Annotated in this window: 44 protein-coding genes and 3 tRNA genes (1 of these 47 cut by a window edge); 34 read left to right on the plus strand and 13 right to left on the minus strand. The window is 60.9% G+C overall.

Going from position 1 to position 57,671, the window contains the following annotated elements:
• Nucleotides 1–1,636, minus strand: partial view of a DNA repair protein RecN gene (recN, locus tag LOY50_RS04120; RefSeq protein ID WP_212797594.1) — the 5' portion only. 38 nt of this gene lie to the left of the window's left edge; the window shows 1,636 of its 1,674 coding nt (coding positions 1–1,636); its start codon is at nt 1,634–1,636; its stop codon lies beyond the left edge, outside the window.
• 241 nt (nt 1,637–1,877) lie between these two features.
• On the opposite strand from recN, the gene grpE reads away from it, so the two are divergent.
• The 8 genes from grpE (at nt 1,878) to LOY50_RS04160 (ending at nt 12,355) form a co-directional block, all read left to right on the plus strand.
• The gene (gene grpE / locus LOY50_RS04125) at nt 1,878–2,444 is read left to right on the plus strand and encodes a nucleotide exchange factor GrpE (protein ID WP_013692249.1); all 567 of its coding nucleotides are present in this window, start codon (nt 1,878–1,880) and stop codon (nt 2,442–2,444) included.
• Nucleotides 2,445–2,509: 65 nt separating this feature from the next.
• Nucleotides 2,510–4,462 carry a molecular chaperone DnaK gene (dnaK, locus tag LOY50_RS04130; RefSeq protein WP_256211756.1) on the plus strand — a complete coding sequence of 651 codons (1,953 nt, stop codon included), beginning with the start codon at nt 2,510–2,512 and terminating at the stop codon, nt 4,460–4,462.
• A 321-nt stretch (nt 4,463–4,783) separates the two neighbouring features.
• Entirely contained in the window at nt 4,784–5,908 is a 1,125-nt protein-coding gene (gene dnaJ, locus LOY50_RS04135) for a molecular chaperone DnaJ (RefSeq protein ID WP_014336569.1), read from the plus strand.
• A 9-nt stretch (nt 5,909–5,917) separates the two neighbouring features.
• Nucleotides 5,918–6,724, plus strand: a complete 807-nt coding sequence (dapB, locus tag LOY50_RS04140) for a 4-hydroxy-tetrahydrodipicolinate reductase (protein WP_003197696.1) — start codon at nt 5,918–5,920, stop codon at nt 6,722–6,724.
• 255 nt (nt 6,725–6,979) lie between these two features.
• Nucleotides 6,980–8,116, plus strand: coding sequence for a glutamine-hydrolyzing carbamoyl-phosphate synthase small subunit (carA, locus tag LOY50_RS04145; RefSeq protein ID WP_258690359.1), 1,137 nt, complete (start codon nt 6,980–6,982; stop codon nt 8,114–8,116).
• A gap of 105 nt (nt 8,117–8,221) precedes the next feature.
• The gene (gene carB / locus LOY50_RS04150) at nt 8,222–11,443 is read left to right on the plus strand and encodes a carbamoyl-phosphate synthase large subunit (protein ID WP_014336571.1); all 3,222 of its coding nucleotides are present in this window, start codon (nt 8,222–8,224) and stop codon (nt 11,441–11,443) included.
• A gap of 2 nt (nt 11,444–11,445) precedes the next feature.
• Nucleotides 11,446–11,922 (plus strand): transcription elongation factor GreA, encoded by a 477-nt coding sequence (greA, locus tag LOY50_RS04155; protein WP_027911987.1) that lies wholly within the window; start codon nt 11,446–11,448, stop codon nt 11,920–11,922.
• A gap of 28 nt (nt 11,923–11,950) precedes the next feature.
• Nucleotides 11,951–12,355, plus strand: coding sequence for a hypothetical protein (locus LOY50_RS04160; protein WP_063322987.1), 405 nt, complete (start codon nt 11,951–11,953; stop codon nt 12,353–12,355).
• A gap of 10 nt (nt 12,356–12,365) precedes the next feature.
• Here the strand turns inward: LOY50_RS04160 and LOY50_RS04165 are convergent, their stop codons facing one another.
• Nucleotides 12,366–12,674 (minus strand): YhbY family RNA-binding protein, encoded by a 309-nt coding sequence (locus tag LOY50_RS04165; RefSeq protein WP_003177852.1) that lies wholly within the window; start codon nt 12,672–12,674, stop codon nt 12,366–12,368.
• Between the two features lie 105 nt (nt 12,675–12,779).
• Between LOY50_RS04165 and rlmE the strand changes: the two genes are divergently transcribed.
• The 16 genes from rlmE (at nt 12,780) to LOY50_RS04245 (ending at nt 28,320) form a co-directional block, all read left to right on the plus strand.
• Nucleotides 12,780–13,412 carry a 23S rRNA (uridine(2552)-2'-O)-methyltransferase RlmE gene (rlmE, locus tag LOY50_RS04170; protein WP_003177853.1) on the plus strand — a complete coding sequence of 211 codons (633 nt, stop codon included), beginning with the start codon at nt 12,780–12,782 and terminating at the stop codon, nt 13,410–13,412.
• A gap of 200 nt (nt 13,413–13,612) precedes the next feature.
• Nucleotides 13,613–15,523, plus strand: coding sequence for an ATP-dependent zinc metalloprotease FtsH (gene ftsH, locus LOY50_RS04175; RefSeq protein ID WP_214512215.1), 1,911 nt, complete (start codon nt 13,613–13,615; stop codon nt 15,521–15,523).
• Between the two features lie 8 nt (nt 15,524–15,531).
• Complete coding sequence (folP, locus tag LOY50_RS04180; RefSeq protein WP_253471550.1) at nt 15,532–16,383, plus strand: dihydropteroate synthase; 852 nt, start codon at nt 15,532–15,534, stop codon at nt 16,381–16,383.
• 16 nt (nt 16,384–16,399) lie between these two features.
• Nucleotides 16,400–17,737, plus strand: a complete 1,338-nt coding sequence (glmM, locus tag LOY50_RS04185) for a phosphoglucosamine mutase (RefSeq protein WP_253471553.1) — start codon at nt 16,400–16,402, stop codon at nt 17,735–17,737.
• A 66-nt stretch (nt 17,738–17,803) separates the two neighbouring features.
• Nucleotides 17,804–18,559: a triose-phosphate isomerase gene (gene tpiA, locus LOY50_RS04190; protein ID WP_212797587.1), complete on the plus strand. Its 756-nt coding sequence runs from the start codon at nt 17,804–17,806 to the stop codon at nt 18,557–18,559.
• Between the two features lie 4 nt (nt 18,560–18,563).
• Complete coding sequence (gene secG / locus LOY50_RS04195; protein WP_003197714.1) at nt 18,564–18,947, plus strand: preprotein translocase subunit SecG; 384 nt, start codon at nt 18,564–18,566, stop codon at nt 18,945–18,947.
• A 21-nt stretch (nt 18,948–18,968) separates the two neighbouring features.
• A tRNA-Leu gene (locus LOY50_RS04200) sits at nt 18,969–19,054 on the plus strand.
• 97 nt (nt 19,055–19,151) lie between these two features.
• A tRNA-Met gene (locus tag LOY50_RS04205) sits at nt 19,152–19,228 on the plus strand.
• A gap of 140 nt (nt 19,229–19,368) precedes the next feature.
• Nucleotides 19,369–19,827: a ribosome maturation factor RimP gene (gene rimP / locus LOY50_RS04210; RefSeq protein WP_253471554.1), complete on the plus strand. Its 459-nt coding sequence runs from the start codon at nt 19,369–19,371 to the stop codon at nt 19,825–19,827.
• Between the two features lie 59 nt (nt 19,828–19,886).
• Nucleotides 19,887–21,368 carry a transcription termination factor NusA gene (nusA, locus tag LOY50_RS04215; RefSeq protein WP_003197716.1) on the plus strand — a complete coding sequence of 494 codons (1,482 nt, stop codon included), beginning with the start codon at nt 19,887–19,889 and terminating at the stop codon, nt 21,366–21,368.
• Nucleotides 21,369–21,395: 27 nt separating this feature from the next.
• The gene (gene infB / locus LOY50_RS04220; protein ID WP_253471556.1) at nt 21,396–23,924 is read left to right on the plus strand and encodes a translation initiation factor IF-2; all 2,529 of its coding nucleotides are present in this window, start codon (nt 21,396–21,398) and stop codon (nt 23,922–23,924) included.
• A 159-nt stretch (nt 23,925–24,083) separates the two neighbouring features.
• Entirely contained in the window at nt 24,084–24,485 is a 402-nt protein-coding gene (gene rbfA / locus LOY50_RS04225; protein WP_214512218.1) for a 30S ribosome-binding factor RbfA, read from the plus strand.
• 3 nt (nt 24,486–24,488) lie between these two features.
• Nucleotides 24,489–25,406: a tRNA pseudouridine(55) synthase TruB gene (gene truB / locus LOY50_RS04230; RefSeq protein ID WP_253471558.1), complete on the plus strand. Its 918-nt coding sequence runs from the start codon at nt 24,489–24,491 to the stop codon at nt 25,404–25,406.
• A 143-nt stretch (nt 25,407–25,549) separates the two neighbouring features.
• Nucleotides 25,550–25,819: a 30S ribosomal protein S15 gene (rpsO, locus tag LOY50_RS04235; protein WP_003197723.1), complete on the plus strand. Its 270-nt coding sequence runs from the start codon at nt 25,550–25,552 to the stop codon at nt 25,817–25,819.
• Between the two features lie 194 nt (nt 25,820–26,013).
• Nucleotides 26,014–28,119: a polyribonucleotide nucleotidyltransferase gene (gene pnp, locus LOY50_RS04240; RefSeq protein WP_003197725.1), complete on the plus strand. Its 2,106-nt coding sequence runs from the start codon at nt 26,014–26,016 to the stop codon at nt 28,117–28,119.
• A 125-nt stretch (nt 28,120–28,244) separates the two neighbouring features.
• Nucleotides 28,245–28,320 (plus strand) — tRNA-Thr (locus tag LOY50_RS04245).
• A gap of 9 nt (nt 28,321–28,329) precedes the next feature.
• On the opposite strand, the gene LOY50_RS04250 is transcribed toward LOY50_RS04245, so the two are convergent.
• Nucleotides 28,330–28,878 (minus strand): hypothetical protein, encoded by a 549-nt coding sequence (locus tag LOY50_RS04250; protein WP_258690360.1) that lies wholly within the window; start codon nt 28,876–28,878, stop codon nt 28,330–28,332.
• Nucleotides 28,879–29,182: 304 nt separating this feature from the next.
• On the opposite strand from LOY50_RS04250, the gene LOY50_RS04255 reads away from it, so the two are divergent.
• Complete coding sequence (locus LOY50_RS04255) at nt 29,183–29,488, plus strand: DUF6388 family protein (RefSeq protein ID WP_018612842.1); 306 nt, start codon at nt 29,183–29,185, stop codon at nt 29,486–29,488.
• 37 nt (nt 29,489–29,525) lie between these two features.
• Here LOY50_RS04255 and nadC read toward each other — a convergent pair whose 3' ends face one another.
• On the minus strand, nt 29,526–30,374 hold the full coding sequence (nadC, locus tag LOY50_RS04260; RefSeq protein ID WP_258690361.1) for a carboxylating nicotinate-nucleotide diphosphorylase: 849 nt from the start codon (nt 30,372–30,374) through the stop codon (nt 29,526–29,528).
• 226 nt (nt 30,375–30,600) lie between these two features.
• On the opposite strand from nadC, the gene LOY50_RS04265 reads away from it, so the two are divergent.
• The 4 genes from LOY50_RS04265 to LOY50_RS29045 all read left to right on the plus strand — a co-directional run bounded on the left by LOY50_RS04265 (nt 30,601) and on the right by LOY50_RS29045 (nt 36,602).
• Complete coding sequence (locus tag LOY50_RS04265; protein WP_253471564.1) at nt 30,601–32,814, plus strand: DUF1631 domain-containing protein; 2,214 nt, start codon at nt 30,601–30,603, stop codon at nt 32,812–32,814.
• Between the two features lie 64 nt (nt 32,815–32,878).
• Complete coding sequence (gene ampD / locus LOY50_RS04270) at nt 32,879–33,439, plus strand: 1,6-anhydro-N-acetylmuramyl-L-alanine amidase AmpD (protein WP_253471567.1); 561 nt, start codon at nt 32,879–32,881, stop codon at nt 33,437–33,439.
• Nucleotides 33,436–34,272, plus strand: a complete 837-nt coding sequence (gene ampE, locus LOY50_RS04275; RefSeq protein ID WP_214512224.1) for a regulatory signaling modulator protein AmpE — start codon at nt 33,436–33,438, stop codon at nt 34,270–34,272. Before ampD ends, ampE begins: the two co-directional genes overlap by 4 nt.
• A gap of 1,625 nt (nt 34,273–35,897) precedes the next feature.
• A complete protein-coding gene (locus tag LOY50_RS29045) occupies nt 35,898–36,602 on the plus strand; it encodes a methyl-accepting chemotaxis protein (protein ID WP_408980856.1) in 705 nt (234 codons plus the stop codon).
• A 120-nt stretch (nt 36,603–36,722) separates the two neighbouring features.
• Here LOY50_RS29045 and LOY50_RS04285 read toward each other — a convergent pair whose 3' ends face one another.
• Both LOY50_RS04285 and cra read right to left on the minus strand, forming a co-directional pair.
• A complete protein-coding gene (locus LOY50_RS04285; RefSeq protein WP_258690363.1) occupies nt 36,723–37,499 on the minus strand; it encodes a TatD family hydrolase in 777 nt (258 codons plus the stop codon).
• 20 nt (nt 37,500–37,519) lie between these two features.
• Complete coding sequence (gene cra / locus LOY50_RS04290; RefSeq protein ID WP_253471576.1) at nt 37,520–38,515, minus strand: catabolite repressor/activator; 996 nt, start codon at nt 38,513–38,515, stop codon at nt 37,520–37,522.
• Between the two features lie 288 nt (nt 38,516–38,803).
• Between cra and ptsP the strand changes: the two genes are divergently transcribed.
• The 4 genes from ptsP to LOY50_RS04310 all read left to right on the plus strand — a co-directional run bounded on the left by ptsP (nt 38,804) and on the right by LOY50_RS04310 (nt 46,104).
• The gene (gene ptsP / locus LOY50_RS04295; protein WP_258690364.1) at nt 38,804–41,668 is read left to right on the plus strand and encodes a phosphoenolpyruvate--protein phosphotransferase; all 2,865 of its coding nucleotides are present in this window, start codon (nt 38,804–38,806) and stop codon (nt 41,666–41,668) included.
• On the plus strand, nt 41,668–42,609 hold the full coding sequence (gene pfkB / locus LOY50_RS04300; protein ID WP_258690365.1) for a 1-phosphofructokinase: 942 nt from the start codon (nt 41,668–41,670) through the stop codon (nt 42,607–42,609). The genes ptsP and pfkB overlap by 1 nt, the downstream gene beginning before the upstream one ends.
• A gap of 14 nt (nt 42,610–42,623) precedes the next feature.
• Nucleotides 42,624–44,366 carry a PTS fructose-like transporter subunit IIB gene (locus LOY50_RS04305; protein WP_258690366.1) on the plus strand — a complete coding sequence of 581 codons (1,743 nt, stop codon included), beginning with the start codon at nt 42,624–42,626 and terminating at the stop codon, nt 44,364–44,366.
• A 196-nt stretch (nt 44,367–44,562) separates the two neighbouring features.
• Entirely contained in the window at nt 44,563–46,104 is a 1,542-nt protein-coding gene (locus tag LOY50_RS04310; RefSeq protein ID WP_258690367.1) for an alkaline phosphatase, read from the plus strand.
• 153 nt (nt 46,105–46,257) lie between these two features.
• Here LOY50_RS04310 and LOY50_RS04315 read toward each other — a convergent pair whose 3' ends face one another.
• The 6 genes from LOY50_RS04315 to LOY50_RS04340 form a co-directional block, all read right to left on the minus strand.
• Nucleotides 46,258–48,783 carry a sulfite reductase flavoprotein subunit alpha gene (locus LOY50_RS04315; protein ID WP_258691205.1) on the minus strand — a complete coding sequence of 842 codons (2,526 nt, stop codon included), beginning with the start codon at nt 48,781–48,783 and terminating at the stop codon, nt 46,258–46,260.
• Between the two features lie 821 nt (nt 48,784–49,604).
• Nucleotides 49,605–50,768, minus strand: coding sequence for a type III PLP-dependent enzyme (locus tag LOY50_RS04320; RefSeq protein ID WP_018611340.1), 1,164 nt, complete (start codon nt 50,766–50,768; stop codon nt 49,605–49,607).
• 485 nt (nt 50,769–51,253) lie between these two features.
• A complete protein-coding gene (locus LOY50_RS04325) occupies nt 51,254–52,411 on the minus strand; it encodes a betaine/proline/choline family ABC transporter ATP-binding protein (protein ID WP_258690368.1) in 1,158 nt (385 codons plus the stop codon).
• Nucleotides 52,408–53,061, minus strand: a complete 654-nt coding sequence (locus LOY50_RS04330; protein WP_024616353.1) for an ABC transporter permease — start codon at nt 53,059–53,061, stop codon at nt 52,408–52,410. The genes LOY50_RS04325 and LOY50_RS04330 overlap by 4 nt, the downstream gene beginning before the upstream one ends.
• Nucleotides 53,062–53,076: 15 nt before the next feature.
• Complete coding sequence (locus tag LOY50_RS04335; RefSeq protein ID WP_253471589.1) at nt 53,077–53,979, minus strand: glycine betaine ABC transporter substrate-binding protein; 903 nt, start codon at nt 53,977–53,979, stop codon at nt 53,077–53,079.
• 25 nt (nt 53,980–54,004) lie between these two features.
• Nucleotides 54,005–54,721 carry an ABC transporter permease gene (locus LOY50_RS04340; RefSeq protein ID WP_258690369.1) on the minus strand — a complete coding sequence of 239 codons (717 nt, stop codon included), beginning with the start codon at nt 54,719–54,721 and terminating at the stop codon, nt 54,005–54,007.
• 332 nt (nt 54,722–55,053) lie between these two features.
• On the opposite strand from LOY50_RS04340, the gene LOY50_RS04345 reads away from it, so the two are divergent.
• Entirely contained in the window at nt 55,054–56,637 is a 1,584-nt protein-coding gene (locus LOY50_RS04345) for a peptide chain release factor 3 (protein WP_253471594.1), read from the plus strand.
• Between the two features lie 207 nt (nt 56,638–56,844).
• On the opposite strand, the gene LOY50_RS04350 is transcribed toward LOY50_RS04345, so the two are convergent.
• Nucleotides 56,845–57,204, minus strand: coding sequence for a DUF6124 family protein (locus tag LOY50_RS04350; protein WP_207963287.1), 360 nt, complete (start codon nt 57,202–57,204; stop codon nt 56,845–56,847).
• Nucleotides 57,205–57,671 lie beyond the last annotated feature (467 nt).

Genomic DNA, 57,671 nt, shown 5'->3' on the forward strand with positions numbered 1-57,671 from the left:
CCAGGGATTCCTTGGTGAGGTCGATGCCCCCGAGCATTCGCGCCACTTCCTCTACGCGCTCGTTTTTGTTGAGCTTGGACACGGCGGTGCGAGTGGCATCCTCGCCGCGTACCTTGTGCACAAATAGATGCTGGTGTCCCTGGGCGGCGACCTGGGGTAGGTGAGTTACCGTCAGCACCTGGCCGCGTTCCCCTAGTCGGCGCAGCAACTGGCCGACAATTTCTGCGGTTGGGCCACCGATGCCCACGTCTACTTCGTCGAATACCAGCGTCGGCACGCGAGAGGTCTGCGCGGTGATGACCTGGATGGCCAGGCTGATCCGTGACAGCTCGCCGCCGGACGCGACTTTGGCCAGGGCCTTGAGCGGTTGCCCCGGGTTGGCGCTGACCAGTAGTTCCACTTGCTCCAGCCCGTTGGGCTGGAGCTCGTCGCCAGCGTTGGGGCGCAATTCGATGGTGAAGCGCCCGCCCGGCATGCCCAGGCGCTGGATTTCCTGCTCCACGGCGCTGGCCAGCCCTGTTGCGGCGTGCTGCCGCAGTTCACTGAGCTCCTTGGCCTTTTCCTGGTAATGACGGGCATAAGACGCCAGTTCGTCCGCCAGGCGCTCGATGGATTCATCGTTGGCGTTCAGGGTTTCCAGTTCTTCCAACAGCCGCTGCTGGAGTTCGGCAACGTCGGTCGGCTGGATGCGGTGTTTGCGCGCCAGTGTATAGATGGTGTCCAGGCGCTCTTCCAGGTACTGCAGGCGGGCCGGGTCGGCATCGAAATGATCGAGGAACCGATTCAGCTCCCCGACGGCCTCTTCGACCTGGATCTGCGCACTCGTCAGCAGGTTCGTCGCTTCGTTCAGGGCGCCCACCGAATTGTTCACGCTGGAGAGTCGGTTCAAGCTCGCTGTCAGTGCATTGAGCACATTGCCCGAATCGCTCTCGCTGCACTGTTCGACCACTTGCCGGCAAATGCCCAGCAGGGTTTCGGCGTTGGTGAGGTTCTTGTGTTCCTGCTCCAGTTCTTCCAGTTCATTTTCACCCAGGGCCAGGTTCTCCAGCTCCTCGAGCTGGTAGCTCAACAACTGGTGACGGGCACGCTGTTCGTCGCCGGAGTTGGAGAGTCGATCCAGTTCCTGGCGGGTCTGGCGCCAGCGCTGGGCCGCCAGTTGGACCTGTCGGGCCAGGTCGGTGGCGCCGGCGTATTCATCCAGCAAGCGGCGATGGGTGTCGGTCTTGAGCAGGGATTGGTGTTCATGCTGGCTGTGAATGTCGATCAGCAGCTCGCCGAGGGCCTTGAGGTCGCCCAAGGGGCAGGGCGTGCCATTGATGTAGCCTCGGGAGCGGCCTTCAGCGGTGATGACCCGGCGCAGGATGCACAAACCGTCGGTGTCCAGGTCGCGTTCGGCCAGCCAGGCGCTGGCCTCGGGGATGTCGACCAGGTCGAACGTCGCCAGGATGTCGGCCTTGTCCGCTCCGGGGCGCACCACGCCACTGTCGGCGCGGTCGCCCAGCGTCAGGCCCAGGGCATCGAGCATGATCGACTTGCCTGCGCCGGTTTCACCGGTGATCACACTCATGCCTCGATCAAGTTCGAGGTCGAGGTGTTCGACGATGGCATAGTTGTGTACGGACAGGTGCACCAGCATAAGGCCGCTCCCAGGCTTTAGGTCTGGTTATTTATACAGTGTTTTGTTTTGACCTGACAATGCCCTCGCTTAGCTCGATTTGCTTGGATAGATGATTTTCTTAGCGCGGCGGGGAATGGTTATGCAGCTGTTTTTTGTAAGGTTAATTCGTCAGATGGCCCTTGAAGCTGCAAAACCCGACCCCATATACCGGGGCAGAAGCGCGAGTTGAGCTCGCGGACGAAGTTGAGAGGAGAAATCTATGGCTGACGAACAGACGCAGGACACGCAAAATCTAGACGCCAATCAGGCTTCCCAGGACTCCGGTGAAGACCTGGCGGCACGTGTACAAGTGCTCGAGGAGCAACTGGCCGGTGCGCAGGATCAGGCGTTGCGTGTAGCAGCCGACCTGCAGAATGTCCGCCGTCGCGCCGAGCAAGATGTAGAGAAGGCTCATAAATTCGCCCTGGAGCGTTTCGCCGGCGACCTGCTGCCGATCATCGACAGCCTGGAGCGTGGCCTGGAGCTGTCCAACCCGGATGACGAAAACATTCGTCCGATGCGTGAAGGCATCGAGCTGACCCTGAAAATGTTCCAGGACACCCTCAAGCGTTATCAGCTCGAAACCCTTGATCCGCATGGCGAACCCTTCAACGCCGAGCACCACCAGGCCATGGCGATGCAGGAAAGTGCCGACGTCGAGCCAAACAGCGTGCTGAAGGTTTTCCAGAAGGGCTATTTGCTCAACGGTCGCCTGCTGCGCCCGGCCATGGTCGTGGTCAGCAAGACGCCAGCGCCGGTTTCGCCTTCTATTGATGAGCAGGCTTGAAATCGGTCGTAGCGGCCCCATCTATATGTCAAGCGTTTAAGTGCTACCGCAGTTAGCCACCACTGCTGCGGCAACCAAATCCAAGTTCCGGGAGAGTTAACATGGGCAAGATTATCGGTATCGACCTGGGGACCACCAACTCGTGCGTCTCCGTGCTGGAAAACGGCAAGGCCAAAGTCATCGAAAACGCTGAAGGCGCGCGTACCACGCCGTCGATCATCGCTTACGCCAATGATGGCGAGATTCTGGTTGGCCAGTCGGCCAAGCGTCAGGCAGTGACCAATCCGCATAACACCCTGTACGCGGTGAAGCGTCTGATCGGTCGCAAGTTCGACGAAGAAGTCGTCCAGAAAGACATCAAGATGGTGCCTTACAAAATCGCCAAGGCTGACAACGGCGACGCCTGGGTTGAAGTGAACGGCCAGAAAATGGCACCGCCACAGATCTCGGCTGAAATCCTCAAGAAAATGAAGAAAACCGCCGAAGATTACCTCGGCGAAGCGGTGACTGAAGCGGTCATTACTGTTCCTGCCTATTTCAACGACAGCCAGCGCCAGGCGACCAAAGACGCCGGCCGCATCGCGGGCCTGGACGTAAAACGTATCATCAACGAACCGACTGCGGCCGCTCTGGCCTACGGTATGGACAAGGCCAAGGGCGATCACACCGTGATCGTTTACGACCTGGGTGGCGGTACCTTCGACGTTTCCGTGATCGAGATCGCTGAAGTCGACGGCGAGCACCAGTTCGAAGTATTGGCAACCAACGGTGACACGTTCCTCGGTGGTGAAGACTTCGACATCCGCCTGATCGACTACCTCGTCGACGAGTTCAAGAAAGAAAGCGGCATGAACCTCAAGGGTGACCCGCTGGCCATGCAGCGCCTGAAAGAAGCCGCTGAAAAAGCCAAGATCGAACTGTCCTCGAGCCAGTCGACCGACGTGAACCTGCCGTACATCACTGCAGACGCCACCGGTCCTAAGCACCTGAACGTAAAAATCTCCCGCGCCAAGCTCGAAGCGCTGGTGGAAGACCTGGTTCAGCGCACCATCGAACCTTGCCGCATTGCCATGAAAGATGCCGGTATCGACGTTGGTTCGATCAACGACGTGATCCTGGTTGGCGGTCAGACCCGTATGCCGCTGGTTCAGAAGCTGGTGACCGATTTCTTCGGTAAAGAAGCACGTAAAGACGTCAACCCTGACGAAGCTGTTGCCATGGGTGCTGCTATCCAGGGCGCGGTATTGGCTGGTGACGTGAAAGACGTCCTGCTGCTCGACGTCAGCCCGCTGACCCTGGGTATCGAAACCATGGGCGGCGTAATGACCGCGCTGATCGAGAAAAACACCACGATTCCTACCAAGAAATCCCAAGTGTTCTCGACTGCCGACGACAACCAGGGCGCAGTAACCATTCACGTGCTGCAAGGTGAGCGTAAGCAAGCCGCACAGAACAAGTCCCTGGGCAAGTTCGACCTGGCCGAGATTCCACCAGCACCACGTGGCGTGCCACAAATCGAAGTGACCTTCGACATCGACGCCAACGGCATCCTGCACGTCGGAGCGAAAGACAAGGCTACCGGCAAGACTCAGTCGATCGTGATCAAGGCCAACTCCGGTCTGTCCGAGGAAGAAATTCAGCAGATGGTTCGCGATGCTGAAGTCAACGCTGAGGAAGACCGCAAGTTCGAAGAGCTGGCCAGCGCTCGCAACCAGGGCGATGCCTTGGTGCACTCGACTCGCAAAATGATCGCTGATGCTGGCGAAAAAGTGACCGCTGAAGAGAAAACCGCCATCGAAGCGGCCGTGGTTGCCCTGGAAGCTGCCGTCAAAGGCGACGACAAGGCTGCCATCGAAGCGAAGATCGAAGAGCTGTCCAAGGTCTCCGCGCCAGTGGCCCAGAAGATGTACGCCGAACAGGCTCAGCCTGCAGAAGGCGCGGCTGCGCAGGGCGAATCGGCCGAGAAAGCCGACGACGTCGTTGACGCCGAGTTCGAAGAAGTGAAAGACCACAAGTAATCGCTTGTTGGTCGGCCGGTTGACTGCATTTGTGCGGTGGCTGGTAGGATGTCGCCGCGCGGGAGCTTGCTCCCGCGTTGGCGTGTCTGGAGCTAATGAATTTTTACAGCATGCGACAGTGTTCGGGTGCTGACGGTGTGTTCGGGAATGCTCCTGCTTTCCGAGCGACATGCACCGCGTTTTGGCCGGGTCCCCGGCTGAAAGAAATATGACCAGGATCGTTGAATTGACGTGAGTTGGGTCCGGGCCTGTATTGGGGCTCAACGAGTTTGGCAAGGTTCAGGAGAGGTTTGCCGGACATCCATGAGAGTGCAAAGACCAATGGCAAAGCGTGACTTTTACGAAGTATTGGGTGTCGAGCGGGGGGCCAGCGAGGCAGACCTGAAAAAGGCCTATCGTCGCCTGGCGATGAAGCACCACCCGGACCGTAATCCCGACGATAAAGCGTCGGAAGAGATGTTCAAGGAAGCCAACGAGGCTTACGAAGTACTGTCCGATTCGAGCAAGCGCGCGGCGTACGACCAGTACGGGCATGCTGGTGTCGACCCGAGCATGGGTGGCGGCGGTGCCGGTTTTGGCGGCCAGAACTTCTCCGATATTTTCGGTGATGTGTTCAGCGATTTCTTCGGCGGTGGTCGCGGCGGTGCCCGTGGTGGCGCCCAGCGTGGCAGTGACCTGCGCTACACGCTGGAATTGAACCTGGAAGAGGCGGTGCGCGGTACCACCGTCAATATCCGTGTTCCGACACTGGTCAATTGCAAGCCGTGCGATGGCTCGGGTGCCAAGAAGGGTTCCTCGCCCGTTACCTGCCCAACCTGCGGCGGCATCGGCCAGGTCCGCATGCAGCAGGGCTTCTTCTCGGTGCAGCAGACCTGCCCGCGTTGCCATGGCCAAGGCAAGATCATTTCCGACCCGTGCGACTCCTGCCACGGCGAAGGGCGTGTCGAAGAGTACAAGACGCTGTCGGTCAAAGTGCCGGCCGGTGTCGACACAGGTGACCGCATTCGCCTGTCTGGCGAAGGCGAGGCGGGTGCCCAGGGCGGCCCGACGGGCGACCTGTATGTGGTCATCAATGTGCGCGAGCATGCGATTTTCCAGCGCGACGGCAAGCACCTGTTCTGCGAAGTGCCGATCAGCTTCGTCGATGCGGCCTTGGGTGGGGAGCTTGAGATCCCGACCCTCGACGGTCGCGTCAAGCTGAAAATCCCCGAGGGCACGCAGACCGGCAAGCAGTTCCGGATCCGTGGCAAAGGCGTCGCGCCAGTGCGTGGCGGTGGGGCGGGCGACCTGATGTGCCGTGTGGCGGTGGAGACTCCGGTCAACCTGGGTCGGCGTCAGCGTGAGCTGTTGGAAGAATTCCGCAACTCGTTGGCGGATGACAACAGTCACTCCCCGAAAACCACCGGTTGGTTCGAAGGCGTGAAGCGCTTCTTCGGCGACCTGTAAGGAGTTCGCATGCGACGTATAGCTGTGATGGGCGCTGCGGGGCGCATGGGCAAGGCGCTGGTCGAGGCGGTGCAGCAGCGCTCGCCGCTTTCCGGCCTGACGGCGGCCATCGTTCGGCCCGACAGCACGCTGGTAGGCGCCGATGCGGGCGAGTTGGCCTCGCTGGGGCGTATCGGCGTGCCGATGTCCGGCGGCCTGGAGAAAGTGCTCGACGAGTTCGATGTGCTGATCGATTTCACCCTGCCGGAAGTGATGCTGAAAAACCTCGCGATCTGCCGCAAGCACGGCAAGGCCATGGTGATCGGTACGACGGGGCTGGATGCTGCGCAGAAGCAATTGCTGGCCGATGCGGGCAAAGATATTCCGATCGTGTTCGCCGCGAACTTCAGCGTGGGCGTGAACCTGTCGCTGAAGCTGCTGGACATGGCGGCCCGGGTCTTGGGTGACGATGCGGATATCGAAATCATCGAGGCGCATCACCGGCACAAGATCGACGCACCTTCGGGAACGGCCTTGCGCATGGGCGAAGTGATTGCCGATGCACTGGGTCGCGACCTGCAGGAAGTGGCCGTGTATGGGCGCCAGGGGCACACCGGTGCGCGTGAGCGCAGCACCATCGGTTTCGCCACTGTGCGCGGCGGTGATGTGGTGGGCGACCACACCGTGCTGTTCGCCACTGAAGGCGAGCGCCTGGAGATCACCCACAAGGCATCGAGCCGGATGACTTTCGCCAAGGGAGCGGTACGTGCCGCGCTGTGGCTGGATGGCCGCGAGCCTGGTTTGTACGATATGCAGGACGTTCTCGACCTGCGTTGATGCCCTTAAGTGCGGGGTTCAGGTTATACTGGGCCCCGTTTTACACCGCTTCGCGACGTCCTGTCGCATTCCCCTGCCTTTAAGGCTCATTAGCGGTGGACCAAAAAAGCCTTTTTCTGTAAGCTACAGCTTTAGTGTGTCCACTAAAAGCGCGCAGAATAATTCAGTGAACAAGCGGGGTGACGTGTCCATACGTCACTCCGCTTTTTTACAACCTGCGATCGCCCTTTCAGGCTTTATTTACGGGAGGTCTTCTTGACTAAGCCAGCCATACTCGCCCTTGCTGATGGCAGCATTTTTCGCGGCGAAGCCATTGGAGCCGACGGTCAGACCGTTGGTGAGGTGGTGTTTAACACCGCAATGACCGGCTATCAGGAAATTCTTACCGATCCTTCCTACGCCCAACAAATCGTTACCCTGACTTACCCGCACATCGGCAACACCGGCACTACGCCGGAAGACGCCGAGTCTGATCGTGTCTGGTCCGCCGGCCTGGTCATCCGTGACTTGCCGCTGGTAGCGAGCAACTGGCGTAACACGATGTCCTTGTCCGATTACCTGAAAGCCAACAACGTCGTGGCGATCGCCGGTATCGACACTCGTCGCCTGACCCGCATCCTTCGGGAAAAAGGCGCGCAAAACGGCTGCATCATGGCCGGCGACAACATTTCCGAAGAAGCCGCCATCGCCGCTGCCCAGGGCTTCCCTGGCCTCAAGGGCATGGACCTGGCGAAAGTCGTCAGCACCAAGAAGCAGTACGAATGGCGCTCCACGGTCTGGAACCTGAAGACCGACAGTCACGCGACGATCGAGGCTTGCGAGCTGCCTTACCACGTGGTGGCCTACGACTACGGCGTCAAGCTGAACATCCTGCGCATGCTGGTCGAGCGTGGTTGCCGCGTCACCGTGGTGCCGGCCCAAACCCCGGCCGCCGACGTCCTGGCCCTCAAGCCTGATGGCGTGTTCCTGTCCAACGGCCCGGGTGACCCGGAGCCTTGCGACTATGCGATCCAGGCGATCAAGGATGTGCTGGAAACCGAGATCCCGGTATTCGGTATCTGCCTCGGTCACCAGCTGCTGGCTCTGGCTTCGGGTGCCAAGACCTTGAAGATGGGCCACGGCCACCACGGTGCCAACCACCCCGTGCAGGACCTGGACACCGGCGTGGTGATGATCACCAGCCAGAACCACGGTTTCGCGGTGGACGAAGCCACTCTGCCGGCCAACGTGCGCGCGATTCACAAGTCGCTGTTCGACGGCACGCTGCAAGGTATCGAGCGTACCGACAAGAGCGCGTTCAGCTTCCAGGGCCACCCTGAAGCGAGCCCGGGCCCGAACGACGTGGCGCCGCTGTTCGATCGCTTCATCAATGAGATGGCCAAGCGACGCTGACTGCGTGAAGCCCGAAGGCGGCCCCGAATACGGCGGCCCCTTTGGGCGCTACAAAGATTGTTCGACGGCCTAGCCGACTGACCTGCGGATTTGAGTGACAAACCCATGCCAAAACGTACAGACATAAAAAGCATCCTGATTCTCGGCGCTGGCCCGATCGTGATCGGCCAGGCCTGCGAATTCGACTACTCCGGCGCCCAGGCCTGTAAAGCCCTGCGCGAAGAGGGCTACCGCGTCATCCTGGTGAACTCCAACCCGGCCACCATCATGACCGACCCGGCCATGGCCGACGCCACCTACATCGAGCCGATCAAGTGGCAGACCGTTGCCAAGATCATCGAGAAGGAACGCCCGGACGCGCTGTTGCCGACCATGGGTGGCCAGACCGCGCTGAACTGCGCCCTGGACCTGGAGCGCGAAGGCGTCCTGGAGAAGTTCGGTGTGGAAATGATCGGCGCCAACGCCGACACCATCGACAAGGCCGAAGACCGTTCGCGCTTCGACAAGGCGATGAAATCCATCGGCCTGGACTGCCCACGCTCGGGCATCGCCCACAGCATGGAAGAGGCCAACGCCGTCCTGGAGCGCCTTGGCTTCCCGTGCATCATCCGTCCGTCCTTCACCATGGGCGGCACCGGTGGCGGCATCGCCTACAACCGTGAAGAGTTCGAAGAAATCTGCGCCCGTGGTCTCGACTTGTCGCCGACCAAGGAACTGCTGATCGACGAATCCCTGATCGGTTGGAAAGAATATGAAATGGAAGTTGTCCGCGACAAAAAGGACAACTGCATCATCGTCTGCTCCATCGAAAACTTCGACCCGATGGGCGTGCACACCGGTGACTCGATCACCGTCGCACCAGCCCAGACCCTGACCGACAAGGAATACCAGATCCTGCGTAACGCCTCCCTGGCGGTACTGCGTGAGATCGGCGTGGAAACCGGCGGCTCCAACGTCCAGTTCGGCATCTGCCCGAACACTGGTCGCATGGTGGTCATCGAGATGAACCCGCGAGTATCCCGTTCGTCGGCCCTGGCTTCCAAGGCCACCGGTTTCCCGATTGCCAAGGTCGCTGCCAAGCTGGCCGTGGGCTACACCCTGGACGAGCTGTCGAACGACATCACCGGTGGCAAGACCCCGGCGTCCTTCGAGCCGTCCATCGACTACGTCGTCACCAAGCTGCCACGCTTCGCCTTCGAGAAGTTCGCCAAGGCTGACGCCCGCCTGACCACTCAAATGAAGTCGGTCGGTGAAGTCATGGCCATCGGCCGGACCTTTCAGGAGTCCCTGCAGAAAGCTCTTCGCGGTCTGGAAGTGGGCGTCTGCGGTCTTGATCCGAAGCTGGACCTGGCCGACCCGGAAAGCATGAGCGTGCTCAAGCGCGAGCTGACCGTGCCAGGCGCCGAGCGCATCTGGTACGTGGCCGACGCCTTCCGTGCCGGCATGACCGTCGAGCAGATCTTCGGCATGAACATGATCGACCCTTGGTTCCTGGTACAGATCGAAGATCTGATCAAGGAAGAAGAGAAGGTCAAGACCCTGGGCATGTCCAGCATCGACCGCGACATGATGTACCGCCTCAAGCGCAAAGGCTTCTCCGACATGCGCCTGGCCAAGCTGCTGGGTGTGACCGAGAAGAGCCTGCGCACGCATCGCCACAAGCTGGAAGTGTTCCCGGTCTACAAGCGCGTCGACACCTGCGCGGCCGAGTTCGCCACCGACACCGCGTACCTGTACTCCACGTACGAAGAAGAGTGCGAAGCCGCGCCATCGACCCGCGACAAGATCATGATCCTGGGTGGCGGTCCTAACCGGATCGGCCAGGGCATCGAGTTCGACTACTGCTGCGTACACGCGGCACTGGCCCTGCGCGACGACGGTTACGAGACCATCATGGTCAACTGCAACCCGGAAACCGTGTCCACCGACTACGACACCTCCGATCGCCTGTACTTCGAGCCAGTGACCCTGGAAGACGTGCTGGAAATCGTCCGCGTCGAGAAGCCAAAAGGCGTGATCGTCCAGTACGGCGGCCAGACTCCGCTGAAGCTGGCGCGCGCCCTTGAAGCCGCTGGCGTGCCGATCATCGGCACCAGCCCGGATGCGATCGACCGCGCCGAAGACCGTGAGCGCTTCCAGCAGATGGTCGAGCGCCTGAACCTGCGCCAGCCGCCAAACGCCACCGTGCGCAGCGAAGACGAAGCGATTCGTGCCGCCGCCAAGATCGGTTACCCGCTGGTGGTGCGTCCGTCCTATGTACTGGGCGGCCGTGCGATGGAAATCGTCTATCAAGAAGACGAGCTCAAGCGCTACCTGCGTGAAGCGGTCCAGGTCTCCAACGACAGCCCGGTGCTGCTGGACCACTTCCTCAACTGCGCCATCGAAATGGACGTGGACGCGGTCAGCGACGGCAAGGACGTGGTGATTGGCGCGATCATGCAGCACATCGAACAAGCGGGCGTTCACTCCGGTGACTCCGCTTGCTCGCTGCCGCCTTACTCGCTGCCAGCGCACATCCAGGACGAGATGCGCGAGCAGGTCAAGAAAATGGCCCTGGAGCTGGGCGTTATCGGCCTGATGAACGTGCAACTGGCCCTGCAGGGCGAAGACATCTACGTCATCGAAGTCAACCCGCGCGCTTCCCGGACCGTACCGTTCGTCTCCAAGTGCATCGGTGTTTCCCTGGCGATGATCGCTGCACGGGTCATGGCGGGCAAAACCCTGAAGGAACTGAATTTCACCAAGGAAATCATTCCGAACTTCTACAGTGTGAAAGAAGCGGTGTTCCCGTTCGCCAAGTTCCCTGGCGTCGACCCGATCCTCGGCCCTGAGATGAAGTCCACCGGTGAAGTGATGGGTGTGGGCGATACCTTCGGTGAAGCCTTCGCCAAGGCCCAGATGGGCGCGAGCGAAGTGTTGCCGACTGGCGGCACGGCGTTCATCAGCGTGCGTGATGACGACAAGCCACTGGTTGCAGGCGTGGCCCGTGATCTGATCAACTTGGGCTTCGAAGTGGTCGCCACTGCCGGTACTGCCAGGCTGATCGAAGCGGCAGGCCTGAAAGTGCGCCGCGTGAACAAGGTGACCGAGGGGCGTCCGCACGTGGTCGACATGATCAAGAATGACGAAGTCACGCTGATCATCAACACTACCGAAGGTCGCCAGTCGATCGCCGATTCCTACTCCATTCGTCGCAATGCGCTGCAGCACAAGATCTACTGCACCACGACCATTGCTGCGGGCGAAGCGATCTGCGAAGCGCTCAAGTTCGGTCCCGAGAAGACCGTGCGTCGCTTGCAGGATCTACATGCAGGATTGAAGGCATGAGCATAACCAAGTACCCGATGACAGTTCAGGGCGCGAAGGCCCTGGAAGAAGAACACGCTTTCCTGACCAAGGTCGAGCGGCCGCGCTTGAGCCAGGCTATTGGTGAAGCGCGTGAGCTGGGCGATCTCAAGGAAAACGCCGAATACCATGCTGCCCGAGAGGAGCAGGGGATGGTCGAGGCGCGTGTCCGTGATATCGAAGGTCGCATGCAGAATGCGGTGATCATCGATGTCACGACGATCCCGCACACCGGCAAGGTGATCTTTGGCACTACCGTGGAAATCGCCAACGTCGAGACCGATGAAAGCGTCACTTACCAGATCGTTGGTGAGGACGAGGCAGACATCAAGCTCGGCAAGATCTCCGTTGGTTCGCCCATCGCTCGCGCCTTGATTGCCAAGGAAGAGGGCGATGTGGTGGTGGTGAAGACGCCGGGTGGTGTCATCGAGTATGAGATTGTCGAAGTCCGTCACATCTGAACGAAGGCGCCCGCTGCGAGCGGGCGCCATGATCTGGCAGCTCACCCAGATGTTGTGGGTGGGCGGCGTCTGGTTGTTGCACGTCGGTTTGCTGCCGGTGCTGGGTCGAGTCGGCCTGGCGCCGCTGCTCATCGATGAAATCGCAGGCATGCTGACGGCGCTGCTGGTGGGTTTCTCCGCGGCGTGCGTAATATTTCAGGCTTTGGTGCTGGTTCAGGCCGAGGGCCTTGCCAGTCTATGGCGCGACATTCGTGGGCAATTGTTGCTCATGTCGTTGTACGCGTGCGGGATGTTCTTCGCGGTGCGTCTCGGCTGGCCGGATGCGAGCCAGTGGCAGGCATTCAGTTACCTGGTGCTGGGTTTTTCCGGATTGGTGCTGGTGTTGCAACCGGTTCCCGGCTGGAGTGGCAGGGTGTGCGAGGCACACCCTTGACCCTTTGACATCACTTGAAACGGTGAACGTTCGACAGTTGCTTGTTGACGCTGAAGTTCTTGCGATAAATCAGCGCCATCTTGCCGATGACCTGTACCAGGTCTGCCTTGCCGGTCTTGCACAGTTCGGCAACGGCAGCCAGGCGGGCTTCGCGGTCGAGGATGTTGAGCTTGATCTTGATCAGCTCGTGATCGCCCAAGGCGCGTTCCAGTTCGGCGAGTACACCTTCAGTCAAACCGTTGTCAGCCACAGTCAAAACCGGTTTCAGATGGTGGCCAATGGATTTGTATTGTTTCTTCTGCTCTTGAGTGAGCGGCATAATCTGACCCCTGCGTCTGATCTTGTAAAAAGCGGCGGCCAGTTTACCCGAGCAAGTCCGGGACCGCCCACTTAATCACGACCCGTTTTATTTTTGAGGTGGCCCGTGGCCCGTTCCAAGACAAGTCTTAAATGGCTGCAAGAGCATTTCAACGACCCATTCGTGAAAATGGCGCAAAAAGACGGCTATCGTTCCCGTGCCAGCTACAAGCTGCTGGAGATTCAGGAAAGAGACCGTTTGATCCGTCCAGGCATGAGCGTGATCGACTTGGGCGCCGCCCCGGGTGGCTGGTCCCAAGTGACCAGTCGTCTGATTGGTGGGCAAGGCACACTGATCGCTTCCGATATCCTGGAAATGGACAGCATCCCGGATGTGACCTTCATTCAGGGCGACTTTACCGAGGACGCCGTACTCGCGCAGATCCTTGAAGCGGTTGGAAAAAACGAGGTGGACCTTGTGATTTCCGATATGGCCCCCAATATGAGTGGACTGGCATCTGTTGATATGCCGCGATCGATGTTCCTGTGCGAGTTGGCACTGGATCTTGCGACTCGGGTGTTGAAGCCAGGTGGTGATTTTTTGATCAAGGTCTTCCAGGGTGAAGGCTTTGACGAATACCACAAGAGCGTGCGCAAGCAGTTCGAGAAGGTCACGACGCGCAAGCCGAAATCATCGCGTGATCGCTCCCGTGAGCAGTACCTGCTGGGCCGTGGTTTCCGTGGTCGCAGTGAGGAATAAGAGGTTTTTCGACCGGGGCGATAGGTTTTTCGTATTTCGTCCCGTGAGCATTAGCGAATATTGTGTAGAAAGTGTTTCACAAAGGGTTACAGACGGCGCCTGCCAGAGTCGTAGGTAATGTAGTAAGTTAGGCCGGTGAATATCATGCGAAGCACGCGCCAGTAGCGGAGCTTGCTTCAGAGGGTAGTTAATTGAACGATATGGCAAAGAATCTGATCCTGTGGTTGATCATCGCCGCTGTCCTTGTGACCGTGATGAACAACTTCTCCAGCCCTAACGAGCCGCAGACCCTCAACTATTCCGACTTCATCCAGCAGGTCAAGGATGGCAAGGTCGAGCGCGTAGCCGTTGATGGCTATGTGATTACCGGTAAGCGCACCGATGGCGACAACTTCAAGACCATTCGTCCGGCAATCCAGGACAATGGCCTGATCGGCGACCTGGTGGACAACCATGTCGTGGTCGAAGGCAAGCAGCCTGAGCAGCAAAGCATCTGGACCCAGCTCCTGGTCGCCAGCTTCCCGATCCTGGTGATCATCGCCGTGTTCATGTTCTTCATGCGCCAGATGCAGGGCGGCGGTGGAGGCAAGGGCGGGCCGATGAGCTTTGGCAAGAGCAAGGCCCGTCTGCTTTCCGAAGACCAGGTGAAAACCACCCTGGCCGACGTCGCGGGTTGCGACGAAGCCAAGGAAGAAGTTGGCGAGCTGGTCGAGTTCCTGCGTGATCCGGGCAAGTTCCAGCGTCTGGGCGGCCGTATTCCGCGCGGCGTACTGATGGTGGGCCCACCAGGTACAGGTAAAACCTTGCTGGCCAAGGCGATTGCCGGTGAAGCCAAGGTGCCGTTCTTCACGATTTCCGGTTCCGACTTCGTCGAGATGTTCGTCGGCGTGGGCGCCAGTCGTGTTCGCGACATGTTCGAACAGGCCAAGAAACACGCGCCATGCATCATCTTCATCGACGAAATCGACGCCGTCGGTCGCCATCGTGGTGCCGGCATGGGTGGCGGTCACGATGAACGTGAACAGACCCTCAACCAGTTGCTGGTCGAGATGGACGGTTTCGAAATGAACGACGGCATCATCGTGATTGCCGCCACCAACCGTCCTGACGTACTTGACCCTGCGCTGCTGCGTCCAGGTCGTTTCGACCGCCAGGTCGTGGTGGGGCTGCCGGACATTCGTGGCCGCGAGCAGATCCTCAAGGTTCATATGCGCAAGGTGCCAATGGGCGACGACGTCGCTCCGGCGGTCATCGCGCGTGGTACGCCGGGCTTTTCCGGTGCCGACCTTGCTAACCTGGTCAACGAGGCGTCGCTGTTCGCCGCTCGCACCGGCAAGCGCGTCGTGGAAATGAAGGAATTCGAGCTGGCCAAGGACAAGATCATGATGGGCGCAGAGCGCAAATCCATGGTCATGTCGGAGAAAGAAAAGCAGAACACTGCGTATCACGAGGCGGGTCACGCGATCGTCGGTCGTGTCGTGCCTGAGCATGATCCGGTCTACAAGGTCTCGATCATTCCGCGTGGTCGTGCCCTGGGCGTGACCATGTTCCTGCCGGAAGAGGATCGCTACAGTCTGTCCAAGCGTGCATTGATCAGCCAGATCTGTTCGTTGTACGGCGGTCGTATCGCTGAAGAGATGACGCTGGGCTTCGACGGTGTGACCACAGGCGCGTCCAACGACATCATGCGTGCCAGTCAGATCGCCCGGAATATGGTCACCAAGTGGGGCCTGTCCGAGAAGTTGGGGCCGCTGATGTATGCCGAAGAAGAGGGGGAAGTATTCCTCGGTCGTGGTGGCGGTGGCCAGCATGCAAGCTTCTCTGGCGAAACGGCCAAGCTGATCGACTCCGAAGTGCGCAGCATCATCGACCAGTGCTACGGCACAGCCCGGCAGATTCTCACGGACAACCGTGACAAACTCGATGCCATGGCCGATGCCCTGATGAAGTACGAAACCATCGATGCCGAGCAGATCGACGACATCATGGCGGGTCGCGTACCTCGCGAGCCTCGTGACTGGTCGGGTGGTACTGGCACCTCCGGTACACCTCCGGCTGTACAGGGTGAGCGTCCGGAAACACCGATTGGCGGTCCGGCCGCTGATGTCTAAGGCTTGAAATGACTTCTGTTCAGTCCTCGACCCGGTTGCCTTGCGGCAACCGGGTTCTTGATTTGGCCCATGCGCATGTCATGGGCATTCTCAATGTCACGCCTGATTCCTTTTCCGATGGTGGTCGATTCAGCCAGCTCGATGCTGCGCTGCGGCATGCCGAGGCCATGGTGGCCGCGGGCGCAACGCTGATCGATGTGGGTGGTGAATCGACCCGGCCGGGCGCACGTGCGGTCTCGCCTACCGAAGAGCTGGAGCGAGTGGCGCCGATTGTCGAGCGCATCCATCGCGAACTTGATGTCATTATCTCGGTCGATACGTCCACGCCTGCGGTCATGCGTGAGACTGCGCGACTGGGGGCGGGCCTGATCAATGATGTTCGGTCCTTGCGGCGCGATGGTGCCCTGGATGCGGCGGCGGCCACCGGGTTGCCGGTGTGCCTGATGCATATGCTCGGCGAGCCGGGGACCATGCAGAATGACCCGCACTATGATGATGTAACCAGGGAGGTAGGTGAATTCCTGGTGGAGCGTCTGGATCGGTGCGTCGCCGCGGGCATTCCCGCCGAGCGGATCATTCTTGACCCCGGGTTCGGCTTTGCCAAGACCCTGGCTCACAACCTGAGCCTGTTCAAACATATGGAAGCCTTGCATGCCCTGGGGCGGCCCCTGTTGGTTGGGGTCTCGCGAAAGAGCATGATAGGCAATGCCTTGGGCCGCCCGGTGGGGGAGCGTCTGTATGGCGGTCTCGCCCTTGCAGCCTTGGCCCTTGCCAAAGGTGCGCGCATATTGCGCGTGCACGATGTAGCCGAAACGATGGATGTCGTGCGGATGATTGCAGCTGTGGATTCAGCCGAATAAGAATGACGGAGCACTTATGAGCAAGAAATACTTTGGCACCGACGGTATTCGTGGTCGGGTCGGCGAATACCCTATTACCCCTGATTTCATGCTCAAGCTCGGCTGGGCGGCCGGCATGGCGTTCCGCAAAATGGGCGCGTGCAAGGTGCTGGTCGGCAAGGACACGCGAATTTCCGGCTACATGTTCGAATCGGCACTCGAAGCCGGCCTGACATCGGCGGGTGCCGATGTGATGTTGCTGGGCCCGATGCCGACGCCCGCCATTGCCTACCTGACGCGTACGTTCCAGGCCCAGGCAGGCATCGTGATCAGTGCCTCGCACAACCCTCATGATGACAACGGCATCAAGTTCTTCTCCGGCCAGGGTACCAAGCTGCCGGATGATATCGAGCTGATGATCGAAGAGCTGCTGGACACGCCGATGACTGTGGTTGAGTCGAGCAAGATCGGCAAAGTGTCGCGGATCAACGACGCGTCGGGTCGCTACATCGAGTTCTGCAAAGGCAGTGTGCCGACCGGTACCAGTTTTTCCGGCCTGAAAATCGTCGTCGATTGCGCCCATGGGGCAACCTATAAAGTTGCGCCGAGCGTCTTTCGCGAGCTGGGCGCCGAGGTGGTGGTGCTTTCCGCCCAGCCTAATGGCCTGAACATCAACCATAACTGTGGCTCCACCCATACCGAGGCGTTGCAGGCTGCGGTGCTGGCTGAGCAGGCCGATCTCGGGATTGCCTTCGATGGCGACGGTGATCGGGTCCTGATGGTCGATCACACCGGCACGGTTGTCGATGGTGACGAATTGCTGTTCATCATCGCCCGTGACCTGCATGGGCGCGGCAAACTGCAGGGCGGCGTGGTCGGTACGTTGATGAGCAACCTGGGGCTTGAACTGGCCCTGGCGGACCTGGATATCCCGTTCGTGCGGGCTAACGTGGGTGACCGCTACGTGATCTCGGAGCTGCTGGAACGCAACTGGGTGATTGGTGGCGAGAACTCCGGCCACATCGTGTGCTTTGACCATACCACCACAGGTGATGCGATCATTGCAGCCCTGCAAGTGCTGATGGCGCTCAAGGCGCGTAGCGAAGGGCTCGCACAGTCGCGCCAGGCATTGCGCAAATGCCCGCAAGTGTTGATCAACGTGCGTTTCGGTGGCGGTGTGAATCCTCTCGAGCATGCGAAGGTCAAGCAGGCCAGTGAGCATGTGACGCAGGCGATGGCGGGGCGTGGGCGCGTGTTGTTGCGCAAGTCCGGCACAGAGCCTTTGGTGCGCGTCATGGTCGAAGGAGAGGATGAAGCGCAAGTTCGCGGTTATGCCGAAGAGCTGGCAAAACTTGTTACTGAAGTTTCTGCCTGAATTCGGCTTGCCAGTCATGAATCCGTTGGGTAACATCTGCGCCCACTTTGACCGACGAGGTACAGCATGCGTCGCCCTATGGTAGCTGGTAACTGGAAGATGCACGGTACCCGCGCCAGCGTCGCTGAGCTGATCAATGGCCTTCGTCATCTGGCCTTGCCTAGCGGTGTTGATGTCGCGGTATTCCCGCCTTGCCTGTATATCAATCAAGTGATTGATGGCTTGAAAGGTAAGTCGATTTCGGTCGGCGCGCAGAACTCTGCGGTGGAATCCATGCAAGGTGCGCTGACCGGCGAGATTGCGCCGAGTCAGTTGGTGGATGCAGGTTGTTCCCTGGTCCTGGTCGGACACTCCGAGCGTCGCCAGATCATGGGTGAGCAGGACAAGACCTTGATCCGCAAGTTTGCTGCGGCCCAGGCCTGCGGTCTGATTCCGGTGTTGTGCGTAGGGGAAACCCTCGAGCAGCGTGAAGCTGGCAAGACCCTTGAAGTTGTCGGGCGTCAGCTGGGCAGCATCATCGAAGACCTGGGTGTCGGTGCTTTTGCAAAGGCAGTCATTGCTTACGAGCCAGTTTGGGCTATTGGTACCGGGCTGACTGCTTCGCCGCAACAGGCGCAGGATGTGCACGCAGCCATCCGCGCGCAGTTGGCGGCAGAGAATTCTGAAGTGGCACGAGGTGTGCGGCTTCTATACGGCGGCAGCGTGAAGGCGGCCAATGCGGTCGAACTGTTCGGCATGCCGGATATCGATGGGGGGCTCATTGGTGGAGCGTCCCTGAATGCAGATGAGTTCGGTGCGATTTGTCGCGCCGCGGGAAACTGAGAAAATGCTGGAAACAGTCGTAGTCGTTTTTCATCTGCTGGGTGCACTGGGCGTAGTTGCTCTCGTATTGCTGCAGCAGGGTAAAGGTGCGGATGCTGGTGCGTCTTTCGGTGCAGGTGCTTCAAATACTGTGTTCGGAAGCCAAGGTTCCTCTACCTTTCTTAGTAAGTTTACTGCTATACTTGCCGCCGGTTTCTTCATGACCAGCTTAGGGTTAGGTTACTTTGCTAAAGAGAAAGCTCATGAGCTGACTCAAGTAGGTTTGCCAAACCCAGCGGTACTGGAAGCGCCAAAGCAACAACCGGCTTCTGATGATGTCCCGGTGCTTCAAGAGCAAAAGTCGGCCAACCCGGCGACTGACGTACCTCCAGCTCAAGAGCAGAAGTAAGAAGGTTTCAAACGCTGTATTGCCGAGGTGGTGGAATTGGTAGACACGCAACCTTGAGGTGGTTGTGCCCATAGGGTGTAGGGGTTCGAGTCCCCTTCTCGGTACCAATTATCAGGAGAGCCCGCGATTGCGGGCTTTCTTGTAGGTGGAAGGGTTACATTGACCCTGTAAGGGATCGGTCGTATACTTCCGCCCCAGCTTTGTCGCGGGATGGAGCAGTCTGGTAGCTCGTCGGGCTCATAACCCGAAGGTCGTCGGTTCAAATCCGGCTCCCGCAACCAGTTTCAGGGGCCCCTTCCAAGGGGCTTTTTGTTAGCTGGACACTTTACAACGCCGCTGTTCGACGGCGTTTCAGGGATGGGCGATTCGCCCATTTTTTTTTATTTGCACAGCATGCACAAACATGCACGAGGGGGTTCAGGTGTCGAGCAAGCTAGAACAGTTGCAGGCCTTGTTGGCCCCGGTGGTCGTGGCCCTTGGCTATGAATGCTGGGGTATTGAGTTTTCGGCTCAAGGTCGCCACTCAATGTTGCGCGTTTATATCGATAAGGAAGGCGGCGTGTTGGTGGATGATTGCGCCATCGTCAGCCGTCAGATCAGCGGTGTATTGGATGTTGAAGACCCAATCACCTCCGAATACACCCTTGAAGTTTCCTCGCCTGGCATGGAGCGCCCCCTGTTCACACTTGAACAGTTCGCTTCGTTTGCCGGTGAACAAGTGAAGATCAAGCTGCGCTCGCCTTTCGAAGGTCGACGCAACTTCCAAGGCCTTCTGCGCGGTGTAGAAGAGCAGGACGTCGTGGTGCAGGTAGATGACCATGAGTTCCTGTTGCCGATCGATATGATCGACAAGGCCAACATTATTCCCAGTTTTGACTGATACGTGCCAGATACTGCGGATCCCGCGGATCCAATGGCTTGCGAAAGGCGAGGCGTACGATGAGCAAAGAAGTACTGCTGGTTGTTGAGTCGGTATCCAATGAAAAGGGCGTACCGGCTAACGTTATTTTTGAAGCGCTGGAGCTGGCTCTGGCCACTGCTACCAAGAAGCGGTTTGAAGACGAAGTTGATTTGCGTGTGGAAATCAATCGCCACACCGGTGCCTACGAGACTTTCCGTCGCTGGACGGTGGTCGAGGAAGCCGACCTGGATGATCCGGCTATCGAAACCTGGCCGAGCAAGGTTGCAGAAACGCATCCGGGCGCCAAGGTTGGTGATGTAGTAGAAGAAAAAATCGAGTCCATTGAGTTCGGCCGCATCGCTGCACAGACTGCCAAGCAGGTTATTGTGCAGAAAGTTCGCGAAGCCGAGCGCGCGCAAGTCGTCGACGCTTATCGCGAGCGCCTGGGGGAAATCATCTCCGGCACCGTGAAAAAAGTGACCCGCGACAACGTGATCGTCGACCTGGGCAACAACGCCGAAGCGTTGCTGGCTCGCGAAGACATCATCTCTCGCGAAACTTTCCGGGTCGGCGTGCGTTTGCGTGCGCTGCTCAAGGAAATCCGCACCGAGAACCGCGGCCCGCAGCTGATCCTGTCGCGTACCGCGCCGGAAATGCTGATCGAGTTGTTCCGCATCGAAGTGCCGGAAATTGCCGAAGGCCTGATCGAAGTAATGGCCGCCTCCCGTGATCCGGGTTCGCGTGCCAAGATCGCGGTCCGCTCCAAGGACAAGCGCATTGACCCGCAAGGTGCCTGCATCGGCATGCGTGGTTCGCGTGTCCAGGCCGTATCCGGCGAGTTGGGCGGCGAGCGTGTGGACATCGTCCTGTGGGACGACAACCCTGCTCAGTTCGTGATCAATGCCATGTCGCCTGCTGAAGTGGCGGCAATTATCGTCGACGAAGATGCCCACGCCATGGACATCGCCGTTGGCGCAGACAATCTGGCTCAGGCCATCGGTCGCGGTGGTCAGAACGTGCGTCTGGCCAGCCAGTTGACTGGCTGGACCCTGAACGTGATGACCGAATCGGACATCCAGGCTAAACAGCAAGCTGAAACCGGCGACATCCTGCGCAACTTCATCGACGAGCTTGAAGTCGACGAAGAGCTGGCGCAGGTGCTGGTGGATGAAGGCTTTACCAGCCTGGAAGAGATTGCCTACGTACCGGTGGAGGAAATGCTCAACATCGACGGCTTTGACGAGGAGATCGTCAACGAGCTTCGCGCTCGGGCCAAGGATCGTTTGTTGACCAAAGCCATCGCTACTGAGGAAAAGCTGGCAGACGCCCATCCGGCCGAAGACCTGCTCTCGCTTGAGGGTATGGACAAGGATTTGGCGATGGAACTGGCGGTGCGCGGCGTAATTACCCGCGAAGACCTGGCCGAGCAGTCTATTGACGATCTGCTCGACATCGACGGCATTGACGATGATCGTGCCGGCAAGTTGATCATGGCCGCCCGAGCCCACTGGTTCGAGTAATTAGGCGCGGCCTGAGGAGAGAAGTGCATGACGCAAGTCACGGTGAAACAACTGGCCGATGAGGTCAAAACACCGGTAGAGCGCCTGTTGCAGCAGATGCGTGAGGCAGGTCTGCCGCACACCGCCGCCGAGGAACATGTGACCGACAGTGAGAAGCAGTCCCTGCTGACTCACTTGAAGAGCAGTCACAAGGCGAAAGTGGAAGAACCGCGCAAGATCACTCTGCAGCGTAAAACCACCAGCACCCTGCGTGTTGCCGGTAGCAAAAGCATCAGCGTTGAAGTACGCAAGAAGAAAGTCTTCGTACAGCGCAGCCCGGAAGAAATCGAAGCCGAGCGCAAACGCGAACAGGAAGAACGTCGCGCAGTAGAAAATGCTGCTCGTCAGAAGGCTGAAGAAGAAGCCAAGCGTCGCGCCGAAGAAGAAGCGCGTCGCCAGCCTGCTGCTGCGCAAACCGCTACTAACGACGCCGTTGCAGCGCCTGCTGCAGTTGCCGAGCCAGTACGCGAAAGCGCACCGGTTGTAGCCGCTGCTCCAGCACCGTCTGCTGACGTTCGCAACAAGCAGAACGAACAGCGCCGTCCGGACAAGCCACGTGCCGACGATAACAGTCGTCGTGGTAGCGGTGATGGTGAGCGCAAAAACGCTCCGCATCGTGCCTCGGTCAAAGAGAAAGCGCCTGCTCCACGCGTTGCCCCACGTACTACCGACGAAGAAAGCGATGGCTTCCGTCGTGGTGGTCGCGGCAAGGCCAAGCTGAAGAAGCGCAACGCCCACGGTTTCCAGAGCCCTACCGGCCCTGTCGTGCGTGATGTGCAGATCGGCGAGACCATCACTGTTGGCGATCTCGCCAATCAGATGTCGGTCAAGGCTGCTGAAATCATCAAGTTCATGTTCAAACTGGGTACTCCAGCGACCATCAACCAGGTGCTTGATCAGGAAACTGCTCAACTGGTAGCCGAAGAACTGGGCCACAAAGTGACCCTGGTCAGCGATACCGCCCTGGAAGACTCCCTGGCTGAATCCCTGAAGTTTGAAGGTGAGACGTTCTCCCGTGCGCCAGTCGTGACCGTAATGGGCCACGTTGACCATGGTAAGACTTCGCTGCTCGACTACATCCGTCGTGCCAAGGTAGCTGCTGGCGAAGCCGGCGGTATCACCCAGCACATCGGTGCGTACCACGTTGAAACTGACCGCGGCATGGTCACTTTCCTCGATACCCCGGGTCACGCCGCGTTTACCGCAATGCGTGCTCGTGGTGCCAAGGCGACTGACATTGTGATTCTGGTCGTTGCAGCGGACGACGGCGTAATGCCGCAGACCATTGAAGCGGTCCAGCACGCCAAGGCTGCCGGCGTTCCACTGGTTGTTGCAGTGAACAAAATCGACAAGCCGGGCGCTGATCTCGATCGCATCCGTAGCGAACTGTCGGTTCACGGCGTGACGTCGGAAGAGTGGGGCGGCGACACCCCGTTCGTATCGGTTTCGGCGAAAGTCGGTACTGGTGTGGACGAGTTGCTCGAAGCTGTTCTGCTGCAAGCTGAAGTTCTGGAACTGAAAGCGACTCCTTCGGCTCCTGGCCGAGGCGTCGTGGTTGAATCGCGCCTCGACAAAGGTCGTGGTCCGGTTGCTACCGTTCTGGTTCAAGACGGTACCCTGCGCCAAGGCGACATGGTGCTGGTCGGTTCGAACTATGGCCGTGTACGTGCCATGCTCGACGAGAACGGCAAGCCAATCAAGGAAGCCGGTCCTTCCATCCCTGTCGAGATCCTCGGCCTGGACGGTACCCCGGACGCTGGCGACGAGATGAGCGTGCTGTCGGACGAGAAGAAAGCCCGTGAAGTGGCTCTGTTCCGTCAAGGCAAGTTCCGCGAAGTCAAACTGGCTCGCGCTCACGCCGGCAAGCTGGAAAATATCTTCGAGAACATGGGCCAGGCAGAGAAGAAGACGCTTAACATCGTCCTCAAGTCCGATGTCCGTGGTTCGCTGGAAGCGTTGAACGGTGCCTTGAACGGCCTGGGTAACGACGAAGTGCAAGTGCGTGTTGTCGGTGGCGGTGTCGGTGGTATCACCGAGTCCGACGCCAACCTGGCACTGGCCTCCAACGCTGTACTGTTCGGCTTCAACGTGCGTGCCGATGCCGGCGCTCGCAAGATCGTCGAGCAGGAAGGCCTGGATATGCGTTACTACAACGTGATCTACGACATCATCGAAGACGTCAAGAAAGCCCTCACCGGTATGCTGGGCAGCGATGTTCGCGAGAACATCCTGGGTACCGCTGAAGTGCGTGACGTGTTCCGTTCGCCGAAGTTTGGCGCGATCGCTGGCTGCATGGTGATCGAGGGTGTTGTTCACCGTAACCGTCCAATCCGTGTACTGCGTGAAGACATCGTGATCTTCGAAGGCGAGCTGGAATCCCTGCGCCGCTTCAAGGATGACGCTTCCGAAGTACGTGCCGGCATGGAATGCGGTATTGGCGTCAAGAGCTACAACGACGTCAAGGTCGGCGATAAGATCGAAGTCTTCGAGAAGGTCCAGGTTGCTCGCAGCCTCTGACTCGCGCACTTCAAGAGCCGCGCCGGGTAGCCGCATGAACATGCGCTGCCTTGCTGGCGGACTCTAAACGCAACGCCCGGTCTGGCTTTTGCCAGGCCGGGCGTTTGCCGCTTTCAGACCTCGCGGGTTTCACCGTGGGGCAGTAACAGGTAACAAGACATGGCAAAAGAATACAGCCGTACCCAACGAATCGGCGATCAGATGCAGCGTGAGCTGGCCCAACTGATCCGTCGCGAAGTCAAAGACCCGCGCGTCGGCCTGGTCACCATTACCGCAGTGGAAGTCAGCCGTGACGTCGGTCACGCCAAGATTTTCATCACCGTGATGGGCCAGGACAGCGCCGAAGAAATCGCCCAGAGCATCAAGGTGCTCAACTCGGCCGCCGGCTTCCTGCGTATGCAGTTGGCCCGGGAGATGAAGCTGCGCAGCGTTCCACAGTTGCACTTCCACTACGACGAAAGCGTCGTGCGTGGTGCGCATCTGTCGGCCCTGATCGAACGCGCCGTGGCGCAAGACAGTCAGCACCCGGTTGCGGCTGAACCCGAAGACACCAAGGAGTAATCGGTGGCTCAGGTCAAACGTATCCGTCGTAACGTCAGCGGTATCATCCTGCTCGACAAGCCGCTGGGGTTCACCTCCAACGCGGCGTTGCAGAAGGTTCGCTGGCTGCTCAATGCCGAAAAGGCCGGGCACACCGGCAGCCTCGATCCGCTGGCCACCGGCGTGCTGCCGCTGTGCTTTGGCGAGGCGACCAAGTTCTCCCAATACCTGCTCGATTCCGACAAGGGTTATGAAACCCTGGCGCAACTGGGCAAGACCACCACCACGGCGGATGCCGAAGGTGATGTTTTGCTGGAGCGCCCGGTGACCGTTGGTCAGGCCGATATCGAAGCGGTTTTGCCGAAATTTCGCGGGCAAATCAGTCAGATACCACCGATGTACTCGGCTCTGAAGCGTGATGGCCAGCCGCTGTATAAACTGGCTCGTGCAGGCGAAGTAGTGGAGCGTGAACCGCGTTCTGTTACTATTGCGCGCTTGGAATTGCTGGCCTTTGACGGTAATACTGCGCGGCTGGCCGTGGATTGCACCAAGGGCACCTATATCCGCACCCTGGTGGAGGATATTGGTGAACAGCTCGGCTGTGGCGCGTACGTGGCAGAATTGCGACGGACCCAGGCCGGGCCTTTCACGTTGGCCCAGACGGTCACGCTGGAAGAGCTTGAAGCGGTACATGCCGAAGGCGGCAACGAAGCGGTCGACCGTTTCCTGATGCCATCGGACAGCGGGTTGCTGGATTGGCCGCTGTTGCAGTTCTCGGAACACAGTGCGTTCTACTGGCTCAACGGCCAGCCGGTACGTGCCCCGGATGCGCCGAAGTTCGGCATGGTCCGGGTGCAGGATCATAATGGCCGCTTCATCGGTATCGGTGAAGTGAGCGAAGACGGGCGCATTGCGCCGCGTCGACTGATTCGGTCGGAATGACCGGAACCAGCCTGCGTAACAGCGGGTTGGCGAGTGTGGCTGTTAACAGGCACGGTCACTACTCATTTATAGATACAGGGATTTGTCCCTGGCCTGTTGAAGCTGTTTCCTTGAAACAGTTTCCTGACTAAAAGGATTGCCTCATGGCTCTCGACGTTCAAGAAAAAGCTCAAATCGTAGCTGACTACCAGCAAGCTGTTGGTGACACTGGTTCGCCAGAAGTGCAAGTTGCACTGCTGACCCACAACATCAACAAACTGCAAGGTCACTTCAAGGCCAACGGTAAAGATCACCACTCCCGTCGTGGTCTGATCCGCATGGTAAACCAGCGTCGTAAGCTGCTGGACTACCTGAAAGGCAAGGACGTGAGCCGTTACAGCGCTCTGATCGCTCGCCTGGGTCTGCGTCGCTAATCAGCGATTGCGCTAGAGGTTGGTTGTCTGTCGTACGTCAGTGGGTTTCCCGCTGGCGCATGGCAGGCTCCCAGCCTCAAGTTTTATCTGGATACACGTTTTACCCTGGACAGGCGTCGGGCCGATTCCCGCCATTGCCCAAGAATTTCGCAAGAAGACAAGTTCCCCAAGAGCCACAAAGAAGGTAGGACACCGTGAACCCGGTAATCAAAAAATTCCAGTTCGGTCAGTCGACCGTTACCCTCGAGACTGGCCGTATCGCCCGTCAGGCCTCCGGCGCAGTGCTGGTCACCGTTGACGACGACGTCAGCGTATTGGTGACCGTTGTCGGTGCCAAGCAAGCCGATCCAGGCAAGGGCTTCTTCCCTCTGTCTGTTCACTACCAGGAAAAGACTTACGCTGCCGGTAAGATCCCTGGCGGTTTCTTCAAGCGCGAAGGCCGTCCTTCCGAGAAAGAAACCCTGACTTCCCGACTGATCGACCGTCCGATCCGTCCGCTGTTCCCAGAAGGCTTCATGAACGAAGTGCAGGTTGTCTGCACCGTCGTGTCCACCAGCAAGAAAACCGATCCGGACATCGCTGCGATGATCGGTACCTCGGCTGCCCTGGCGATCTCCGGTATTCCTTTCGATGGCCCGATCGGCGCTGCCCGTGTCGCGTTCCACGAAAGCACCGGCTACCTGCTGAACCCGACCTACGAGCAGTTGAAGGCGTCGAGCCTGGACATGGTCGTGGCCGGTACTTCCGAAGCCGTGCTGATGGTTGAATCCGAAGCCAAAGAGCTGACCGAAGACCAGATGCTGGGCGCGGTGCTGTTCGCCCACGACGAGTTCCAGGTGGTGATCAACGCCGTCAAGGAACTGGCCGCCGAAGCCGCCAAGCCAACCTGGACCTGGGCTCCGCAAGCCGAAGCCACCGAGCTGCTGGGCGCGATCCGTGCCGAGTTCGGCGAAGCGATCTCCCAGGCCTACACCATCACCGTCAAGGCCGACCGTTATGCACGCCTGGGCGAGCTGAAAGACCAGGTCGTTGCCAAGCTGTCCGGCGAAGAAGGCCAGCCATCGGCCAGCGACGTCAAAGCCGCTTTCGGTGAAATCGAATACCGCACCGTTCGCGAAAACATCGTCAACGGCAAGCCACGTATCGACGGTCGCGACACCCGTACCGTACGTCCGCTGAACATCGAAGTCGGCGTTCTGCCAAAGACCCACGGTTCGGCACTGTTCACCCGTGGCGAAACCCAGGCGCTGGTCGTTGCAACACTGGGCACCGCCCGTGACGCGCAACTGCTGGACACCCTGGAAGGCGAAAAGAAAGACCCGTTCATGCTGCACTACAACTTCCCTCCGTTCTCGGTGGGCGAGTGTGGTCGCATGGGTGGCGCCGGTCGCCGCGAAATCGGTCACGGCCGTCTGGCCCGTCGTTCGGTCCAGGCCATGCTGCCTGCCGCTGACGTGTTCCCGTACACCATTCGCGTGGTATCGGAAATCACCGAGTCCAACGGTTCGAGCTCGATGGCTTCGGTCTGCGGCGCTTCCCTGGCCCTGATGGACGCCGGTGTGCCGATGAAGGCGCCGGTTGCCGGTATCGCCATGGGTCTGGTTAAAGAGGGCGAGAAATTCGCCGTCCTGACCGACATCCTGGGTGACGAAGACCACCTGGGCGACATGGACTTCAAAGTGGCCGGTACCGCCAAAGGCGTCACCGCACTGCAGATGGACATCAAGATCAAGGGCATCACCGAAGAGATCATGGAAATCGCCCTGGGCCAGGCCCTGGAAGCGCGCCTGAACATCCTCGGTCAGATGAACCAGATCATCGGTCAGTCCCGCACCGAGCTGTCGGAAAACGCTCCGACCATGATCGCGATGAAAATCGACACCGACAAAATCCGTGATGTCATCGGTAAAGGCGGCGCGACCATCCGTGCGATCTGCGAAGAAACCAAGGCTTCGATCGACATCGAAGACGACGGTTCGATCAAGATCTTCGGCGAAACCAAGGAAGCGGCAGAAGCAGCACGCCAGCGCGTCCTGGGTATCACCGCAGAAGCCGAGATCGGCAAGATCTACGTCGGCAAGGTTGAGCGCATCGTCGACTTCGGCGCGTTCGTCAACATCCTGCCGGGCAAGGACGGTCTGGTTCACATCTCCATGCTGAGCGATGCTCGCGTCGAAAAAGTGACCGACATCCTCAAAGAAGGCCAGGAAGTGGAAGTGCTGGTACTGGACGTGGACAACCGCGGCCGTATCAAGCTGTCCATCAAGGACGTCGCAGCAGCCAAGGCATCGGGCGTTTAATCACCCCGCAGCCTAACCGCTGAACAAGCAAACGCCCCGACTGGTTCGGGGCGTTTTGCTGTGTGGTGAAAATCCCTGTGTCGTGGGTTGCCTGGCCACAGGGGACGATGCTAGGTTTAGCCACCGCCCGTGTAGCTCAGTCGGTAGAGCAGCGCACTCGTAACGCGAAGGTCGCAGGTTCGATTCCTGTCTCGGGCACCATCCCCCTCGTTATTTCACTTTCCTGCTCAGCTCTTCGACCGTGCGTTTGAGCTGATCCATCTCGCGATCCTGATCGCTGAGCTCCCGTTTCAGGGACGAAATCTCGCTGTTGCTCGAACTCGAACTGGAGCCGCTATTGCGCTTGAGTTCTTCCACTTGCTTGCCCAGATCGTTCAGGTCGCGTTCCTGTTCCTTGATGGTGCGCTTGAGCTCGTCAATCTCCTTGCTGCTGGAGGTGGAACTGGAGCCACTGTTGCGCTTGAGTTCTTCGATCTGGCGGGCCTGCTCGCTGAGGGCGCGTTTCTGGTTTTCCAGTTCCTCGGCGTTGTTCTTTACGGTTTTTGGCAGGTTTTCCAAGGCGCTGACGCTGACGTTGGTCTTGGAGAGTACGTACTTATCAAATCGGTCATAACGAAGGGCAGGTATGGCGTCGTCGGAAGACGGCCCATCGGAGGAGACTTCAACCGCTGCCTGGGCAACGCCGGTCAAGGTCAGGCTGCCGAGCAGCAAGGTCGCGGTAGCAAGCCGGGTCAACGAACGTTTCGAAAAGCTGCGCATCACTGGGGTTCCTTGTGAAGTGCCGGCATGGCACATGGCTATGACTGGTTATTTTGACAGATGTTCCCAAGCCCCCCTGGTTTCTCAGGCGCATGTTTTTTTGTGGGATAGATGTAAAGAACCGTGTAAATCGTCGGCAAAACGTCCTATATTCATTGCCTGCATGTGCATCGCCCAGCAGTTTTCAGATGATCCCCGAATGGTTCTGAAGGCCAGATAAACCGGGCTTCACACGGTTTTTTGCGTCAGAGAGATCCTTGATGATCCAGATCCATCTTCCATTCCCCAGATCAACGAGAACGCCATGACTGTTAAAGAATTGACCCAGGAAGCCAGGCACGAAGAAGCGCTGAAGAAGTACGTGTTGGATGCGCCCCAGTTGCTGGAAGAGATCAAGGACTTGTCTGCCGATGATCAAAAAGACCAGATCCAATGGGCGTTCGAGGACGAGGCCGAAGCCCAGGGCCTGCAGCCTTGGGAGTTGACGCTCAAGTACACCAGCCCACCTGAAGAATTCGAGGCGCAGCGCCTTGCGTTGCACAAGGAAGCGGCCGAGGTGCTGGGTGTGGAATGGGATGAGTACTGCGAGATGAACAATCTGGTGGTCTGAAAAAAACGCCAGCCTCCAAGGCTGGCGTTTTTTATTGTCAGAGGCTCAAGCGCATCGACAGATCCACTGCCTTCACATCCTTGGTCATCGCGCCGATCGAGATGTAGTCCACCCCAGTCTCGGCAATCGGACGCAACGTGCTTTCGTTGATCCCGCCGCTGGCTTCCAGCTTCGCCTTGCCGCCGTTGAGGCGTACGGCTTCACGCATGTCGTCCAGGCTCAGTTCGTCGAGCATGATGATGTCGGCGTCGGCCGCCAGCGCTTCTTTCAATTCCGCCAGGCTTTCCACTTCGACTTCCACCGGTTTGCCCGGTGCGATCTTGTGGGCGGCGGCGATGGCCTGGGCGATCCCGCCGCAGGCGGCGATGTGGTTTTCCTTGATCAGGAAGGCATCGTACAGGCCGATGCGGTGGTTATGGCAGCCACCGCAGGTGACCGCGTACTTCTGGGCCAGGCGCAACCCGGGCAGGGTCTTGCGGGTGTCCAGCAGCTTGACCTGGGTACCGGCGACAAAGTCGGCCAGGTAACGGGCCCGCGTGGCAACGCCGGAAAGCATTTGCAGGAAGTTCAGCGCACTGCGTTCGCCGGTCAGCAGCGAACGGGCCGGGCCTTCCAGGTGGAACAGTACCTGATCGGGTTTGACCCGGTCGCCGTCGCGCACTTGCCAATGCACCGCGACACGCGGGTCCAGTTGCCGGAACACGGCATCGACCCAGGCCGTGCCACTGATGATCGCCGCGTCGCGGGTAATGATGGTGGCCTTGGCCAGGCGTTCGGCGGGGATCAGTTGCGCGGTGATGTCGCCGCTGCCGATGTCTTCAAGCAACGCACGGCGCACGTTGGCTTCGATTTCGGCGGTCAGATCGGCGAGACGTAGATTCGGCATAACGGGCTCCACAAACAAAGTGGCCTGATTATAGGGTGTCGAAACCTGTATTTGGTCGCGTCCTCGCAACATTTCCTCATTTCCCAGGTCACTTATTGCGCCGTATTTCGAGATGGATCACAGAGTGTGCTGGTACGACAGGGCTGTTTTACCCGATAATCCGCCTTTCGATTGACGTCATAGCTTTGACGTCGCGAGCCGCAGAAAGCCGTTTCAGGAGGCCAGGATGCACAACGACGGGAATGTAGTGCCTTTGCACAAGGTCGCTACCGATCAGGCGAGCCCCTCGCCGCTCGCCCGCCTGCCTGTGATTCTGCTTCAGGTTCGCGACAAGGCTGCCCAGCAGTTGCGCCTGGGCTTGCAGGGGCTGTTCGATAACGCCGACGACACCTTGTTTGAAATGGCCGACCGGGCGCGCGACGACGTCGAGCAGAACCTGTACTTCGAGGCCATGCGGGACCTGCGCCTGAAGCGTAAAAGCATCGAACGTGAATTCATCGAGCAGTTTTTCGAGACCTTCTTCAGCCTCGCCCAATACGACCTGACCCACGCCAGCCTGGCGCCGAACCTGGCGCCAGACAGCCAGATCCAGCGCTCCCAGGACGACCTGGAACGGCATCTGGCGGTCGAGGCAATGGTCACTCGGGTGCTCAGGCGCGATGGCGTGTCGCTGGAACAACTGACGGCCCGGCTCAGTGTGCTGCTGGGCCGACCGCTGGCCAATCAGCACAATCCCCTGAGCCCGGCATTGCTGTGCGAGAAGTTCCTGCAGGCCGGGCGCAACCTGGGCGTGGGAATCAAGGTCAAGCTGATCCTGCTCAAGCTGTTCGAGCGTTATGTGCTCAGCGATTGCGACCAACTCTATACCGAGGCCAACCAGTTGCTGGCCGCCACAGGCATCCTGCCAGAGCTCAAGGTTACGCTGGCGCGCCGGGCGTCGGATCGCACCGAGGATAACCCCAGGCCCGACGCCGAGATGGCTGCCAAGGCCAGCGATGCCGAGGTTGATGACAGTGTGCAGGAAGTGTTCGCCGCCTTGCAGAAACTGTTGATGCAGGTGCGTGGCACTGTGGCGCCGACCCTGGAGCCCAGCGTGCCGCTCCAGCCGATTTCTACCCGTGACCTGCTGCGGCTGCTCTCTCATTTGCAGCAATACGTGCCGGCGCCTGCCGTTCACGACGAGTTCGATTTGCGTAGTCAGCTCGAACAACTGTTGACCCGGGTCAGCGTGCGCAGTGGCAAGTCCCGGGTGGTCGAAGGCGCCGATGAAGACGTGATCAACCTGATCTCGATGATGTTCGAATTCATCCTCGACGATCACAACCTGCCAGACTCCTTCAAGGCCCTGATCGGCCGCCTGCAAATCCCGATGCTCAAGGTCGCGGTGCAGGACAAGAGTTTCTTCAGCCGTGGCAATCATCCGGCCCGGCGACTGCTTAACGAAATCGCAGCTGCGGCCATGGGTTGGGGTGATTGCGACGATCATCAGCGCGACAGCCTCTACCTGCGGATCGAGCAGGTGGTGCAGCGCTTATTGAATGACTTTGTCGATGACCCGGCGATTTTCTCCGAACTGCTGGCCGACTTCCTGGCCTTCACCGGTGACGAGCGGCGCCGCAGTGAGTTGCTCGAACAGCGCATCCGCGATGCCGAAGAGGGCCGGGCCAAGGCCGAACTGGCGCGCCAGCGCGTCGAAGGGGCGCTGAACCAGGTGATGTTGGGCAAAGTCCTGCCACAAGCTGTGGTGGAGTTCGTGCAACACGCCTGGAGCCAGGTGTTGCTGCTGACGTGCTTCAAGCATGGCAAGTATTCCGCCGAGTGGCAGGCCGACGTCTTGACCCTGGAGCAATTGATCTGGAGCGTCCAGCCTCATGATGAACCCGATGCCGGCCTGCGTTTGCTGGCGATAGTGCCCGAACTGCTCAAGGCCCTGCGTGAAGGCTTGAGTCGCTCGGCGTTCGACCCGTTCGCCACCAGCGAGTTTTTCAGTGAGCTGGAAGCCCTGCATGTGCAGGCGCTCGAGGGCATGGGCCAGGCAACGGAGCAGGCCCAGTCGTTCGATTCGCCGGCCATGGTCGAGGTGCTGGAAAAAATCGTCCTGCGTGCCCCGCAAAAATCGGCGGGGGAGAGTGTGGCGGTGCATTTGCCGGCCGATGACGTGGGCCTGCTGCAGGTCGGCCAGTTGCACCTGGGAAGCTGGGTCGAGTTCCAGGAAGACGATGACAACACCCTGCGTTGCAAGCTGGCGGCGATCATCGAGGCCACCGGCAAATACGTCTTCGTCAATCGCACCGGCCTCAAGGTATTGGAGCACAGCCGCACCAGCCTGGCCCTGGAGTTTCGCCGTGGCGCGGCGCGGCTGTTGGACGACACCCTGTTGTTCGACCGCGCGCTGGAGTCGGTGCTGGGCAATCTGCGCCAGCTCAATCGCGGCAAGTGATCGCGCAGCCCGGTCCGATCACGGCATACTGGCGGCATTCACCGTCGTCATCGAAGGAACCTGTATGCAGTTGGACTCCGCGAGCGGTTGGTGCGAGGGGGTGCGTCATTGCCCATCGCCCAACTTCAATGCGCGCCCCGAAGGCGAAATCTCCCTGCTGGTGATCCACAACATCAGCCTGCCACCGGCACAATTCGCCACGGGCAAGGTGCAGGAATTCTTCCAGAATCGTCTGGATGTCACGGAACATCCCTACTTTGCCGGTATCGCCGACCTGCGCGTCTCCGCGCATTTTCTGATCGAGCGTGACGGTACCGTGACCCAGTTTGTCTCTTGTCTGGATCGCGCCTGGCATGCGGGTGTCTCGTGCTTCGAGGGGCGTGAGACCTGTAATGATTTTTCCCTGGGCATCGAGCTTGAGGGCACGGATGATCTGCCGTTCACCGACGCGCAATATGTCGCACTGGTGGACCTGACCCGGCAGTTGCAAGCGGCGTTCAGGGCGATCACTGTGCAGCGTATCTGCGGGCACAGCGACATCGCACCGGGGCGCAAGACCGATCCGGGGCCGGCATTCGACTGGGTGCGCTATCGCGCGGCCCTGACAGAAGGGGAAGGACAATGAGTTTTCTGGTGTTGCTGCTGGCCGTCTGGATCGAGAAGTTCTCGGCCTTGCGCCAGCGGGTCCAGCGCGACGGCGGTTGGCTGCATGAGCTGAACAAGCTCGAGGCGAGCCCACGTTGGGTGAACCGGCCCTGGCTGGTGCTGACGGTGCTGGTTTTACTGCCCGTGGCGCTGCTGGCGTTGCTGCTGTGGGTGCTGGAGCCGGTGGCCTACGGTCTGTTGGCGCTACCGGTGCATTTGCTGGTGGTGATCTACAGCCTGGGGCGCGGTGATCTGCTGGCCGGCCTCGGGCCGTTTCGCGACGCGTGGCGTCGGGAAGACCTGCAAGCGGCGGCCCATGTCGCCAAGCGCGACCTGGACATTGAAGCCAATGACGGTGAGCAGTTGCTGGAGCGGGTCCAGGGGCATTTGTTGTGGCAGGCCTACCAGAGCTTCTTTGCGGTGATTTTCTGGTACTTCGTGTTGGGCCCGGTCGCCGCCCTGAGTTATCGGCTGCTGGCGCTGGCCGCCGAGCACAGCCAGAACCCCGGCGTGGCCGAGCGGGCCGCGCAAATGCGCCATGCCTTCGATTGGGTGCCGGTGCGGTTGCTGGCGGCGAGCTTCGCCCTGGTGGGCAATTTCGTCGCGGTCAGCCGGGTCATGCTGCATGAGCTGCTGAACTGGAACATCAGCGCCGCCGACCTTATCGACAAGGTCGGCCTGGTGGCAGGCGAGATCCCCCGGCCCGTCGCCGGACCGGACGGCATCAACAGCCTGGACCGTCTCTGGGAATTGCTGCTGCGTGCGGCGGTACTCTGGTATGCCGGTTTTGCGTTGTGGACGGTGTTGGCCTGATCAACGTAAGCAAGGTTGTGGCCAGGCGCTTTTGTGGCGAGGGAGCTTGCTCCCGCTCGGCTCTGTAGGAGCTGGCGAAGCCTGCGATCTTTTGATCTTTCGCTTGGGACTCAAGTGTCTGGGGAAAGATCGCAGCCTCGTTGCACTCGACAGCTCCTACACAGCTCCTACACCGTTAACCTTAAGTTACAAATCTCCCCGCCAATTTAGGCTATACAAGTGCAGCGCCCGAATAGTGGCTTTCTGCTGTCTCCGTGCGCGAGCTCATAACAATAAGAACACTACCGGGAGACTTCCTTGTGAAGAGTTTGCTCTGGCCCGCCGTCGCGCTGATGAACCGCCTGAGCTTCGGCATGAAGTTCAGCCTGATCAGCGTGCTGTTCCTGCTGCCAATGCTGGTGACCAACTTCTTTCTGGTGCGCGATTCCTATCGGGAATTCCAGGGCACGCAAGTGGAGCTGCAAAGCCTCGACCTGCTGGGCAGCAGCCTGTTCCTGCGTCGGGACCTGGAAACCCTCAATAACCTGGTGCAGATCAACGCCAGCCTGGGCCAGTCCGGCAAGGCCGGTGATGTCGAGGCGAAGATCGGCAGCCTGGAACAACAGGTCCTCGCGCGGCTGCAAGGCATGACCCCCGTAGTCATCGAGCCCGAGCAGGTCAGTGCCTTCGAGGCCAAGCGCGACGAGATGATCGGTGCTTTCAAGACCCAGCAGGCCGAAAGCTCCCTGCAGAGCAAAAGTGCGCTGATCGGCAAGTTGCTCAACAGCGCCCAGATGTTCAGCCAGATCATCGCCAGCCAGGCGGGGCTGAGTCGCGACAACCAGAGCGACATCCGTCAGCTCAGCGAATTGATCATCGGCACGACCCCCAAGGTCTCCCAGATTCTTGGTGAGGGCCGGGCGCTGGGCGCGTCCTCGTTGGGGCTGGGGTTTCTCAATTCGGCGTCGAGCACTCGCTTCGACGAGTTGCTGGCGCAGATCGAAAAGCTCCAGGGTGAATATGACTTGAAACTGCAGGATGCCTTGGGTTCCAGCAAGGCCGCCGGGCAGGCCCTTGCCGATCAGGCCAATGGCAGCAAGGGCACCCTCAAGAAGGCCAGTGAACTGATTGAAGAGCAGGTGGTGATGGCCGACACGCTCGATGCGCCATGGCCGGTATTTTATGAGCAAGTCAGTGGCCTGATGGAGCAGACCTACCGGCTGAACGAGGCGACCCAGGGCTTTCTTGGTGTGCAGTTGCAGCAGCGTCTGGAGCAGAACCGTAGCCACATGGTGCTGCAAGCCGTGGCGCTGGTGCTGGTGTTCCTGTTGATTTTTTACCTGTACGCCGGTTTCTACGCCTCGACCCGCACCACGCTCCAACACCTGGGGCAGATGATGGACAAGGTGGCGGCGGGCGACATGACGGTCAATTTTGTTGCCCGCAGCAAGGATGAGCTGGGCGAATTGGGTGAAGTGTTCAACGGTACGGTGGCGAAGATCCATGACCTGATCGAACAGGTCGGCCGCACCGTTGCCGAAGTCGAACGCCAGGCCGGGCAGGTGGAAACGGTATCGGCCCAGAGCAACCAGGCCGTCGCCGGCCAGCGCAGCCAGATCGAACTGGTGGCCACGGCGATGAACCAGATGTCGGCCACGGCCCAGGAAGTGGCTCGCAGTGCCGCTGCGGCGGTGAGCAGTGCCCACAGCGTGAACGACGAGACCCTCAGCGGGCGCGGGCTGGTGGAATCCCAGCAGGGCAGCATCGCCCGCTTGGCCAGTGAGATCGATCAGTCGGTGCAGGTGATCAATCAACTGGCGAGCGACAGCCAGGCCATCAGTCGCGTGCTGGATGTGATCAAGAGCATCGCCGAGCAGACCAACCTGCTGGCCCTCAACGCCGCCATCGAGGCGGCCCGGGCCGGTGAGCAGGGGCGCGGCTTTGCGGTGGTGGCCGATGAGGTGCGGACCCTGGCCAAGCGAACCCAACAATCGACCGAAGAAATCGAAGCGATGATCACCCGCCTGCACGGTGGTGTCGGCGCGGCGGTCAAGGCGATGGGCACCAGCCATGAGATGGCCAGCGGCACGGTCAGCCAATCGGAAAAGGTCCAGCAGGCCCTGGAAAATATCCTCGGTGCCGTCGGCATGATCGTCGACCAGAACCAGCAGATCGCCGCCGCGGTAGAGCAGCAGACGGCGGTGGCCCATGACATCGACCAGAACATCGTCGAGATCAACCGCGCCGGCGAACGCACCGCCGAAGGCGCCCACCAGACCGAAGACGCCAGCCGCGAACTGTCCGCCCAGGTGGTGCAGCTCAAGCAGTTGATCAATGCGTTTCGGGTGTGATTTTTAAGGTCCACCACCGACCCAATGTGGGAGCGAGCTTGCTCGCGATAGCGGTTTGTCAGGCAACCTATTTGTCGACTGATGGAACGCTATCGCGAGCAAGCTCGCTCCCACAAGAGATCACCAGTTGAACAGTTCGCGGGTGTTGCGGGTACTGGCCTCGGCCAAGCGTTCTGGGCTGATACCCATGATCCCGGCCAGCGCCTCACAAATCGCCGGCAAATGCGCCGGGCTGTTACGTTGGCCGGGGAACATCGCCGGGGCCATGTCCGGGGAGTCGGTTTCCAGCACCACCGCGTCCAGCGGCAATTGCGCCAGCACCCGGTGCATGCGCAAGGCCTGGGGCCAAGTCGCGGCACCGCCCAGGCCAAGCTTGTAGCCGAGCTTGATGTACTCGCGGGCCTCTTCGAAACTGCCGGCGAAGGCGTGAATGATCCCTGCGCGTTTGGAGCCCATGGGCTTGAGCGTCGCGATCACGTCGGCATGGCTGCGGCGCACATGGATCAGCGCTGGCAGTTCGAACTCCACCGCCAGTTGCAACTGTGCTTCAAACAGCGCCTGCTGGCGTTCGCGGTCCAGGGTGGGGATGTAGTAATCCAGGCCGATTTCCCCCACGGCACATAATTGCCGGTGTCCGGCCAGGCGGCTCAGCCACTCGCGCAGTAGCGCCACGTCGTCGGGTCGGTGCTGATCGAGATACACCGGGTGCAGGCCCAGTGCGGCATGCAGGTCCGGGTCGCTTTGCACCAGGTCCCAGACCCGCTGCCAGTTGTCCCGGTAAACGCCCAGTACCACCATTTGCCGCACGCCCGCGGCGCGGCTTTCGGCCAGCAGTGCCGGGCGGTCCGCGTCAAAATCCGGAAAATCCAGGTGGGTGTGGGTATCGATCAACTCCATGCATCAATCCTGAAAAAGCTTCAGCCCTGGTGAATACGCTGCTTGAACGTCCGCGCGATGGCCTGCACGCCTGGTTGGTAGTCATCGTTTTCGATGGCCGCCAGGGCCAGTTCCAGGGCTTTGTCGGCGATCAGTTGGTGCTGCTGGGACATGGCATTGACCGGCAGCGGCAGGAAGTCCAGCAACTGCGTGTCACCAAACGTGCCCAGGCGCAACGGCCGCGACTTGAGCGGGAAATCGTGCAGGGCGTCGAACACCCCTTGCAGCAGCACGTAGGACGTGGTGATCAGCGCATCGGGCAGATGTCCCAGGCGCGCGAGCATTTCCTCCATCAACTGGCGGCCGCATTCACGGCTGAACGACTCGCCATGCTCGATCAATACCTGGCCCTCGAACCCGGCCAAGGCCTCGCGAAAGCCGGCGGTCCGTTCCTGGCTGATGCTCAACTCGGGACGGGCGCTGATCAGCGCGATTTGCCGAGGGTGGGTCTCCAACAGGCTGCGCGTCAGTTGCAGGCTGGCCTGGCGGTCGTCGCTGATCACCGAGCAGAAATGCGCCGGCTCCATCACCCGGTCGATGGCGATGATCGGAATGCCCTTGGCCTGCAACTGCAGGTAGCTGTCGTCGCCGGCCGGCAGGCAACTGGCGACGATCAGTGCATCGCAGCGCCGGGCGCGGAACAACTGCAACAGTTGCCGTTCGCTGTCAGGTGCGTCGTCGGAACTGGCGATCAGCAGCTGATAGCCCCGCGCCCGTGCCCCTTGCTCCAGCAGCTTGGCGATGCGTGCGTAACTGGGGTTTTCCAGGTCAGGCAGGATGAAGCCCAGGGTACGGGTGTGGCGACTGCGCAGCCCGGCGGCCTGGGGATTGGGCGTGAAGCCGTGTTCCTGGACCACCGCTCGCACCCGTTCGACGGTGGCGCTGCTGATGCGTTGCTGTTCGGCCTTGCCGTTGATGACATAGCTGGCGGTGGTCACGGACACACCGGCCAGTTGGGCAATATCACTGAGTTTCAACCCGGTTTTCCTTGTTTTTTCGAGTTAGCCCCGACGATAAGGGCCATCCTACCCGATTCAAGCCGACGGTCACCGTCCAAGCGCTTACGACAAGTTGCACTTCAAGGATGAGAGATTATCGAGTAACGTGCCAATCTTTCTAGATTAAACGTTTCAGCAAGCGTATTTTCAAGGCTAGCAGCATTTTTGGCCCTTCTGCCGTGATCACGCCAAAAATCATCCTGCAACGCTAAGCTGATTCATTCAAAACAATACCTGGCGCCAACCGGACGCCAAAAAGGAGAAAGCATGCTCGAGCTCACTCTAGAGCAGATATCCATGGCTCAGACGGCTGTGGATAAAGACGCTGCACTGCAACTGCTCGCCGACAAACTGGTGGCCGATGGCTTGGTGGCTGAGGGTTACCTCGCCGGCTTGCAGGCTCGCGAAGCCCAGGGCTCGACCTTTCTTGGCCAAGGTATTGCCATCCCCCACGGCACCCCGCAGACCCGCGACCTGGTTCATTCGACCGGTGTGCGCCTGCTGCAATTTCCCGAGGGTGTGGATTGGGGCGATGGCCAGATCGTCTACCTGGCGATCGGCATCGCGGCCAAGTCCGACGAACACCTGCGCCTGCTGCAACTGCTGACCCGCGCCCTCGGCGAGACTGACCTGGGCCAGGCCTTGCGCCGTGCCGGTTCCGCCGAAGCGTTGCTGAAGCTGCTGCAAGGCGCGCCGCAGGAACTGGCGCTGGATGCCCAGATGATCGGCCTCGGTGTGTCGGCTGACGATTTTGAAGAGCTGGTATGGCGCGGCGCTCGCCTGTTGCGTCAAGCCGATTGCGTGAGCAATGGCTTTGCCGGGGTGTTGCAGCAAGTCGATGCGCTGCCCCTGGGCGATGGCTTGTGGTGGCTGCACAGCGAACAGACCGTCAAGCGTCCGGGCCTGGCATTCGTCACGCCGGACAAGCCCATCCGTTACCTGGGCCAACCGTTGAGCGGGCTGTTCTGCCTCGCCAGCCTCGGCGAAGCTCACCAGGCCTTGCTGGAAAGGCTCTGCGCCTTGCTGATCGAAGGCCGCGGCCACGAACTGGGTCGCGCCACCAGCAGCCGCAAGGTGCTGGAAGTGCTCGGCGGCGAATTACCCGCCGATTGGCCCAGCGCGCGCATCGGCCTGGCCAATGCCCATGGCCTGCATGCACGCCCGGCGAAAATCCTCGCTCAGTTGGCGAAGAGTTTCGAAGGCGAGATCCGCGTGCGCATCGTCGACGGCCAGGACAGCGCCGTGTCGGCCAAGAGCCTGAGCAAGCTGTTGAGCCTGGGCGCCCGTCGCGGCCAGGTCCTGGAGTTCATCGCCGAACCGAGCATTGCCGCCGATGCGTTGCCGGCACTGTTGGCGGCCATCGAAGAAGGCCTTGGCGAAGAAGTCGAACCGCTGCCGCCACCGAGTGCGCCGCGGGAAACCGTGATGGCCGAAGTGGCGACTGTCGTGTTGGCGCCCGAATCTGGCAGCCTGATCCAGGCCGTCGCTGCCGCCCCGGGCATCGCCATCGGCCCGGCCCACATCCAGGTATTGCAGGCCATCGACTACCCGTTGCGCGGTGAGTCGGCGGCCATCGAGCGCGAGCGCCTGCAAAACGCCTTGAGCCAGGTGCGCCGCGATATCCAAGGCCTGATTGAACGCGCCAAGGCCAAGGCCATCCGCGAGATCTTCATCACCCACCAGGAAATGCTCGACGACCCGGAACTGAGCGACGAAGTCGACACTCGCTTGAAGCTGGGCGAGAGTGCGCAAGCGGCGTGGATGGGGGTGGTTGAAGCCGCCGCGAAAGAACAGGAAGCCTTGCAGGACGCCTTGCTGGCCGAACGTGCCGCCGATCTGCGAGATGTCGGCCGTCGTGTGCTGGCGCAACTGTGCGGCGTCGAAACCCCGAACGAACCCGATCAACCCTACATCCTGGTGATGGACGAAGTCGGTCCGTCCGACGTGGCCCGCCTGGACCCGACGCGGGTGGCGGGGATTCTCACCGCCCGTGGCGGCGCCACCGCCCACAGCGCCATTGTCGCTCGGGCCCTGGGCATTCCGGCGCTGGTGGGCGCCGGTGAGGCGGTGTTGCTGCTGGCGCCGGGCACGTCCTTGTTGCTGGATGGCCAGCGCGGTCGCCTGCACGTGGACCCTGACGCCGTCACTTTGCAACGGGCTGCTGAAGAGCGCGATACCCGCGAGCAGCGCCTCAAGGTCGCCGCCGAGCAGCGCCACGAACCGGCGGTGACCCGTGACGGTCATGCCGTGGAAGTGTTCGCCAACATTGGCGAAAGCGCCGGCGTCGCCAGCGCGGTGGAGCAGGGTGCCGAAGGCATTGGCCTGTTGCGCACCGAACTGATTTTCATGGCCCACACCCAGGCGCCGGACGAAGCGACCCAGGAAGCCGAATACCGCAAGGTGCTCGACGGCCTGGCCGGTCGACCTCTGGTGGTGCGCACCCTCGATGTCGGCGGCGACAAGCCGCTGCCGTACTGGCCGATCGCGAAAGAAGAAAACCCGTTCCTCGGCGTGCGTGGCATTCGCCTGACCTTGCAGCGTCCGCAGGTCATGGAAGCGCAACTGCGTGCCCTGTTGCGCTCGGCGGACAACCGTCCGCTGCGGATCATGTTCCCGATGGTGGGCAGTGTCGATGAGTGGCGCCAGGCCCGGGACATGACCGAGCGCCTGCGCCAGGAAATCCCCGTGGCGGACCTGCAACTGGGGATCATGATCGAAGTGCCGTCCGCCGCGTTGCTGGCGCCGGTGCTCGCCAAGGAAGTCGACTTCTTCAGCGTCGGCACCAACGACCTGACGCAATACACCCTGGCGATCGACCGTGGTCACCCGACCCTTTCGGCCCAGGCCGATGGCTTGCACCCGGCGGTACTGCAACTGATCGACATCACCGTGCGCGCCGCCCATGCCCATGGCAAATGGGTCGGTGTATGTGGCGAACTGGCGGCCGACCCACTGGCGGTGCCGGTGCTGGTGGGCCTGGGCGTGGACGAACTGAGTGTCTCGGCCCGCAGCATTGCCGAGGTCAAGGCGCGGGTCCGCGAATTGAGCCTGGCACAAGTACAAACCCTGGCCCAAGAGGCCTTGGCCGTGGGCAGCGCCGATGACGTGCGCGCATTAGTGGAGGCGCTGTAATGGCGAAGATTCTTACCCTGACCCTCAACCCGGCGCTCGACCTCACGGTGGAGTTGGCGCGCCTGGAGCCGGGCCAGGTCAACCGCAGCGACGGCATGCATGCCCACGCCGCCGGCAAGGGCGTGAACGTGGCTCAGGTGTTGGCCGATCTCGGCCATACGCTGACGGTCAGTGGTTTTCTGGGCGAAGACAATGCCCAGGTATTCGAGACGCTGTTTGCCCAGCGTGGTTTTGTCGATGCTTTTATCCGCGTTCCCGGTGAAACTCGCAGCAATATCAAACTGGCTGAGCAGGACGGCCGCATCACTGACCTCAACGGCCCGGGCCCGGTGGTTGATGAAGCCGCACAGCACGCCTTGCTGGCGCGCCTTGAGCAAATCGCCCCTGGTCACGACGTGGTTGTGGTAGCGGGCAGCTTGCCTCGGGGCGTCAGCCCGCAGTGGTTGCAGGCCTTGATCACGCGCTTGAAAACACTCGGCCTGAACGTAGCCCTCGACACCAGTGGCGAAGCCTTGCGCGTCGCCCTGGCGGCGGGGCCGTGGCTGATCAAGCCGAACACCGAGGAGCTGGCCGACGCGCTGGGTTGCGAGGTGGTGAGCGAAGCGGCCCAGGCGCAAGCGGCGCAGCGCCTGCATGCCCAGGGCGTCGAACATGTGGTGATTTCCCACGGCGCCGATGGCGTGAACTGGTTCAGTGTCGGTGCGGCGCTGCATGCCTCGCCACCCAAGGTCAGCGTCGCCAGCACCGTGGGTGCCGGCGATTCGCTGCTGGCGGGCATGCTGCACGGCCTGCTCAGCGCCGACACCCCGGAACAGACGCTGCGCACCGCCACGGCCATCGCCGCCATGGCGGTCACGCAGATCGGTTTTGGCATCCACGACACCGCGTTGCTGGCGTCGCTTGAACAGGGCGTGCGCGTGCGCCCCCTGACAGAACAATAAGAGGGTTAGCAAGAATGAAACTAGCCATTGTGACGGCCTGCCCCAACGGCATGGTCACCAGTGTGTTGTGCGCCCGCCTGCTGGACGCCGCGGCGCAGCGCCAGGGTTGGAGCACCAGTGTTGAAGTCCACGACGCGGCCCACCCGGAACGCCAGTTGTCGGCGGCGACCCTCGAAGCGGCCGAGTGGGTCTTGCTGGTTGCCAGCGGCCCGGTGGACATGTCGCGGTTCGTTGGCAAACGCCTGTTCCGCAGCACCCCGGCCCTGGCCCTGCAAGACGTCGATTCGGTGCTGCGCCGCGGCGCCGAAGAGGCCGAGGTTCTGCTCGCCTCGGATGTCGTGGAGGAGGCCCCCACGGTGTCGACCGAGCGTGCGCCGCGCCTGGTTGCCATCACCGCATGCCCAACGGGTGTTGCCCATACCTTCATGGCCGCCGAAGCATTGCAGCAGGCGGCGAAGAAGCTCGGCTACGACCTGCAAGTGGAAACCCAGGGTTCGGTGGGGGCGCGCAATCCGTTGAGCGCCGAGGCCATCGCCGAGGCGGACGTGGTGCTGCTGGCGACTGACATCGAAGTCGCCACCGAGCGTTTTGCCGGCAAGAAGATCTACCGCTGCAGCACGGGCATCGCCTTGAAACAGGCGGAAGCGACGCTGAACAAAGCGCTGGTCGAAGGTCGTCAGGAAAGCGCGTCGAGCGGTGCCAGCGCCCCGGCCAAGTCGGAGAAGACTGGTGTCTACAAGCACCTGCTGACGGGCGTGTCGTTCATGCTGCCGATGGTGGTGGCCGGCGGTCTGTTGATCGCCTTGTCGTTTGTATTCGGCATCACCGCCTTCAAGGAACCCGGCACGCTGGCGGCCGCGCTGATGCAGATCGGCGGCGACACCGCGTTCAAATTGATGGTGCCGCTGCTGGCCGGCTACATCGCCTATTCCATCGCCGACCGTCCGGGCCTGGCGCCGGGGATGATCGGCGGGATGCTGGCGAGCACACTGGGCGCCGGCTTCATTGGCGGGATCATCGCCGGTTTCCTGGCCGGTTACGTGGCCAAGGCGATCAACCGCTACGCGCGCCTGCCCCAGAGCCTGGAAGCGCTCAAGCCGATCCTGATCATCCCGCTGCTGGCGAGCCTGGTCACCGGCCTGGTGATGATCTACATCGTCGGCAAACCGGTGGCGGGCATGCTCGAAGGCTTGACTCATTTCCTCGACAGCATGGGCACCACCAATGCGATCCTGTTGGGCGTGCTGCTGGGGGCGATGATGTGCGTCGACCTCGGTGGGCCGATCAACAAGGCCGCCTACGCGTTTTCGGTGGGGCTGCTGGCTTCCCAGAGTTATGCACCGATGGCCGCGACCATGGCCGCTGGCATGGTGCCGCCGATTGGCCTGGGCATCGCCACCTTCATCGCCCGGCGCAAATTCGCCCAGACCGAGCGCGAGGCCGGTAAAGCCGCGCTGGTGCTGGGGCTGTGCTTCATTTCCGAAGGGGCGATTCCGTTCGCGGCCAAGGACCCGCTGCGGGTGATCCCGGCCAGCATTGCCGGCGGCGCGCTGACCGGTGCGCTGTCGATGTACTTCGGCTGCAAGCTCATGGCCCCCCACGGCGGCCTGTTCGTGATGCTGATCCCCAACGCCATCAACCATGCGCTGTTGTACCTGCTGGCGATCGTGGCGGGGAGCCTGCTGACGGGAGTGGCGTATGCGCTGCTCAAGCGGCCGGAAGTGGTAGAGATGGCGTTGGAGCCGGCCAAGGCCTGACCAACCCTGTTCTCCCCCTGTGGGAGCGAGCTTGCTCGCGATAGCGGTGTATCAGTCGACAAATAGGTTGCCTGACACCCTGCCATCGCGAGCAAGCTCGCTCCCACAGTGGTTTTTTGGGGGGGGGACATAAAATTTCTGTCACACCCACTTCACAGAGCCATGCTTAAGTTTTCCCATTTCAAGGGAGAACACCATGAGCGAATTCGACCTGGGCCGCCGCCGTGTGATGCAAGCCGTGGGGGCGGGGTTGTTGTTGCCGGGGCTGGCGCCGGCGGTGATGGCTTCGGTCAAGGATCGGCCGGTGCTCACCGACGGTGTGCAGTCCGGCGACTTGCAGGGCGACCGGGCGATGATCTGGAGCCGCAGCGACCGTCCGGCGCGGATGGTGGTGGAGTGGGACACCCGCAGCCAATTCAGCAATCCGCGCCGCTTCGTCTCGCCCATGGCCGACGCCCGCAGTGATTTCACTGCCCGGGTCGAACTCACCGGGCTGCCGCCCGACCAAGCAATTTTCTACCGGGTGCATTTCGAAGACGCCCAGAGCGGGGTTGCCAGCGAACCCTGGCTCGGCCACCTGCGCAGCGTGCCGCAGTTCAAGCGCAACATCCGGTTTGTCTGGAGTGGCGACACCGTCGGCCAGGGTTTCGGCATCAACCCGGACATCGGCGGCATGCGCATCTACGAAGCCATGCGCCTGCGCCTGCCGGACTTTTTTATCCACAGCGGCGACACCATCTACGCCGACGGCCCGGTGCCGGCGCAAATCACAGCCGAGGGTGGACGGGTCTGGCGCAACCTCACCACCGAAGCCAAGAGCAAGGTTGCCGAGACCCTGGATGAGTATCGCGGCAACTATCGCTACAACCTGATGGATGAAAACGTCCGTCGCTTCAACGCCGAAGTGCCGCAGATCTGGCAGTGGGACGACCATGAGGTGGTCAACAACTGGTCGCCGGGCAAGCAACTGGACGAGCGCTACCAGACCAAGGATATCCACAGCCTCGTGGGGCGTGCGCGACAGGCCTGGCTGGAATACGCGCCGATGCGCCTGCAAAAGGCCGACGGCGGCGGGCGGATCTACCGCAAGCTCGGTTACGGGCCGCTGCTGGATGTGTTCGTGCTGGATATGCGCAGCTACCGCGAAGCCAACGACGCCAACCTCGGCGCGGCCAAACCGTTCCTGGGGCGTGAGCAGTTGAATTGGCTCAAGCGCGAATTGAAGCAGTCCCGTGCCCAATGGAAAGTCATCGCCGCCGACATGCCCATTGGCCTGGGTGTGCCGGATGGCGAAGTGTGCCCCGGCGTGCCGCGCTGGGAAGCGGTCGCCAACGGTGACCCGGGCGCGGCCCAGGGGCGTGAAGTGGAGATCGCCGAACTGCTTGGGTACCTGCGCAAGCATCAGGTGCGCAACTACGTCTGGCTCACCGCCGACGTCCACTATTGCGCCGCCCATCATTACCACCCCGAACACGCCGCGTTCCAGGATTTCGAACCGTTCTGGGAGTTCGTCGCCGGGCCATTGAACGCCGGCAGCTTCGGGCCCAATGCCCTGGACAAGACCTTCGGCCCCGAAGTGGTGTTCCAGAAAGCCCCGCCGGCCCAGAACACCTCGCCGTTTGCCGGGTATCAGTTCTTTGGCGAGGTGAACATCGACGGGCCAAGCGGGGAGATGAGCGTGGTGTTGCGGGACCTGGAAGGCGTGGCGGTGTTCGAGAAGAAGTTGCAGCCGGTTTGACTGTCAGTCGCGCCAGGAACCTCTGTGGGAAAAGCCTCTGTGGGAGCAAAGCTTGCTCGCGATCACGGTACATCTGTCAATAAATGGCTGACTGAAAGTCCGCTATCGCGAGCAAGCTTTGCTCCCACAAGGGGTACTTAAAATGGGTGTCTGTCAGTAGACATCCCGCCGATACCGCCCCTGCTCGATCAGCCGCTCCACTTCCTCGCGTCCCAGCACGTTGTTGAGCACGTGATCCACCCCGGATGCCATGCCCTGCAAGCTGCCGCAGACGTAGATCACCGCGCCGTCGGCCAGCCATTGCTTGAGCAGCGCGGCCGATTCCAGCAGGCGGTCCTGGACGTAGACTTTCTGCTCCTGATCCCGGGAGAAGGCTAGGTCCAGGCGTTCCAGGTCGCCTGAGGTCACCCATTCCTGCAGCTCATCGCGGCAGTGGAAATCGTGTTCGCGGTTGCGCTCGCCAAACAGCAGCCAGTTGCGCTGCATGCCCTCGGTGACGCGTGCCTTGAGCAGGCTGCGCAGGCCGGCCAGGCCAGTGCCGTTGCCCAGCAGGATCATCGGCACACCCTGGGCCGGCAGGTGGAAGCTGCTGTTGCGGCGCAGCCGCAGGCTGACGGCGCTGCCCAGTGGGGCGTGTTCGGTCAGCCAGCCGGAGCCGACGCCCAGGCTGCCGTCGGCGTGACGTTCCTGGCGCACGATCAGTTCCAGCACGCCGTCGGCCGGGATCGAGGCGATGGAGTACTCGCGTATCGCCAGCGGTGCCAGGGCATCCACCAGTGCCTGGGCATGCAGGCCGACCAGATGGGCGCGGTTTTCCGGGAGTTGGCGGTTCGCCAGGGCCTGGTCGAGGCTCTGGGACAGGCCATCGACCTGCACGCGCGCATGCCCGGAGAGGCCGAGCCCGTCGAGGAAATGCTCGATGGCCAACAGGTCATTGCGCGGCAGGATTTCCACCAGGTCACCGGCCAGCCAACTGCTCGGGCCGGGGGCGGTGAAGCCCAGCAGGTATACGCCCGAGCCGCTGCTGTCGGGGTTGAGCAGGGTGCGCTGGCTGAGGCTCCAGTTTTCGAAGCTTGGCGCCTGCCAAGTGTCCAACGGGGCTTGGCCGGTCAGCTCCGCCAATTGTTGTTGCCAGTGACGCAGGGCGTAAGGGTCGCCGCTGTCCACTTCCACCGGCGCGAACAGGGTCTTGCCGCCGTGTTCCGCCAGCCAGGCGTGCAGGCGCCGGGCGAAGCCGCAGAAGTGTTCATATTGCCGGTCGCCCAGGCCCAGCACCGAATACTGCAGGCGTTCCAGGCTCAGGGCCTGGCCCAGCACCTTGCGTTCGAAACCGCGGGCACTGTCCGGCCCTTCGCCGTCGCCAAAGGTGCTGACGACAAACAGCGCATGGGTGGCGTCATTCAGGTCCTGCTCACGCACACCGGCCAGTGGCTGGACCTTCACGGGCAAGCCGGCGGCCTGGAGTTGGCCGGCGGTCTGCCAGGCCAGTCGCTCGGCGAAACCGCTTTGGCTGGCGAAGCCGATCAGCCAGGCCGGCGCATTGCCCGGGTTGGCGATGAGGGCCTGGCGGGCGTTTCTGACGTGGCGCTTCTTGCGGCGGCGATCCAGGTACAGCAACCAGCCGGTGATGAAGAACAGCGGCATGGTCAGCGCGGCGACGGTCATCAGGATCCGTCCGACCAGGCCGAAGTAACTGCCGACGTGCAGGGCATAGACACTGGTCAGCAACTGCGCCTTGAGGCTCTTGTCGCTGTAGCGGCTGTGCCGGCTGATGACGCCGGTGGCCGGGTCGAGGGTGAGCTGGTTCAGCGCCCGGTCGTGCGGCGAGTTTTTCAGCAGGTAGAACACGGTCGCCGGTTGCCCGGCCACGGGCGGCATGCGCACGTTATAGGCCGACAGCCCCGGCCCGGCGGCGCTGTAGATGCTGCTCCACATGGCCCGGTAATCGGCCGCGGGCAGTGGGCCGCTCGGCGCCGTGCCGCGATTGCGCACTCGTTCCTCTTTCGGCGAATCGGAGAGCAGGCGGGTCACGCCTTTGTTGTACCACTCGTAGGACCAGGTCAGCCCCGTCAGGGCCGCCAGCAGATAGAACGCCAGGCACCAGGTGCCCGCCACCGAGTGCAGGTCCCAATTGAAGCTCCGACCTTTTTTCCCCCAGTCGAGGGTCAGCCAGGCGCGCCAGCTTTTCCATTGGCGCGGCCAGCGCAGGTACAGCCCGGATAGGCAGAAAAACACCAGGATCAGCGTGCAGGCACCGGTGATTTGCCGACCGACATCATCCAGGGTCAGGACGCGGTGCAACCTGAGCATAAAGCCGAAGAAGTCCTGGCCCGTCACATCGCCCATGAACTGCGCGTTGTAAGGGTTGAAATAGCGCATGGCGCCACGTTTTTCCCCAGGCGGCGCCGCAAAGATCACCCGCGCGGCGTTGCCGCTGTCGGTCTCGACCCAGAGCATGGCGACGGTCTTGCCGGAGGTGGCTTCGATCTGTTCCACCAGCTCGGCAGGCGGCAGGACGCCGGCCGGCTGCTTCTCGACCATCAGCACCTGCGGGTTCAAGGCCCGCAGGATTTCATCCTGGAACGACACCACCGCCCCGGTAACGCCCATCAACGCCAGGACCAGCCCGGCACTGATGCCGAAAAACCAGTGCAACTGGAACAGGGTTTTCTTCAACACGTCGCTCGCCTTGTTCATTTACTGTTCATCACGGCGTGCATTATGCCGTGTGTTATCGAGAAGCATTCATAAACACACCCAAAAGCCTCGATCATTTGCATGAGCGGACCTTTTGCCCGCCCCCGGCGACGAAATCCTGTGGGAGCGAGCTTGCTCGCGAAGAGGCCGGCACATCCAACATCTTCATTGACTGGGACACCGCTATCGCGAGCAAGCTCGCTCCCACATTGGATCTTCAGTAGACACAATATTTGTGTGCATCCAGGGCCCCCCAGTGGGAGCGAGCTTGCTCGCGAAGGGGTCGGCACATCCAACATCTTCATCGACTGGGACACCGCTATCGCGAGCAAGCTTTGCTCCCACAGGCCCAGCTCAAACATATCTGATGGGTGTACGACCAGAAGAACCAGGTCGGCTACTAGGCCGCCTCGCGGTGGACGTTGATCTCGGGCGCCCCGTTAACCACGCTGGCTGAACGGAGGCATTGTGGAGTGGGCAACCCGGCATGGATGCCGGGTTAGCCGCGCTGGGCCATGGATGGCCCTTCGCGGCGGCCCACGGAGCAATGCCTTCGTTCAGGCACACCGAGCCTAGGCGAGGTGCCGAGTGGTGGGGCATACAGCGTTTTGCTTACTTTTGCGCTTCTCAAAAGTGAGCCGCTGTAAGAGCGGAACCGCCTGCGGCCGTTACCGCAGCAACGGATATACACACCAACCCATCCAAAAAAAACGGCGCTTCCCATTTCTGAAAGAAGCACCGTTTTTTAACTGAACAACCTTACGCGACAGGGCGAGAACTATAGGGTTCAAGCCCCAAACACATCACACGTAAAACGATTTCAGCGGCGGAAAGCCATTGAATTCCACCGCGCTATAGCTAGTGGTATAGGCCCCGGTCGACAGCCAATACAGGCGATCCCCAATGGCCAGATTCAACGGCAACCCGTACTTGTAGTTTTCATACATGATGTCAGCGCTGTCACAGGTAGGCCCGGCGATGACCACTTCTTCCATCTCGCCTTTCTTCTCGGTCCAGATCGGAAACTTGATGGCTTCGTCCATGGTTTCGATCAGGCCGGAGAACTTGCCCACATCCGTGTACACCCAACGCTCGACGGCGGTACGGGACTTGCGCGCCACCAGCACCACTTCGCTGACCAGGATACCGGCGTTGGCGATCAACGAACGGCCCGGCTCCAGGATGATTTCCGGCAGGTCGTCGCCGAAGTCTTCCTTGAGGAAGCGGATGATTTCCTCGGCGTAGGTTTCCAGGCTGTTGGTGCGGGTGATGTAGTTGGCCGGGAAGCCGCCACCCATGTTGATCAGCTTCAGGACGATGCCGTCTTCTTCCTTCAGACGCTCGAAGATCACCTTGACCTTGGCGATGGCCGCGTCCCAGACGCTGATGTCGCGCTGTTGCGAGCCGACGTGGAACGAAATGCCGTACGGCACCAGGCCCAGGTCGCGGGCCAGGATCAGCAGGTCCATGGCCATGTCGGTCTGGCAGCCGAACTTGCGCGACAACGGCCAGTCAGCGGTGGTCGAGCCTTCGGTGAGGATCCGTACATAGACTTTCGAGCCCGGCGCGGCCTTGGCGATGTTGCGCAGGTCGGCTTCGGAGTCGGTGGCATACAGGCGCACGCCCTTCTCGTAGAAGTAGCGAATGTCGCGGGATTTCTTGATGGTGTTGCCGTAGCTGATCTGGTCCGGGCCGACGCCACGGCTCATGACCTTATCCAGCTCATAGATCGAGGCGATGTCGAAGTTCGAGCCTTTATCCTTGAGCAGGTCGATGATTTCCACCGCCGGGTTGGCCTTGACGGCGTAGTAGACCTTGGCGAATTCGAAACCGGCGCGCAGGTCGTCATAGGCCTTGGAGATCATCGCGGTGTCGATCACCACGAACGGGGTTTCCTGCTTGTCGGCGAACGCTTTCATTTTCTGGAAGGTTTCGCGCGCGAAATAATCTTCGACCTGGATCGACATACTTGGGACTCCTACTGGCAAACATCAGGATCAATGGGTGTGAGGGCAAGCAGCCCTCGTGAACGTCCTCCGTATCCCCACTTTGGTTCGCCTACTTCCCAAGGCATGTCGCCGAAAGCAAAAAGGCCACGGGATGCGTGATTCCCTTGGCCTTGCTGTCTCGTCGTCAGTACTTGAGCCGGATGGATCGTTTCCAGCATGGACGTTCGGCGCGAACTTTAGGGCGTGAGGGGCCTGAGATCAACTAAAAATGTCGCGTTTTTGCACACATCCGTCGTGCGGCCCGCGACAGCTCATGATGTAACCGACCTGCGTGACAGATTGATGTTCCCTTGGATTGGTATTCGACCTTGCTCAATATGGCTTTTGCCTTTGTGGCGAGGGAGCTTGCTCCCGCTGGGTCGCGCAGCGGCCCCAAAAAAGCGATGAGCGCTTCGCACTCAAGCGGGAGCAAGCTCCCTCGCCACAAAAGCAGTCGTGGCCGATCAGGCCAACGCAGTCTCGGCCGGCGAGACAATGCTGGTCTTGCCCCCGCGCGAACGTCCGGAGCTCAGGTACTCGGCAATCGATTCCTGGGTCACTTCGCCGAGGAACACCCGTTCGGCATCCAGCACCGGCAGCCACGAGCGGTTGAACTCGTACATGCGCGACAGCAGGATCCGCAGGTGTTCGTCGTAGACGGCGGTGGCGTTGAATTCGCGCAGGTATTGGCCGCAGGTGCCGGTCTGGCGGTGCAGGTCGCGACGGCGCACATACCCCAGGGCCTTGTTCTCGGCACAGGTGACCACCACGTAGCGACGGTCATGTTCGTCCATCAACTCCAGCGCCTCACCCACTGGCGTCTCGGGGCTGACCGACGGAGCGTTGTCCGCCGCGTCTTCGGCCTTGACCAGCAGCAGGCGCTTGAGCGTGCTGTCCTGGCCGACGAAGCTGCTGACGAACTCGTCGGCCGGATGCGCCAGCAGCGTGTCCGGGTGATCGCACTGGACCAGCTTGCCAGCGCGGAAGATCGCAATCTTGTCCCCCAGCTTGATCGCTTCGTCGATGTCGTGGCTGACCATGATCACGGTCTTGTTCAGCGCCCGTTGCATCTCGAAGAACTCGTTCTGGATCATCTCGCGGTTGATCGGGTCCACCGCGCCGAAGGGTTCGTCCATCAGCAGCAGCGGCGCATCGGCCGCCAGGGCCCGGATCACGCCGATCCGTTGCTGTTGGCCACCGGACAGTTCACGGGGGTAGCGATGCAGGTACTGCTTGGGTTCGAGCTTGATCATGCTCATCAGCTCGCGGGCGCGGTCGTGGCATTTCTGTTTGTCCCAGCCGAGCAGGCGCGGGACGACGGTGATGTTTTCCTCGATGGTCATGTTCGGGAACAGGCCGATCTGCTGGATCACATAGCCGATGTTGCGGCGCAGGGTCACTTCGTCCAGGCCGGTGGTGTCCTCGCCGTTGATCAACACCTTGCCCGAGGTCGGCGGGATCAGGCGATTGATCATCTTCAGCGTGGTGCTTTTGCCGCAGCCCGACGGCCCGAGGAACACGCAGATCTCGCCTTCGTTGACGGTCAGGTTCACCGAGTCCACGGCCTTGACGTCCTTGCCGTTGCTCTTGAAGGTTTTGCTGAGGTTTTGAAGTTCGATCATTTCAGTAATCCTTTTGGGGTCAGCGAGCGTTGCAGCCATTGCAGAAGCAGGTCGGCGAAGATGGCCAGGAGGCTGACCAGCACGGCGCCGACGATCAGCATCGACATGTCGCTGCGGCTGATGGAAGCGAGGATGAGCACGCCCAGGCCACCGGCGCCGATGGTGGCGGCGATGGTCATGACGCCGATGTTCATGACCACGGCGGTGCGCACGCCGGCCAGGATCACCGGCACGGCGATGGGCAGTTCGACCATGCGCAGGCGCTGGCCGAAGGTCATGCCAATGCCACGGGCGGCCTCACGGATGCCCGGTTCGACGCCGGTCAAGGCCAGGTAGGTGTTGCGCATGATCGGCAACAGCGAATAGAGAAACACCGCGGTGATCGCCGGCATCGGGCCCAGGCCTTGGCCGAACTTGGAATAGAACGGCAACAGCAGGCCGAACAGCGCAATCGACGGAATCGTCAGCAGCACCGTGGCGCTGGCCTGCAATGGGCCGGCGAGCGTCGGGAAGCGGGTCATGAAGATGCCCAGCGGCACACCGACAACAATTGCCAGGGTCACGGCGATGCCCACCAGGGTGATGTGCTGCCAGGTCAGGTGCAGTACCAGCGGCCAGTCCAGATGGGAAAAGGCGTCAAGAAAATCCATGGCTTTTCCTCCAGGTCATTGGGTTGAGAGCAGCGAATGCTGGCGCAGGAAATCGGCGGCAACGGTGGAAGGGCTTTCGTGGTTGACGTCCACGCGGGCGTTGAGCTGGCGCATGGTTTCATCGTCGAACAGCTCGGCCAGGGGCTTGAGTTGCGCGGCCAGTTGCGGGTGCGCGTCGAGGTACGCCTGGCGCACCACCGGCGCGGCGGTGTAGTCGGGGAAGTAATGCTTATCGTCTTCCAGCAACTTCAGCTTGAACGCGTTCAACCGGCCGTCGGTGGTGTACACCAGGCCGGCGAATACCTGGCCGTTGCGCAGGGCGGTGTAGACCAGGCCCGCGTCCATCTGCCGGATGTTCTTGCGGGTCAGGTTCATGCCGTACTGCTCGACCATGCCCGCCAGGCCGTCGGAGCGGTTGGCGAACTCGGTGTCCAGGGCCACCAGATGATTGTCATCGGCTTCGGCCTGCAGCACCGTGTTCAACTGGCTGATGCTGTTGATCTGCGGGTACTGGCGGGCGATTTTTTCCGGCAGGGCCAGGGCGTAGGTGTTGCTGAATTTCGACGGTGTCAGCCAGACCAGGCCTTTTTTCGCGTCGAGTTCTTTCACCCGGGCGTAGGACTGGGCGCTGTCGAGTTTTTCCGTGACGTGGTTGTAGGCCACCAGCGACACGCCGGTGTATTCCCAGAGCATGTCCAGTTGCCCGGTTTCATGGGCGCTGCGGGCCAGGTTGCTGCCCAGGCCGCCGGTGATCTGCGCGTCGTAGCCCTTGCTGCGCAGGTATTGCGCGGTGATTTCCGCCAGCAGCGTCTGTTCGGTGAACACCCGGGCGCCGAGGCGGATCAGCGGTTTTTCAGCGGCTTGGGCGAATCCTGCGAACAGCAGGACGCAGCCCAGTATCAAGCTCAACTTCTTCATAAACGATTTCCTTTATCCAGCCGGCTTATGACGGTCGCAGACCGCGTTCCAGCCAGAGGCGGCTGGCCAGTGTCACCAGGCCGTCGAGCAGCAGCGCCAGCAGGGCGGTGCAGGCCGCGCCGAGCAACAGCTGCGGCTGGTTGTTCAAGGCGATGCCGGGGAAGATCAGGCTGCCGAGGCTGTTGGCGCCGATCAGGAAAGCCAGCGGCGCGGTGCCGACGTTGATCGCCAGGGCCACGCGCACGCCACCGACGATGATCGGCACGGCGTTGGGCAACTCGACTTTCCACAGCACCTGGCGCGGGGTCATGCCGATGCCGATGGCGGCTTCCTTGAGGGAACCCTGGACGTTTTTCAGGCCTTCATAGGTGTTGCGCACGATGGGCAGCAGCGAGGCGAGGAACAGGGCGAAGATGGCGGGACCGCTGCCGATGCCCAGGATGCCCAGGGCGATGGCCAGCACGGCCAGGGGCGGCACGGTGTTGCCGATGTTGAACACTTGCATGAAGCGTTCGGCGCGCCCGACCAGGCCGGGGCGGCTGAGGGCGATGCCGGCAGGGATGCCCACGAGCAGGGCCGCCAGCATGGAGGCCAGGACAAGCAGCAGGTGCGCTTGCAGGTAGAACAGCAGATCGTCGTGGTAGCGTTGGATCGTATCGATGCCGATCCAGTGGACCAACAGGGCCAGGAGCGCGACGACGACCGCACCCCCGATAAGCCCTTTGCCATAGCGGATAGCCACAGGCGGACTCCTTTGTCTTTCAGTCGGCGCACGCGTTCCCGGGCGGCAAACCATCACTGGTTGCCGGGAAAACGTTCGCGAGAAGCAGCTCTTTTCCATACCGGCAAAACGGCAGGTAAATCGAGCCATGAGCGCAGCCTCGTCAGGCTAACTTGCTGATTTTTCAGCCCCTGACGAATAGCCGTAACAGGGGGGTGGACGCCTCCACGCGGCAAAAGGTTCCCATGCCAGGGAAGATCTGGCCACCCTGGATGTGCTCAACGGTTCGGTTCCTGGCACAAGTTGAGCTATAATCGCCGCCCTTTTTTGAATCACCTGCCAGGCGATTTCCCATGACCAAACAGGCCGCCGAAGTCGCGAAACGCCGCACTTTCGCCATTATTTCCCACCCCGATGCCGGTAAGACCACCATCACCGAGAAGCTCTTGCTGATGGGCAAGGCGATTGCGGTCGCCGGCACGGTGAAATCTCGCAAATCCGACCGCCATGCCACCTCCGACTGGATGGAAATGGAAAAGCAACGGGGTATTTCCATTACCACGTCGGTCATGCAGTTTCCGTATCGCGATCACATGGTCAACCTGCTCGACACCCCGGGCCACGAAGACTTCTCCGAAGACACCTACCGCACCCTGACGGCAGTGGACTCGGCGCTGATGGTCCTCGACGGCGGTAAAGGCGTCGAGCCACGGACCATCGCGCTGATGGACGTCTGCCGCCTGCGGGACACACCGATTGTCAGCTTCATCAACAAACTCGACCGCGACATCCGCGACCCGATCGAACTGCTCGACGAAATCGAAGCGGTCCTGAAGATCAAGGCCGCGCCGATCACCTGGCCGATCGGTTGCTACCGCGACTTCAAGGGCGTGTACCACCTGGCCGACGACTACATCATCGTCTACACCGCCGGTCACGGGCACGAGCGCACCGACGTCAAGATCATCGAGAAGCTCGATTCCGACGAGGCTCGCGCGCACCTGGGCGACGAGTACGATCGTTTCGTCGACCAGTTGGAACTGGTGCAGGGCGCCTGCCATGAGTTCAACCAGCAGGAGTTCCTCGACGGCCAACTGACCCCGGTGTTCTTCGGTACCGCCCTGGGCAACTTCGGCGTGGACCATGTGCTCGACGCCGTGGTCGATTGGGCCCCGCGCCCGCTGGCCCGTGTCGCCAACGAGCGCACCGTGGAACCGGTGGAAGAGAAGTTCTCGGGTTTCGTGTTCAAGATCCAGGCGAACATGGACCCCAAGCACCGCGACCGCATCGCCTTCATGCGCATCTGTTCCGGCAAATACGAAAAAGGCATGAAGATGCGCCATGTGCGCACCGGCAAGGACGTGCGCATCGGCGACGCCTTGACCTTCTTCTCCTCGGAACGCGAGCAACTGGAAGAAGCCTTTGCTGGCGACATCATCGGCCTGCATAACCACGGCACCATCCAGATCGGCGACACCTTCACCGAAGGCGAAGCCCTGGGCTTTACCGGCATCCCGCACTTCGCCCCGGAACTGTTCCGCCGCGTGCGCCTGAAGGACCCGCTCAAGTCCAAGCAACTGCGCCAGGGCCTCCAGCAACTGGCCGAAGAAGGCGCCACCCAGGTGTTCTTCCCGACCCGCAGCAACGACATCATCCTCGGTGCGGTCGGTGTGCTGCAGTTCGACGTCGTCGCCAGCCGCTTGAAAGAGGAATACAAGGTCGAGTGCTCCTACGAGCCGATCACCGTGTACTCCGCTCGTTGGATCGAATGCGACGACAAGAAGAAACTCGAGGAATTCTCCAACAAAGCCGTGGAAAACCTCGCGCTCGATGGCGGCGGTCACCTGACCTACCTGGCCCCGACCCGAGTCAACCTGGCGCTGATGGAAGAGCGCTGGCCGGACGTGAAATTCCGCGCGACGCGTGAGCATCACTAAGCATCAAGCGTGACCCATTGTGGGAGCGAGCTTGCTCGCGAAGCGGTGGGTCAGCTTGCGTCGATGTTGGATGTGCCACCGTCATCGCGAGCAAGCTCGCTCCCACACTGGATCTTCAGAGAACAGAAAATTTGTGTTCGGCACAGATTCTCTGTGGGAGCGAGCCTGCTCGCGATGGCGGCAAGTCAGCTTGCCTGGGGCACGTTGCTAACGCGGATCGGCGATATCCAGCGCCCGATTCGCCAGCAGCTCACTGACCTCAATCACTTGCAGGATCCCCATCGCAACATGCCGGCGAGAGCCTTCAAGGTCGAATGCCAAGTCGCTGATCATGGCGTTGGCGGAGGCCAGGTTTTCGCTGAGGTTGGCGAGCAGGCTTTCGCTATCAATCCCCTCCACGACGGTCAAGAGCTGAGCTGCTCGCGGCTCTTTCTTGGCTTTGGCCTGTTCCGGCTTCAAATAATAATCGAGCGCCCGCTCAGTGGCTTCGTGGAACTTTTCCGGATCGAGGCTTGAGTAGGAAGAGGTGGGGTCTGATTCTGGGGGATTGGGTGTGGCTTTGAACATGATGACGCTCCTATGAGGAATGGGCGTCGCCAAGACCTGTCGCTAAACAGAGTGGTGGCGACTGCACGCAGGTTAGCGAACCGGACATAGGCACCCGGCAGACCCGAAGGTCTCCTACATACAGCCGCCATAACGTAATCGCGGTTGGACCCGCAATGCAGCATGGTTGCTTATGTGCCTATGGTTCGGGTCGCTAAACCCGACCGCTGATTTTCAGCGACCCGGTAACCATAGAGTCCGGCCTCAAGGCGCACAAGCCGGCGGATTCTGGCTGAGTTGTAGGTAAAGGTGCAAGACGATGTAGCCTCAGGACTAGTGCTCCGTGTTACTGGGTATATGTCTGTAAGGCTTTAAGAAGGGCGGGTGTTAGCGCCAATATCATGCGGACCCAACCTGTGGGAGCGAGCTTGCTCGCGATAGCGGTGGGTCAGCTTGTCTGGATGCTGGATGTACCGGCCTCTTCGCGA

The organism is Pseudomonas sp. B21-010 (assembly GCF_024749325.1).
Lineage (GTDB): Bacteria > Pseudomonadota > Gammaproteobacteria > Pseudomonadales > Pseudomonadaceae > Aquipseudomonas > Aquipseudomonas kilonensis.

Excerpts from the sequence above, each read along its gene's own strand:
- LOY50_RS04345 (WP_253471594.1), top strand. The coding sequence starts at position 55,054 with ATGACCAAACAGGCCGCCGAAGTCGCGAAACGCCGCACTTTCGCCATT.
- LOY50_RS04305 (WP_258690366.1), top strand. The coding sequence starts at position 42,624 with ATGAAACTAGCCATTGTGACGGCCTGCCCCAACGGCATGGTCACCAGT.
- nadC (WP_258690361.1), bottom strand. The coding sequence starts at position 30,374 with ATGCCGAATCTACGTCTCGCCGATCTGACCGCCGAAATCGAAGCCAAC.
- LOY50_RS29045 (WP_408980856.1), top strand. The coding sequence starts at position 35,898 with ATGTCGGCCACGGCCCAGGAAGTGGCTCGCAGTGCCGCTGCGGCGGTG.
- pfkB (WP_258690365.1), top strand. The coding sequence starts at position 41,668 with ATGGCGAAGATTCTTACCCTGACCCTCAACCCGGCGCTCGACCTCACG.
- dnaJ (WP_014336569.1), top strand. The coding sequence starts at position 4,784 with ATGGCAAAGCGTGACTTTTACGAAGTATTGGGTGTCGAGCGGGGGGCC.
- LOY50_RS04250 (WP_258690360.1), bottom strand. The coding sequence starts at position 28,878 with ATGCGCAGCTTTTCGAAACGTTCGTTGACCCGGCTTGCTACCGCGACC.
- nusA (WP_003197716.1), top strand. The coding sequence starts at position 19,887 with ATGAGCAAAGAAGTACTGCTGGTTGTTGAGTCGGTATCCAATGAAAAG.
- folP (WP_253471550.1), top strand. The coding sequence starts at position 15,532 with ATGACTTCTGTTCAGTCCTCGACCCGGTTGCCTTGCGGCAACCGGGTT.
- LOY50_RS04265 (WP_253471564.1), top strand. The coding sequence starts at position 30,601 with ATGCACAACGACGGGAATGTAGTGCCTTTGCACAAGGTCGCTACCGAT.
- tpiA (WP_212797587.1), top strand. The coding sequence starts at position 17,804 with ATGCGTCGCCCTATGGTAGCTGGTAACTGGAAGATGCACGGTACCCGC.
- LOY50_RS04350 (WP_207963287.1), bottom strand. The coding sequence starts at position 57,204 with ATGTTCAAAGCCACACCCAATCCCCCAGAATCAGACCCCACCTCTTCC.
- LOY50_RS04160 (WP_063322987.1), top strand. The coding sequence starts at position 11,951 with ATGATCTGGCAGCTCACCCAGATGTTGTGGGTGGGCGGCGTCTGGTTG.
- glmM (WP_253471553.1), top strand. The coding sequence starts at position 16,400 with ATGAGCAAGAAATACTTTGGCACCGACGGTATTCGTGGTCGGGTCGGC.
- LOY50_RS04165 (WP_003177852.1), bottom strand. The coding sequence starts at position 12,674 with ATGCCGCTCACTCAAGAGCAGAAGAAACAATACAAATCCATTGGCCAC.
- grpE (WP_013692249.1), top strand. The coding sequence starts at position 1,878 with ATGGCTGACGAACAGACGCAGGACACGCAAAATCTAGACGCCAATCAG.
- LOY50_RS04325 (WP_258690368.1), bottom strand. The coding sequence starts at position 52,411 with ATGATCGAACTTCAAAACCTCAGCAAAACCTTCAAGAGCAACGGCAAG.
- dapB (WP_003197696.1), top strand. The coding sequence starts at position 5,918 with ATGCGACGTATAGCTGTGATGGGCGCTGCGGGGCGCATGGGCAAGGCG.
- ampD (WP_253471567.1), top strand. The coding sequence starts at position 32,879 with ATGCAGTTGGACTCCGCGAGCGGTTGGTGCGAGGGGGTGCGTCATTGC.
- infB (WP_253471556.1), top strand. The coding sequence starts at position 21,396 with ATGACGCAAGTCACGGTGAAACAACTGGCCGATGAGGTCAAAACACCG.
- secG (WP_003197714.1), top strand. The coding sequence starts at position 18,564 with ATGCTGGAAACAGTCGTAGTCGTTTTTCATCTGCTGGGTGCACTGGGC.
- rbfA (WP_214512218.1), top strand. The coding sequence starts at position 24,084 with ATGGCAAAAGAATACAGCCGTACCCAACGAATCGGCGATCAGATGCAG.
- LOY50_RS04310 (WP_258690367.1), top strand. The coding sequence starts at position 44,563 with ATGAGCGAATTCGACCTGGGCCGCCGCCGTGTGATGCAAGCCGTGGGG.
- LOY50_RS04320 (WP_018611340.1), bottom strand. The coding sequence starts at position 50,768 with ATGTCGATCCAGGTCGAAGATTATTTCGCGCGCGAAACCTTCCAGAAA.
- LOY50_RS04330 (WP_024616353.1), bottom strand. The coding sequence starts at position 53,061 with ATGGATTTTCTTGACGCCTTTTCCCATCTGGACTGGCCGCTGGTACTG.
- ptsP (WP_258690364.1), top strand. The coding sequence starts at position 38,804 with ATGCTCGAGCTCACTCTAGAGCAGATATCCATGGCTCAGACGGCTGTG.
- LOY50_RS04285 (WP_258690363.1), bottom strand. The coding sequence starts at position 37,499 with ATGGAGTTGATCGATACCCACACCCACCTGGATTTTCCGGATTTTGAC.
- ftsH (WP_214512215.1), top strand. The coding sequence starts at position 13,613 with ATGGCAAAGAATCTGATCCTGTGGTTGATCATCGCCGCTGTCCTTGTG.
- LOY50_RS04255 (WP_018612842.1), top strand. The coding sequence starts at position 29,183 with ATGACTGTTAAAGAATTGACCCAGGAAGCCAGGCACGAAGAAGCGCTG.
- ampE (WP_214512224.1), top strand. The coding sequence starts at position 33,436 with ATGAGTTTTCTGGTGTTGCTGCTGGCCGTCTGGATCGAGAAGTTCTCG.
- carB (WP_014336571.1), top strand. The coding sequence starts at position 8,222 with ATGCCAAAACGTACAGACATAAAAAGCATCCTGATTCTCGGCGCTGGC.
- rpsO (WP_003197723.1), top strand. The coding sequence starts at position 25,550 with ATGGCTCTCGACGTTCAAGAAAAAGCTCAAATCGTAGCTGACTACCAG.
- LOY50_RS04335 (WP_253471589.1), bottom strand. The coding sequence starts at position 53,979 with ATGAAGAAGTTGAGCTTGATACTGGGCTGCGTCCTGCTGTTCGCAGGA.